The sequence below is a fragment of the Burkholderia sp. FERM BP-3421 genome (genome assembly GCF_028657905.1).
Taxonomy (GTDB): Bacteria; Pseudomonadota; Gammaproteobacteria; order Burkholderiales; family Burkholderiaceae; genus Burkholderia.
Map to the genome: position 1 here is coordinate 286,813 of NZ_CP117780.1, position 57,671 is coordinate 344,483.

The window sequence follows — 57,671 nt, forward strand, 5'->3', positions numbered from 1 at the left end:
GCACATCCTGCGGCTCGTCATGCACCTCGACTACGAGCCCGACCACGACGACGACGATGCGCCCCGTCCGTCCGCCTGATCCGCCGCGGCTCGGCCGCCGGCGCCGCCGGGGGTGGCTCGCGCTCGCCGTGCTCATGCTCACGCACGCGCTGACGGCCGCCGCGCAGGACGCGCCCGCGCCGCTCGTCTGGACCCGCGTCGAACCGGCCCGGGCCGACGGCGGGCCGGTGGGCGCGCAAGCCGCGCCCGCGCCGCCCACGCCGCCCGCCGCACTCGCCGGGTCGGCCGATCGCGCGCCCCAGCCCGCCGCGCGGCGCGCGCGCTACGACGCGATGATCGACGCGGTGGCGCGGCAGTTCGACCTCGACGCCGGGCTCCTGCACGCGATGATCGAAACCGAATCGGACTACGACGCCGACGCACGCTCCCCCAAGGGCGCCGTGGGCCTGATGCAGGTGATGCCCGAGACCGGCCGGCGCTTCGGCTTCACCGATCTCGCCGATCCCGACACCAACCTGCGGGCCGGCGCGACTTACCTGAAATGGCTGCTGAAGACCTTCGACAACAAGCTCGAACTCGCCGTCGCCGGCTACAACGCCGGCGAAGGCGCGGTGATGAAGTCGGGCTGGCAGATCCCGCCGTATCGCGAGACGCAGCTTTACGTGAGCGCCGTGCTCAAACGCTACCGGTCGCCCGGCGAGGCGGGCGCGACCATCGCGGCCGCAGCCGCCACCGCCGGCGACGCCGGCCGGCATCGTCCCGCGCCGGCCACGCGCGCCCGGCCGTCGTCCGTCGCGATGCTGGGCAAGCTCGCCGGCTTGCTGCTGTCCTCGCCTCGCGCGTCGGCCTCGCCGAATCCTTGAAGTCCGGTCGTCGCCGGGCATGCGGCGCGACGCGGCGCGGTTTTCCCGATCCGCTCGCGCCGGCATCCCGGCGGGAAAAAAACGAAACCGCGCGTCGAAATCCGGAAGGTACGTCGAATCCCCGGACATACGATGTGATCGTCATCGGTGATCCTGATCAATCGAACCCCACCGGCGAACGGCATGCTCGCGCGTCCCGATCCATGCCCTCCGCCGTCACGATCCCGACGCCGCGCCAGGTCGCATCGCCCGCGCCCGCTTCCCCGCGCAAGGCGCGACACCGGACGGCGGCGCCCCCAACGCTTGAACACATTGACGAGGTGGATGGACATGCTGGCTGATGAACGGATGGAAAACCGGATCGCTCCGCACCGGCGCGCTGCCGCGCCCCCGGACCACGCGGCCGCAGCCCGGTCCGACGCCCTCGACGCCCGAAGCCTCGCGATCCTGCAGGGCCAGGCGAGCCTCGCCGAGTTGCACGGATACGATCCCGCCGCGCTGGAGCGCCTCTATGCGCGCGGCTACGACGCCTGGAATGCGGGCGACCCGGTCTCGGCCACCTCGGATTTCGGCTTGCTGACCTTGTTGCAGCCGCTCGACCGGCGGTTTCATTTCGCGTTCGCATGCGGCCTGCAAAGCCAGGGGGAATTCCGCCACGCGCTGACCTTCTTCAACTATGCCCTGTCGATGCAGGCGGACGATCCGTTCGTGGCTTTTCATATCGGCGAATGCCTGCAGGGGCTCGACGCATTCGACGCGGCGCGCGACGCGTTCGAAGCCGCGCTCTCGCTGTGTTACGGCGTGGAGAACGGCGGCCCCGCCACGGAGCATCTCCGCGCGCGGGCCGAAGCGCATCTGACCAACCTCAACCGATAGAGGAAACGCAGACATGCCGTCCATCACCGATACGAGCAGATCAGCCCCGATTCGATCGACGGAGTCGGTCGCCGCGCCATCGACGACCCGTGACGCGCCAAGTCCATGCGAAGCCTCGGGCATCGCGCCGCCGCGGCACGGCAGCGACGTCGCGAGCCCGACCTTGGCGAACGCCGTGGAGCAGGCGCACGGCAGCCATGACAAGGCCAAGGCGCTCGGCGTGGATACCGCCCGGCGCCAGTTCGTGGTCCAGGCCCTCGCGCTGGCCGCGGCGACGGTGGGGCTCGGCGCGGCGATCGCCGTGACGGTGCTGAGCGGCGGCGCGGGTGCGCCCTTGCTCGCCCTGGCCGGGCTGGCGTTCGCGCTCGCGAGCGCCGATACCGCCTGCGCGCTGTACGAGTGGCGCTCCAAGGCGGCGGGCGGCGAAGGATTGCCGATGGCGGGCGACAGTCTCGCGAACGTCATCTACGCGGTGGGGAAACGCGCCCACGCGTCGAACGAGCAGGCCAGGCAAATCGCCGCCTACGGATCGATGGGCCTGCGCGCGAGCCTCACGGTCGGTACGCTGTTTACGGCCTTCTTCGCGCCTTCGCCGGCCGTCGGCACCGTCGTCAGCGCACTGAGCGCGCTCGTGCGTCCGACGCTGGCCGAAGCGAGCGGCACGAGCGGCAGGGGCGTCGCGTTCAATCACGAGGGACAGCAGCAGCGGCTCGAAGCGGAACGGAACGAGGAGGTCGAGCGTCAGGCCGCGCGCCACGATGCCGCCAGGCAGCGCTACGAGGCGATGATCCAGTCGCTCCAGGGCGAAGTGGACATGCTGAGGTCGAGGATCGACACCGCCAGGACGAGGCTCATGCGGGCGCTGCCGCCGCAGGATTCATTCTCGACAGCCTGAGGACAGCGGGCATTCGAGGGCGAGGCCCGAGGGTGAGGCCCGACATCCGATGCAGGCCGGCGGATTCGCTTTCGGCCGCGATATCCGCCGCGATCGGACGCGATGTCGTCGTGCGCGGTGCGGCGGCGGGATCCTGGCTCGTGACGGCGACGACAACGGGCCATGGCGCAAACGCTGCCCGCCGCCAGCAAGGTCGACGTCGCTCCGGCATGCGTCTCGCGGCATCTCGACGACCGGCACCGGTCGCGGCGGATGCGCGGTGCAGGAACGCGCTGCGCGGCATGGCGCTCCGTGGGTTGCAAGGGCCCCCCCGCCTCCTCAAGGAGACCGAACCGTCCCTTCCGCCCGCGAAGTTTCGCGATCATGGCCGCCGGCTTCGCCGCGGCCGGCCATGATCGCGCACCCGCTCAACGAGACAAGGGGACGCGCACGCGGACTTGCAACGGATTGAGGCCCAGCGCGTTGTAAAGATGATATCGCGCGATCCCGGCATATTCGTGCAGCGCGAGATCCGCCATCGCAAAGTTGTACGCACGCGGCAGCACGGACAGTTTGACGCGCAGGTAGTCGGCGCGCATCGGCGTCACGTCGACGCCGAAATGGCCGAAATACAGCATGCTGCGCCGCAGATGAAACCCGGACGACACCAGCAGCACCCGCTCCGGGTTGAGCACGGCGATGACGCCGCGGACATACTGCGCGTTCTGCCACGTGCTCCTGCTCTCGGGTTCGAGCAGGATATCCGCGGGCTCCACCCCGAGCCGGGTCAACGCGCCGCGATACGCCGCGGCCTCGGTGACGCCGTTCCGGGCGGGGTCTCCGCCGCTCACGACCAGCGTGCAGTGCACCTGCGCCAGGCGACATCGCCGGTAGAGCGCGGCGGCCTCGACGAGCCGCGCATAGGAAAACGGACCCGGCTCGACCGCGCCGTCGCCGGGAACGCGCTCGGTCCCCGCGCCCAGCACGACGATCGCGTTGCGCCGTCCCCACTCGATCGACGGGTTGGCTTCATAGTCCGCCTGCAGCCGGGATAACAACACGCTCGGCACGGGGCCGCAGCCCACCCCGACGATCACGACGAGCAGCATGACATGCAGCCATCCGGCGACGCGGCGGCGCTTCGCGACGACGCACGCCAGCGAGGCGGCGAGCAACAGAACAATCAACAGGAAAATCATTGGGTTCGGGAGGATCGGGTTGGAAGTCCGCGACGTCGAAGCCGTCAAACGGCGTCGACGCACGCGTGGGAGAAGGGGGGACGGCATGGCCGGCATGCTCCGGCGCGTCGCTCGCCGCCGGCCGCCTCGGGCGCCATTCCGAGGCGGGCGGGCCGTCGTGCAACGACGCTGCGCGCCTCGGGCACGCGATCGGGGATCGAGCATCGCCGCATGCGGCGCGGCCGGCTTTCGAAAGCCGGTGGATCCTTGTGTTTTTGCCGGGATCGCCGCGAGCCCGCCGGGTCGGACGATCCCGGCCGCGCATCGGGGCAGGCCCGTCGGCATGGCATCGGGCAGACGGGGCGAACGCGCCGTCGCCGTCAAGCGAAGACGCCCACCCCCAACTGCGGACGCACCAGATTGGCCACGATCATCTGCACGGATGCCGAGGCGCGCTCGAACGCCTGGTCGATGCGCGGCGCGTCCTCGGGCCCGGCGGCCTGCAAATCCGCCTTCAGCATCCGGCCGATCCCGGACAAGGTCTCCGTCACGTCCGCGCCCCGGGTATTGAAGCATTCCAGGAGCTTGTGAAGCGGGTAGTGTTTCCTGGCGACCGCCGAGTCCTTGCCCGCCAGATAGTTGCGCCCCACCGTTTCCGCAAGCGAACAGCCCTCGCGGTTGAACAGATAGTCGATGTCGTTGAAACGCTCGGCCTCGAATTCCGGACCGAACCGCGCGCGGCCGAAATCGATGGCCTTCAGGAACACCGCGCCGTCCTCCTCGCGCCGATGCACCAGCAGGTTCTGCATGTGCAGATCGCGATGGGATACCTGGTTGCCGTAGAACGTTCTCGCCATATCCACCAGTTGCGCCGCCAGGCTTCCGGCCTGTTCGGGAGACAACGCGGCCAGGCTCGCGTCCAGCTCGCGGCTGACGATGCGTTGCGGGTCGTACTGCGCGACGCGGGCGTAGGCGAATGTATCGCTGACGCGCGGCGGCGCGGCAATCGGCTGCTGCGTGGAGACATAGTGCTGCAGATCCGGGCGCGATGCCGCATAAGTCTCGAGCTGGCCTTCGCGCACGAAGTCCGCTCGACCGACGTCGTCCCGCGCCTGCAACACGCCGGTTCCCGCATGAAAGCGCTTGTGCACCCCGCCCGCGCTGAAGTCGCTGTCCACCAGCGATGCCATGCCCGGCGCGGCATCCAGACGGTGATCCTCCAGCGACGACGCCTGCGCCTTCACCTGCCGGGCATCCAGCGGCGCGCCCAGATGCGCGAGAATCATCTCCCGCGCCTCCGGCGATACCTGCTCGGCCTTCACCACCCGCCCATTGATGACGTAGCTGACCTTGCCGCCGTCCTGATTCGGCTCCACCGCGATGGTAAACAACGTGCGATTGTCGGGCGTGGCCATCCGCGCCAGCTGGTTGAAGGCATGAAACGAGCGCGCCGGCCCCTGGCAATCCAGCAGCGTGAACAGCGCGTTCAGCGCGTCCTGCTGCTTGTCGACGCGAAACAGATCCTTGAACTTTTCCCACAAGCTCATCTGCGTGGCGGTTTTCAGATCGCCGCTCAGCATGTGCGTCAAACGCTCGTTGCTCAGGGAGAGCGTCGGACGAGCTGCGTCGAAGCGAATGGATGAAGACATCATGGATGACCTAGTTGAAGTTGAGGGATGACGGAGTGGGTTCCGATTGAATCGCCTCGCACTTGCCGGAAAGCGCCGAAACCGACGCCGCCGTGCGCGATTCCACCGCACATTGATCAGTCATGCGAATTGTTATCGCGACAACGCGGGCGGCCTGTCCGTCCGCTTCCGGTCCTCATGCGTGAAGACGCAAGCCATCGAATGCGATCCGCTTCGATGACTTCGCTCCCTGACTCATCTGCCTGAGGAACAACGCAGCCCGCGTTGTTCCTTGGGTAAACCGGGATCAGGCACGCCGTCTTGCACGCGCTCGTCCGGGCAGCGGGCCGCTGCCCGGAGCATGACCCTCGCCTCGTGCGAGCGGCGCCTTGGAGACGACCGGCCCTGCGCGGGTCCCCGGCCGGGAGGGAATCCATCATAGCGGGACGATCGGCCCGCGCTTTTCACAAATGCGCGGGGGTTATCGGAATTCGCGTCCGGATGTCATGCGCTTCGCGCCATCGACCGCGGCCCGCGCCCGCTTCAAAGCCGGGCGGACTTGCGCCGGCCTCGCCCGCCATCCGCCGCTTGATACGCGCACCGCGGCTGCGCCAGCCGCACTGCATTCAGCCGATCGCCCGACGGCAGCGCCTTACCGATCGCCAAGAAAATGCTCCACCGCGAAATTGAACGCCTCGGGGTCCTGCAGCATCGCGAAATGGCTCGTGTCCGGCAGGATCTGCAGGCCCGCGCCCGGAATCGTCGCGGCGAGGTACTCGGTATGCGCGCGCTTGATCGCCTCGTCGCGATCGCCGTCCATCACGAGCACCGGCGTGCGGATCGCCTTGAGCTGCGCGTCGCTCCAGTTCGGCTGCGACGCCCACATGCGGCCGATCTGCTCGACGAAGGCGTCGTATTCCTTCGGCGTCGGCGACAGGCGGCGGTATTCGTCGCCGCCGCGCCGGATGAAGGCGGCGAAGGTCGGGTTCTTCTCGACGTCGGGGATCACGCCGTCGGTCCGCGTGTTCGCCGCGAACGCCACCACCTTGCCGACGCGCTCGGGGTGGCGGATCGCCATGTCGATGCCGATGATCGCGCCGTCGCTCCAGCCGACGATGTCGGCCCGGCGCAGGTTCAGCACATCCATCAGCGCGACCACGTCGTCCGTCATCAGGTCATAGCCGAACGGCTGCGCATCGCGCGAGCTGCGGCCGTGGCCTCGGCTGTCGACGACGATCACCTGGTGATGCTTCATCAGCGACCGGACCTGATGACCGAAGTAATCGGAATTCGACAGGCCGCCATGCAGGAGGATCACCGGCGAGCCGCGGCCGATCGTCGCGTAGTAGAGATGGATGCCGTTCACGTCGGCGCGGCCGTGCTGCGCGCCGGCGACGGGCGCCGGCGTGGGCGGCAGCGTCTGCCAGCGCGGCGCGGCGGCCTGGGCGTGGGAGAAAGCGAGGGCGGCGGCGACGCCGAGGATCAATCGCTGCATGCGCAGCCGGCTGCGAGACGAGTGGGTTGACATGGCGGGGACGTTCGCGCGCGACAAGGGAAGCGCCATTATAGGAGCGGATTCCGGGCGCCCGTCGGCGCGCGCCGGGCGCGACGCAGGCGGCTGCGCCGCGATATCCGTCCGATGCAGGCTCGCCGCGGGCCGCGCCGATCGAAGCCGCTCGTCCCGCGACCACGCGGGTCGGGACGGCGGACGCGCCGACATCAGCGCACGGACGGCGAAGCGGCCAGCAAGCTGCGCAGGAACACCATGATCATATGGCCGATGGGCACCTCGGAGAGCATCGAGCGCTGCAATGCGAGGCCCTGGGAGAGCCCCATGAAGGCGGCGGCCAAGACGGCCGGCGGCTCGGGCGGCACTTTCCCCAGCCGGGCGAAGATCTGCGCGATGCAATGGGCAAGACCGTCGCGATGGGCATCCAGCAAGGCCTGCGACGTCTCGGCGAACACCGGGCTGCGCGCCCCCTGCAACTTGAACTCAACGCCCAGCACGGACCACTCGGGCTCGGCGTCGAGCTTCTGCGCCCACGCCTCCAGCGCGTCCAGGATGTCGTCCGCCGACGCGGACGGATCGCTCAAGATCCGGGCGATGTCGGTCACCTGCGTCCTGGAGCGCTCGTGCATCAGCGCCACGAACAGCGCTTCCTTGCTCGCGAAATTCGAATAGAAAGCGCCCTGCGTATAGCCGGCCTCGGCCGCGATGTCCCTGAGGGAGGTTGCGCCGAAGCCGCGCTCCACAAACAGCCGCTTCGCCGCCGCGAGCAGCTGCGTCCGGGTCTGCAATCGACTTTCTTCGCGGCTCAGCCGCGGGGGGGTGGCCGCCGTGTTCATGACGCGAAGGATATCAGTTGATATTTAAAATTCAACTGGCTATTATTACGTTTTCATTCACATATCACTTGATATATGCACAAATGCGGAGGCCGGGCCGGCGGGTTTCGGCCCGGGACGCGTCGATGTTCCTGGGTTGTCCATCGCCCCGTGCTCCGTTGCCGAAGCGCGCAGGGGTTGACCACGGGTCCATCAGGTCGACGCCTCCTCGGGGTCTCCACAAAGCCATATCTTAGTTATGCGAATCATGGCGATTTGCATGCGGATACGGAGCAGAAAAGCAGAAGATGAGCGCGAACAAGACTTATGTGCAGCTCGTGGTCGAGCTGGCCGAACTTGATGAGGAAATCGAGCGCACGCGCGCACGCGAACGCATCGATGCGATCGCGACCGTTCACGCGCTGATGGACGCCTACGCGATCAAACATCGCGACCTCGTCGGTCGAAACGGCCGCCGCGGCGCGTACGCCGTGAAAGCGCTGCCGGCGCGCTACCGCGACCCGACGAGCGGACAGGAGTGGTGCGGCCGCGGCAACGTGCCCCGGTGGATTCGGGGCAAGGACCGTCGCCAGTTCGTGATCGCCGATGTTGCGGCGAGCCGGAAGAAGACCAAGACGAATTGACGCGGCGTCATCCGGGCGCGTCCCGCGCGGGACCGCGGCCGGCAAGCACGCGGCGGCATGCCTGAGCGCGCACCGGTCGGTATCGACGCGAGACGCTCATTGGCCGGCGCATGCATCGTGTATTGCATCTGGCCGCCGCGCGCGATCGCGGCGACCCGGGCGCACGACGACGCGTCGACGTCCCCGCGATGCATCACGCCGCGAAATCGAGAAAAAATCGTACGGCACGACGACGCAAGGCGGCCAGTTCGCCAACGGCACGGTATTCAGCTACCGCACGGGCCAGCCTTGAATCGGGCGGACGATCCGGTGCGAGTCGCGCCGCATGAAGCCGCGTCACGGCGCGGCCCTTCGCTGTCCGCCGCCCCCTCGCGCGCCCCGCCCAGGATGTGTCGCGACGAGCGCCGGCCGCGTGCCTCCCCCGCCGCCGCGCGCCGATCCCGGCCGCCCGGCAACGGCTCTCGATCACATCCCCGTGGCGCGCTCAACGGACGCGACAGATCCGCCACAGCCGCATCGCCGCGCCGATGCGATCGGCGACCTTCGTCACGATCGCCTCGGCCGGGATCGCGTTCGCGTCGTCGCGCATCATATCGGCCTCGGTACATGACGACGCCTGGCGGGTAGCCCGACCGCCTCGGCCAATCCGTTGCCCCCGCATCGCGACCTCGACCGTGCGCTTCGCGGCCCTCGGCATGCATACGGCCGCGCGCCCGGCAACAGCGCCCACGCCGCGCCCCTCGTCCCGCTACCCATTCTGGTAGCTTGCCCCGCCCTCGCCCGCCATGATTTGCTGCCCCCTTTCATCACGAAAGGCTTGCGCACGACATGAGAGGAGATCGCATGAAACCGCTGCGATGGATGCGGGCCGCGCTGAGCCTGACCATCGCGGCCGGGATGCCGGCCGTCGCCACGGCCCAGATCGTGGATCGCGGCACCTTGCCGGGCGGGACCAGCTGCTCGGCCGCCGGCGTGAACAGCCGCGGCACCTCGATCGGACTCTGCACGGGCAGCCACGCATCGGGCGGCCATGCCGTCGGCGTCTATCAACTGCTCGGCGACAGCGCACCGACGCCGCTGCCGGTGCTGGCGGCCGGCAAGGGATGCCGGCCGGTCGCCCTCAGCGACATGGGCGCCACCGATTTCGCGGCAGGCAGCTGCGAGGATGCGGCGGGCGATACGCGGGCGGTCCGCTGGACGGCGAACGGGCAAGGCCGCTTCGCCACCGGCCCGCAGATCCTGATGCCGCTGCAGGGCCTGATCGGGCTCGGCGCGGATCTCAGCGCATCGGTCGCCGCGATCAACCGATACGGCGTGGTGGCGGGCGACAGCATCGCCGTCACGGGCCGTCACCGCGCCGTCGTCTGGCTCGCGGGCTCGGTTGCGGCGGTCCCGTTGCCCGAGCCCCCCGTATCGATTGTCTCGTCGATCAGCGGCTGTTCCGCGACGGCGATCAACCATGCCGTGCTGCCCAAGGTCGTCGGCACGTGCCAGGTGACGAACGGCATCGACGTGGCGGACATCGCGCTGCGCTGGACCACGGGCGCGGTGGGCGCCCTGAGCGCCGCCGTGCTGGGCGACATCGGCGGCAACCACTGCGGCGCGGTCGACGTCAACCTCGGCGGCGACGCGGTGGGGTCGTGCGCGGACGCGGACGGCGACGCGACGGCGATCCTGTGGGCGGCGAACACCCTCGATCCGTTCATCATCGTGGCGGCCGATCAGAGCATGGCGGCCGGCATCAACGACAACGGCGCCGTCGCCGGCAGCTACATCACGGACGACGGCTATCTCCACGCCTATGTCGGGATGCCGCTGCGCACGCCCGCGCTCACCGACGTCGGAACCCTGCCGGGCGGCCACCATTGCGGCGCGGTCGGGCTCGACGCCGCCGGCAACGCCGCCGTCGCCTGCGACACGGGCACGCTTCAATCCACGGCGGCGCTCTACAGCCCGTCTCGCGGGCTGGCGCCGCTCGGCACGCTGGGCGGCCCGTCCAGCGGCCCCGCGGGCATCGCCCTCGGCGGGACGGTGGTGGGCAATTCGACGACCGCGGGCGGCTATGGCCACGCCTTCATCCTGGGGCCGGCCTCCGCCATCGCGGCCCGCGGGCCGGTCGGCGCGCGAACCGTGCCCGTGGGAGGGTCGGCCGCGCGCAAGAGCCGGCGCGCCGGCCCGTCGAGCGCCGCGTCCGCCCAGGACAATCCGATGTGCGCGGCCTGGGTGGCCAACGGCTTCGCCGCCAGTGCGTTCTACACCGAGAAGCAGAAGCGGGACTATTGCCCGATCGCGAGCGGCCTGGGACGCGCGCACGCCGCGCCGCCCGTGTCGGCGAAGGACGATTCGCGATGCGCGGCGTGGATCGCCAACGGGTTTCTCAATAACGCGTATTACTCGGATGCGCCCAAGCGGAAGTATTGCCCGGCTTCGGCAGGCTGACGCCGCACGGCGGCGCGCGGCATGGCGTCGCAGAGCGAGGACCTCGATGCACCGGGTTGAATCGAAGGCCTGCGTCCGGCCCGGCTTCGGCCGGATCCCCGCCGGCAGGATGACCGGAAATTCCAGTTACTTCGAAAGCCGGATCATTTTTGCATCCGCGCGACTGTCACGGCGGCGTCACGTCGCCGCCTGTGTGTCACGATCATGTGCGCCGCCTGCGCCCGGCTTCGGGGCGCGGCGGCTGGCGAACGACGCCGCCCGGCGCGATTTGCCTCGCGCCGACTCATCGGTTACCGGATCGAGTCCGGCACATTAATCTCCGATGTCAATTCAAACACTGGACATACGACACGCGGCGCACTGCATCGATGTCACACGATGTCGAGACTTAAATTCGATATATCGCGCATTTTCACTCCGATCCTGAATCCGCCCCGCCCCCCTGAACGCCCGCCGCAAAAGCCTCACCCATGCACGCCCGCACATTCAATCGCGCTGATTGGCATCATTTTCGTCAACCCAATAAACAAATATTAATATGCCGACGTCGTTCGGATTGATCTTCGCAATTACACAAATCAAAAATCCGTAGCGCTCCTGAAAGCGTTGCTATATATTTGCTCGGCATCGCAAAGCCAGCCGCTATTGATACTGAAGAATCCCGGATTTCAAGCAAAAAAACAAAACAAACCGCGCGCTCGACAGCGGATTTCCACGAGGGCAATACGGAATGCATCAGCAGCGAAGCCGCGACCGCTCGTTCGGTGGTCGCCACGTCATGCCTGCACGCTCGCTTCGGTTCTCCGGCGACGCGCGCCATTGCCCCCGTCTTTCGACGCCCTCTTCCAGCGGCGTCACCCCTCTTCCGGACGCGCGCGGTCAGCGCAGGGTCGGTACGGTCCGGACGCACGTTTAGCACTACCCGGGCGCCGCTGCGGCGGGCGCTGCGTCGATCTCGCGTCCGCCTCCGGGCCGGCGCTTGCGGTTCGGCCTTCCCGCGCGGGCGCCTGATCGGCATCGTTTCGCATTCGGCAAGTCTGTTCGAGTCAGCAGTCCTACCTACCATCCTGGAGTGACGCCATGACCAATCCTTTCGATGAGACCGACGGAACCTTCCTCGTCCTGCTGAACGACGAGCATCAGCATTCGCTGTGGCCGCAATTCGTCCAGGTGCCTGCCGGCTGGACGGCGCACTTCGGACCGGACACGCGCCAGGCGTGCCTGGATTACATCGAGCGCTCGTGGGTCGACATGCGGCCCAGGAGCCTGATCGAGGCCATGACGTCGAGCGCGGCCGAGCCGCTCGCCGTCCCGCAGCGACCATGACGCAGCCCGCCTGCTGATCCACTCGTGACGCCGCGCCCGGCGTGGCGCCATCCATGTCTATCCGGTGATGCGCTTCCTGCGCAGGGAAGCGTTCGCCCGTTTGCCGGCGGCTGCGGCGCAATCTCGCCGGCGAGAGCAGGAGCTTTCATGACGTTCGTCTCTTTCGCGCACTGGCATCTGTGGTTCCAGAACCTGCTGGACGATTCCGGCGCGGCACGCGCCGAGCTCGACCTGCCGGACCGCACGCCCGACAGCGATGAGTCGACCCGCCAGATCGCCCACTGGCGCGCCGCGCTCGACGGCTTGCCCGACCGCATCACCTTGCCGGCGGACCGCACGCCCGCGCCGCACGCGCAACCGTCGCCGCGCGGCGACCGCGTCCGCGTTCCGCTCGACCGCACGCTCCACGCGCGCCTCGCGGCGCTCGCGGACGCCGCCGGCGTGCGCCTGTTCACGGTGCTGCATGCGGGGCTCGCCGGTTTGCTGACGCGGCTCGGCGCGGGCGACGACCTGCCGCTCGGCACGCTGGTCGGCGGCGACCTCGGCGCGGATGCGCAAGCGGGCCGACCCGGCAACGTGTTGCTGCTGCGCACGAACACCGCCGGCAATCCGAGCTTCCTGCAATTGCTCGCGCGTGCGCGGCACATCGGCCTCGCGGCCGACGCGCATCGCGACATCCCGTTCGCGCAGTTGGTGGACGCGCTGTACCCCGGCCGCTCGCTCAGGCGGCAGCCGCTGTTCCAGGTGCTGCTGAGCGTGCGGCGCGATGCGCCGGACGACAGTGCGACGCCCGACGACGCGCCCGCCGCCTGCGATCTGCATGTCGACTTTGTCGACGAACGCGACGCCGACGGCGCGCCGCTCGGCCTGACCGGCGCCATCGATTTCGCGCTCGACCGGTTCGATCCCGACACCGTGCAGGCGCTCGCGCAACGCTTCGCGAGCCTGCTGGAACAGGTTGCGCGCGCACCCGACCTGCCGCTCGACGCGATCGAGATGCTGCAGCCCGGCGAACGCCGCATGCTGCTGGAGGATTGGAGCTCGGCCGCGCGGCCGCTGTCCGAGGCGACGCTGCCCGCGTGCTTCGACGCGCAGGTCGCGCGCGCGCCCGACGCCGTCGCGGCGGTCTTCGAGAACGATGCGCTGACCTACGCCGAACTCGATGCGCGGGCCAACCGGCTCGCGCATCATCTGCGCGGGCTCGGCGTCGGCCCGGACGTGCCGGTCGGCGTCTGCCTGCCGCGCTCGCTCGATCTGGTGGTCGGACTGCTCGCCGTGCTCAAGGCCGGCGGCGCCTACGTGCCGCTCGACCCCGCGTATCCGGCGGCGCGCCTCGCCTATATCGTCGACGACGCCAAGGCCCCCATCCTCCTGACCCGCGCCGCGCTGGCGGAAGGCCTGCCGCCGCATCAGGCGCGACTCGTCCGGATCGACGCCGACGACGACGCAGCGGCGATCGCCGCCCAACCCGCCCACCCGCCGCGTCCCGGCCTGCATGTCTCGCATCTCGCCTACCTCATCTACACCTCGGGCTCCACCGGCAGGCCGAAAGGCGTCGCGGTCTCGCACCGCGGCGTCGCCCACCTGCACGCGAGCCAGGTGGCGCACCTCGCCCTGACGCCGCAGTCCCGCGTGCTGCAGTTCGCCTCGGCCAGCTTCGATGCGGCGTTCTGGGAACTGTCGATGAGCCTCCTGTCGGGCGCGCGCCTCGTGCTCGCGCCCGCCGACCGCCTGCTCGGCGACGACCTGACCGCGCTCGTCGCGCACCACGGCATCACGCATGCGACGCTGCCGCCCACCGTCCTCGAGACCCTGCCCATCGGTGCGCTGCCTGCCGGCATGCACGTCGTGGTCGCGGGAGAAGCGTGCTCGCCGGCGCTCGCGGAGCGCTGGTCCGCGCGGGTGACGCTGCGCAACGCCTACGGCCCGACCGAGGCGACCGTCTGCGCGACGATCAGCGCGCCGTTGCGAGGCTCGGGCCGGCCGCCGATCGGCCGGCCGCTCTTCAACGCGCAGGTATTCGTCCTCGACGACGCCCTGCGTCCGGTTCCGCCCGGCGTGCCCGGCGAACTGTATCTCGCGGGCCCCGGCCTCGCACGCGGCTACCGGGGGCGGCCGGCGCTCACCGCCGAGCGTTTCGTCGCGAATCCGTTCGCGGCGGGCGAGCGCCTCTATCGCACGGGCGACCGGGTGTGCTGGCAACGCGACGGACAACTCGCCTATCTCGGCCGGATCGACCAGCAAGTGAAGCTGCGCGGCTTTCGCATCGAGCCGGGCGAGATCGAAGCGGTATTGCAGGATCAGCCCGATGTCGCGCAAGCCTGCGCGGTGGTCCGCGACGATACGCTCGGGCACCGCCAGCTGGTCGCCTACGTGGTGCGCGGCCGCGACACGAACGCCGCGCCGCGCGATGCCGGGCGCGAAGTGGACCGCGTCGAGGCATGGCGAGCGCTGTACGACCGGGTCTACGACGCGAACCGGCAAGCCGATGCTGCGGCAGCCGATGCTGCGGCAGCCGATGCTGCGGCGGTCGATGCTGTGGCGGTCGACGCTGTGGCGGTCGATACCGCCCCGGCCGATCCGACCGAGGACTTCCGCGGCTGGAACAGCAGCTACGACGACCGGCCGATCGCGCTCGACGCGATGCGCGAATGGCGCGCGGCGATCGTGCAGCGCATCCTGGCGACGCGCCCGGCCCGGCTCCTCGAGATCGGCGCGGGTTCCGGCCTGATTCTGTGGGAAGTCGCGCCGCACTGCGACGCGTACTGGGCGACGGATCTGTCGCGGCCGGCCGTCGACGCGCTGCGCGACCGGCTCGACCAGCACGCCGGGCTGCGCGATCGCGTCACGCTGCGCGCCCAGCCCGCGCACGACATCGACGGCCTGCCGGCCGGCTATTTCGACACGATCGTGTTGAACTCGGTGGTCCAGTATTTCCCGAACGCGCAGTATCTGGTCGACGTGATCCGCCGGATGCTCACGCTGCTGGCGCCCGGCGGCCGGCTGGTGCTCGGCGATCTGCGCCATCTGCCGCTGCTGCGCTGCTTCCACAGCGCGATCGCACTGCGCCGCGCGAGCCGCGACGCCGGCGTCGCCGGCCTGCAGCGCACGATCGCCCAGACGATGCAGGCCGAACGCGAACTGCTGCTCGATCCGCGCTTTTTCACGGTATTGCAGCGGCAGCTCGACGACATCGCGCACATCGACATCCAGCTCAAACGCGGTCGCGCGCACAACGAGCTGACGCGCTACCGCTATGACGTGGTGCTGACCCGGCAGCCCGCCCGCGATGCCGCGCTGGACCCGCCGCGCCTGGCCTGGGGCGGGGACCTCGTCGACCTGGCTTCGTTGCGCGCGCACCTGACCGGGCAGCGCCCGCCGGCGCTGCGCCTGACCGGCCTGCCCAACGCGCGTCTCGACAGCGAATGGGGCGCGTCGCAGGCGCTGCAGCAAGGCGCGGGCGACGACGCCCGGCAGCGGCTCGCCGGCGACGCAACGCCCGGCCTCGATCCGGAAGCGCTGCACGTCTTGGGCGAATCGCTCGGCTATCGCGTCGCCTGCGGGTGGTCCGGCGACGGCGACGCGCTGTTCGACGTCGTGCTGGTCGCCGGCGACGCCTCGCCCGTCATCGACCCGCCGACGGCCGCCGACGGCGCGACGCCGGCGACCTACGCGAACAACCCGGCCGCCGGCGACGACAATCGTGCGCTGATTCTCACCTTGCGCCGCCGGCTGGCGAGCCGGCTGCCGAACTACATGGTGCCCGCGGCAATCGTCGTGCTCGACGCGCTGCCGCTGACCGCGAACGGCAAGCTCGATCGCGGCGCGCTGCCCGCGCCGGACTTCGGCGCGCTCGACGTGCGCGAACCGGGCACGCCGCAGGAAACGCTGCTCGCGCAACTGTTCGCGGACGTACTGGGACTCGACCGCGTCGGCATCGACGACAATTTCTTCGAGCGCGGCGGCGACAGCATCATCGCGATCCAGCTGGTCAGCCATGCGCGGCAAGCCGGCTTGCGCCTAACGGTGCGACAGCTGTTCCAGCACCCGAGCGTCGCCGCGCTCGCGGGAGTCGCCGCGACCGATGCGTCCGCGGCCGCCCCGGCCGCCGTCGACGTCGGCACGGGGGAAGTGCGGCTCACGCCGGTCGTGCACCTGATCCGCGAGCGCGGCGGCCCGATCGCGCATTTCAACCAGACGCTGCTGCTGCAGGTTCCCGCCGGGCTGGACGAGGCGCGGCTGCATGCCGCGCTGGGCGCGCTGCTCGACCATCACGACGTGCTCAGGATGACGCTCGCGCGCGACCCCGCGCACGACGACTGGCGCCTGACGATCGGGCCCGCAGGCTGCGTGCCCGCCGCACGCTGCCTGCGCCGCGTCCCGCTGCCGCGCGGCGCGGCCGAGCGGCAGCGCGTCGTCGCCGACGAGACGCGCGCGGCCAAGCAGCGGCTGGACCCCGAATCCGGCGTGATGCTGCAGGCCGTCTGGTTCGACGACGGGGCCCGGGACGCGGGCCGGCTGCTGCTGTCGGTGCATCACCTGGCGGTCGACGGCGTATCGTGGCGCATCCTGCTCACGGACCTCGAACAGGCGGCGCGCGGTCACGCGCTGCCGCCGCGCGGCACGACGTTCCGGCGTTGGGCCGAGCTGCTCGACGCCCATGCGCGCGAGCCGGCGCGGATGAGCGAGCTGGCGTTCTGGAAGCGCATGCAGCAGGCGCCGGACCCGCTGTGGTCGCGCCGCGCGCTCGACGCCCGGCGCGACCTGAACGGCGGCGCGCGCACGCTCACCCTCACGCTGCCCGCCGACGTCACCCAGGCGCTGCTCACGCGCGTGCCCAAGCTGTTCCGCGCCCAGATCAACGACGTGCTGCTGTGCGGCTTCGCGCTCGCGCTCGCCGGCTGGCGCGCGCGCCGCGGCGACGCCGAACCGGGCGCGGTGCGCATCGATCTCGAAGGGCATGGCCGCGAGGAAATCGACGCGCACGCCGACATCAGCCGCACGATCGGCTGGTTCACGAGCGTGTTCCCGCTGAGCCTGGACCTGCGCGGGCTCGATCTCGACGCCGCGTTGCAAGGCAGCGCGACGACCGGGCGCGCGCTCAAGCGCATCAAGGAGCAGCTGCGCGCGGTTCCGGACCACGGCATCGGCTTCGGCCTGCTGCGCTACCTGAACCCCGTCACGGCGGCCGAGCTGGCCGCGGATCCCGTGCCGCAGATCGCGTTCAACTATCTGGGGCGGTTCGCCGCGCCGCGCGCCGGCGACTGGCAGATCGCCCCGGAAACCGGCCGCCTCGATACGGCGGAGCACCCCGAAACGCCGCTCGGCGAAGACGCCGATCCGGATCTTCCGCTCGGCCACGGCATCGAGCTGAATGCGCTGACCTACGACCGCGACGGCGGACCGGAACTGCACGCGGCCTGGACCTGGGCGCCGGCGCTGTACGACGAGCAGGACCTCACTGATCTCGCGGCAGGCTGGTTCGCCGCGCTCGGCGCGCTGGCCGCGCACGCGGCCCAGCCGGATGCGGGCGGACTCACGCCGTCCGACCTGCCGCTCGTCGCGCTGACCCAGGCGCAGATCGATGCGCTGGAGGCTGGCCAGCCGGCCGTCGACGACGTGTGGCCGCTCGCGCCGCTGCAGGAAGGCCTGCTGTTTCATGCGCTCTACGATGACAGCGCGGTCGATCCGTATTTCTTCCAGATCGTCGCCGGCCTCGACGGGCCGCTCGACGCCGCGCTGCTGAAGGCGTCGATCGAGGCGCTGCTGCAGCGCCATCCGAACCTGCGCGCCGCGTTCCTGCACCAGGGCCTCGACCGGCCGGTGCAGCTGCTCGGCCGCGACGTCGCGCTGCCGTGGCGCGAGACGGATCTGGCCGGTCTCGCACCGGCGCTGCGCGACGCGCGGCTCGCGCAGCTGCTCGCGGACGATCGCGCGCAACGCTTCGACCCCGCCCGTCCACCGCTGATCCGCGCGACGCTGATCCGCCTCGCCGACGAACGGCATCAGCTCGTGCTCAACGCGCACCACATCCTGCTCGACGGCTGGTCGGGACCGCTGCTGCTGCGCGACCTGTTCGCGCTCTATCGCGCGGGCGCCGCGCCGGACGCGCTGCCGCGCCCGACGCCGTATCGCGACTATCTGCGCTGGCTGCACGCCAAGCCCGTCGAGGCGGCGCGCGAGGCCTGGCAGCAGGCCTTCGCCGGCCTGCGTCAGGGCACGCTGCTCGCGCCCGAGCATTCGGCCCGGCTCACGGCCCAGCCGCGCGATCTTCACGTCGCGCTGCCGGCGGACGCCACGCGCGCACTGGTCGCGCAGGCGCGACGGCTCGGGATCACGGTGAACACGATGCTGCAGGCCGCCTGGGGCCTGCTGCTCGCGCGTCGCACCGGCGAGCGCGACGTCGTGTTCGGCATCACCGTGTCGGGACGATCGCCCGAGCTGGGCGGCGCCGAGGATATCGTCGGCCTGCTGACCAACACGATTCCGCTGCGCATGCGGATCGACCCCGGCGCGCCGCTCGATGCCCTGCTCGCCGCCTTGCAGGACCGGCAGGCCGCGCTGATCGAGCATCAGCATCCGGGGCTTGCGGAGATCCAGCGGCTGGCCGGCGTGGGCACGCTGTTCGACACCCTCGTCAACTTCGAGAACTATCCGCTCGCCGACGGCAGCCTCGATCGCAGCGGCGATCCGTTGCGCGTCGCGTCGTGCCGCATCGAGGGCGGCGACACCACCCACTATCCACTCAGCATTTCCGGCAGCCTCGGCGAGACGCTCAAGCTGCGCTTCGCGTATCGCGCCGAGGTGTTCCCGCGCGCGAGCGTCGACGATCTCGCCGCGCGGCTGTTGATCGGCCTGCGCGCGCTGGCCGACGATCCCGCGCAGCGCGCGGGCCAGGTCGAACTGCTGCTGCCGCACGAACGCCGGCAGTTGCTGCTGGAATGGAATGCGACCCGGCAGCCCACCCCCGACGCGAGCCTCGTTCAGCTGGTCGAGCAGCAGGCCGCGCGCACGCCGGACGCGATTGCCGTGGTCGCCGACACCGGCTCGCTCAGCCATGCGCAGCTGAACGCGCGGGCCAATGCGCTCGCGCATCGGCTCATCGGGATGGGCGTCGCGGCCGAGGCCCGGGTCGCGCTGTGGATGGAGCGCGGTCCGGACTGGATCGTCGCGATGCTGGCGGTGCTGAAAGCGGGCGGCGCCTATGTCCCGCTCGATCCGGCCTATCCCGAGGCGCGCTTGCGCTGGATGCTCGAACAGTCGGGCGCGCGCTGGTTGCTGTGCGATCGCGATGCGCCCGATGGGCTGACCGACGCCATGTCCGGCACGCTGCGGATCGATCAGGTCGAGACCGGACCTGACGCGCCTGCGGCCGGCAATCCCGGCCGGGCCGTCGATCCGCGAATGCTTGCGTATGTGATGTACACGTCCGGCTCCACCGGCACGCCGAAAGGAATCGGCGTCACGCAGGCGAACGTGCGCGACCTCGCTCTCGACCGCCGCTGGCGCGACGGCGCGCAGCGGCGCGTGCTGCTGCACTCGCCCCAGGTCTTCGACGCTTCGACCTACGAAATCTGGGCGCCGCTCCTCAATGGCGGGCAGATCGTCGTCGCACCGCCCGGCAAGACCGACATCGCCGTCCTCGCCGAGCTCGTCCGGCAGCGGGAAATCTCCGCGCTGTTCGTCACCACCGCGCTGTTCCGTCTGCTCGTCGAGGAACATCACGCGAGCCTCGCCCACCTCCGCACCCTCTGGAGCGGCGGCGAAGCCGCTTCGCCCCATCTCTTCCAGAGTCTGATCGATCGCTACCCCCGGCTCGACGTCGTGCATGTCTACGGGCCGACCGAGACCACCACCTTCGCCACCTGTCACCCGATGCGCGCGCCGCTGCAACTCGGCGACAGCGTGCCGATCGGCGCGCCGATGGACAATACCCGCGCCTACGTGCTCGATGCGGCGCTGCAGCCCGTGCCCGTCGGCGTGCCCGGCGAGCTTTATCTCGCCGGGTCCGGGCTCGCGCGCGGGTATCTCCATCGTCCGGGCCTCACCGCCGAACGCTTCGTCGCCAATCCCTTCACGCCCGGCGAACGCATGTATCGCACCGGCGATCGCGTGCGGTGGCTCGACGGCGGCGTGCTCGACTATCTCGGCCGCACCGATCATCAGGTCAAGCTGCGCGGCTTTCGCATCGAACTCGGCGAGATCGAAGCCGCGCTGCTCTCCCAGCCCGAGGTCGCGCAGGCCTGCGTCGTCGTGCGCGAGGATCATCCCGGCCAGCAGCAGCTCGTCGGCTATGCGGTGCCCGCCGTGGGCCGCGCACTGTCCGCGCCCGCGTTGCGCAGGACGCTCGGCGCGCACCTGCCCGAATACATGGTGCCCGCCGCGATCGTCGTGCTCGACATCCTGCCGCTCACGCCCAACGGCAAGCTCGACCGCAAGGCCCTACCCGCCCCCGACTTCACCTCCGTCAGCCAGCGCGAGCCGCGCACGCCGCAGGAACACCTGCTTGCCACGCTGTTCGCCGAGGTGCTCGGCCTCGAACGCATCGGCATCGACGACTCGTTCTTCGATCTCGGCGGCGATTCCTTGCTCGCCACCCGTCTCGTGAGCCGCATCCGCTCCGCCCTGACGGTCGAACTGACCATCCGGGCGCTGTTCGAGGCGCCGACCGTCGCCCGCCTGATCCATGAGCTGGCCAGCGCTCCCAAGGCGCGGCTGGCGCTTCGACCGATGCCCCGTCCTCTCTAGGATCGCCTCATGATTCCCCTGTCCTTTGCCCAGCAGCGCCTCTGGTTCCTGCATCAGTACGACAGCGCCAGTGCGATCTACAACATTCCGCTCGCGCTGCGCCTCGACGGGCCGCTCGACGCCCGCGCGCTGCACCTCGCCTTGCAGGATCTCGTGATCCGCCACGAAAGCCTGCGCACGCTCATCGATGAGGTCGACGGCACGGCGCGACAGCGCGTCGTCGCCGCGGACGAGGCGCGCGTCCCGTTCGAACAGATCGACGTCACGGAAGACGCGCTGAACAGTGCGCTCGAACAGCACACGCTTCATCGCTTCGATCTCGCCCGCGACATCCCGGTCCGCGTCGTCCTGTTCGCGATCGCGCCGCAGCGGCACGTGCTGTTGCTGCTGATTCATCACATCGCGAGCGACGGATGGTCGTGGGCGCCGTTCATGCGCGACCTGAGCCGCGCCTATGTCGCGCGCGCCGACGGCCGCGATCCCATGATCGAACCGCTGCCGGTCCAGTACGCCGACTACACGCTCTGGCAACGCGAATGGCTCGGTCAGGCCAGCGATCCCGACAGCGCCATCGCCGCCCAGATCGACTACTGGAAAGGGGCGCTCGCCGATCTGCCCGAGCAGATCGCCCTGCCGTTCGATCGGCCGCGTCCGCCTCAAGCGAGCTATCGCGGCGGACACGTCTACTTCGACATCGCACCCGGCGTACATCGGCGACTCGTCGATCTCGCGCGCGGCAGCCATGCCAGCCTCTTCATGCTGCTGCACGCCGCCGTCGCGGTGTTGCTGTCCAAGCTCGGCGCCGGCCACGACATCCCGCTCGGCACCCCCATCGCCGGCCGCACCGACGAAGCCCTCGACGATCTCGTCGGCTTCTTCGTCAACACCCTCGTCCTGCGCACCGACCTATCGGGCAACCCCACGTTCCGCGAACTGCTCGCGCGCGTCCGGCAAGCCGATCTCGCCGCCTACTCGCACCAGGATCTCCCCTTCGAGCATCTGGTCGAAATCGTCAACCCGAGCCGTTCCGCCTCGCATCACCCGCTGTTCCAGGTCATGATCGTGCTGCAGAACAACGCCGCCGCGACGCTCGACCTGCCGGGCATCCAGGCCGCGCCCCACCAGCTCAGGTTCGACATCGCCAAGTTCGACCTGACCTTCAATTTCGACGAGGGCAACGAAGCCGGCACGCTGTTCGGCCACGTCGAGTTCGCGACGGACCTGTTCGATCGCGTCACGATCGACACGCTCGTCCGCCGCCTGCAACAGCTGCTGGACGCCGTCGCCGCCGAACCCGATCGACCGCTCGACCAGATCGACCTGCTCGACGCGCGGGAACGCCGGCAATTGCTGATCGACTGGAACGACACCGCGCAGCCCGTTCCCGACGCGACCGTGTCGCAGCTGTTCGAGCAACAGGCCGCCCGGACGCCCGACGCCGTCGCGATCGTCTGCGGCGACGCCTCGATGACCTACGCGCAGCTCGACGCCGCCGCCAATCAGCTCGCGCATCATCTTCAGGGGCTCGGCGTCGGCCCGGACGTCCTGATCGGCATCTGCCTGGAGCGCTCGCCGGCGGTGCTGGTCGCGCTGCTCGGTACGCTGAAGGCGGGCGCGGCCTATCTGCCGCTCAATCCGGACTATCCGGCCGAGCGGCTCGCGCACATGCTGAACGAAGCGATGGCCCCTGTCCTGATCACGCAGGAAGCGCTCGTCGACCGGCTGCCCACGCATTGGGGCGCGCTCGTGCTGCTCGACGCCGATCGCGACGAGATCGCGCGGCATCCTCGGTCGACGCCGCCCGGCGCGGCGCGCGCGGCGCATCTCGCGTACGTGATGTATACCTCCGGCTCGACCGGCACGCCGAAGGGGATCGGCGTCACGCAGGCGAACGTGCGCGACCTCGCTCTCGATCGCCGCTGGCGCGGCGATGCGCGGCGGCATGTGCTGCTGCATTCGCCGCAGGTCTTCGACGCCTCCACCTACGAGATCTGGATGCCGCTCCTCAACGGCGGCCGGATCGTCGTCGCGCCGCCCGGCAAAACCGACATCGCCGTCCTCGCCGACGTCATCCGGCAACACGCGATCACCGATCTGTGGCTGACGGCGGCGTTGTTTCATACGCTGATCCAGGAGGACATCGACTGCCTTGGGCACATCGAGCGCGTGACGGCGGGCGGGGAGGCCTTGTCGGCGCCGTTGGTGCAGGCGCTGCTGGACCGCCATCCGGCGCTGTCCGTCGCCAATGGCTATGGTCCGACCGAGACGACGACGTTTGCCGCCCACCATCCGATGCGCGCGCCGCTACGGCTCGGCGACAGCGTGCCGATCGGCGCGCCGATGGACAACACCCGCGCCTACGTGCTCGATGCGGCGCTGCAGCCCGTGCCCGTCGGCGTGTCCGGCGAGCTTTATCTCGCCGGGTCCGGGCTCGCGCGCGGGTATCTCCATCGTCCGGGCCTCACCGCCGAACGCTTCGTCGCCAATCCCTTCACGCCCGGCGAGCGCATGTATCGCACCGGCGACCGCGTGCGGTGGCTCGACGGCGGCGTGCTCGACTATCTCGGCCGCACCGATCATCAGGTCAAGCTGCGCGGCTTTCGCATCGAACTCGGCGAGATCGAAGCCGCGCTGCTGTCGCAACGCGATGTCGCGCAGGCCTGCGTCATCGTGCGCGAGCATCATCCCGGTCAGCAGCAGCTCGTCGGCTATGCGGTGCCCGCCGTGGGCCGCGCACTGTCCGCGGCCGCGTCGCGCAGGACGCTCGGCGATCAATTGCCCGAGTACATGGTGCCCGCCGCGATCGTCGTGCTCGACACCCTGCCGCTCACGCCCAACGGCAAGCTCGACCGCAAGGCCCTACCCGCCCCCGACTTCACCTCCGTCAGCCAGCGCGAGCCGCGCACGCCGCAGGAACACCTGCTTGCCACGCTGTTCGCCGAGGTGCTCGGCCTCGAACGCGTCGGCATCGATGACTCGTTCTTCGATCTCGGCGGCCACTCGCTGCTCGCCACGCGCCTCGTGAGCCGCATCCGCGCCGCGCTCGACATCGAGCTTCCGATCCGCGCATTGTTCGAAACGCCCACCGTCGCCGCGCTTGCGCCTCAGCTCGGCATGGGCGTCGCCGGCCGCGCCACGCTGCAAGCGCAGATCCGGCCCGATGTCGTGCCCTTGTCCTACGCCCAGCAACGCCTGTGGTTCCTGCATCGGTATGACGAGGCGAGCGCGATCTACAACATCCCGTTCGCGTTGCGCCTCGACGGGCCGCTCGATATCGGCGTGCTGCGTCAAGCGCTCGACGATCTCGTTGACCGGCACGAGAGCCTGCGGACCTGTTTCGTCGAGATCAACGGCGTCGCCCGGCAACTTGTCGTTGCGCCGGATGACGCGCGACTTTCCTTCGAGCACGTCGATGTCACGGACGAGACCCTGAACGACACGCTTGAACAGCACACGCTTCATCGCTTCGATCTCGCCCGCGAGATCCCGATCCGCGTCGTCCTGTTCGCGATCGCGCCGCAGCGGCATGTGCTGTTGTTGCTGGTCCATCACATCGCGAGCGACGGATGGTCGTGGGCGCCGTTCATGCGCGACCTGAGCCGCGCCTATGTCGCGCGCGCCGACGGCCGCGATCCCATGATCGAGCCGCTGCCGGTCCAGTACGCCGACTACACGCTCTGGCAACGCGAATGGCTCGGTCAGGCCAGCGACCCCGACAGCGCCATCTCCACCCAGATCGGCTACTGGAAGCACGCGCTTGCCGATCTGCCCGAGCAGATCGCCCTGCCGTTCGATCGGCCGCGTCCGCCTCAAGCGAGCTATCGCGGCGGGCATTTCCACTTCGACATCGCGCCCGATCTGCATCGCCAACTCGTCGATCTCGCGCGCGGCAGTCAGGCCAGCCTCTTCATGCTGCTGCACGCCGCCGTCGCGGTATTGCTGTCCAAGCTCGGCGCCGGCCACGACATCCCGCTCGGCACCCCCATCGCCGGCCGCACCGACGAAGCCCTCGACCACCTCGTCGGCTTCTTCGTCAACACCCTCGTCCTGCGCACCGACCTATCGGGCAACCCCACGTTCCGCGAACTGCTCGCGCGCGTCCGGCAAGCCGATCTCGCCGCCTACTCGCACCAGGATCTCCCCTTCGAGCATCTGGTCGAAATCGTCAACCCGAGCCGTTCCGCCTCGCATCACCCGCTGTTCCAGGTCATGATCGCGTTGCAGAACAATGCCGCCGCGACGCTCGCCTTCCCCGGCGTCCAGGCCGCACCGCACAAGCTCAAGTTCGACATCGCCAAGTTCGACCTGACCTTCAATTTCGACGAGCAGTTCGTCGACGGCGACGCAGCCGGCACCCTGCTCGGCCACATCGAGTTCGCCGCCGACCTGTTCGACCGCGCCACGATCGACACCTTGGCCCGCCGCCTGCAGCAGTTGCTGCGCGCCATCGCCGCCCGGCCCGATCAACCGCTCGGCGAGATCGACCTGCTCGACGCGCAGGAACGCCGGCAATTGCTGATCGACTGGAACGACACCGCGCAGCCCGTTCCGGACGCCACGCTGCCGCATCTCTTCGAGCAACAGGTCGCCCGCACCCCCGACGCCGTCGCGATCGTCTGCGGCGACGCCTCGATGACCTACGCGCAGCTCAACGCGGCCGCCAACCGGCTCGCCCACCAGTTGATCGACGCCGGCCTCGGCCCCGAACAACGCGTCGCCGTCGCGCTGCCGCGTTCGCTCGACCTCGTCGTCGCGCTGCTTGCCGTGCTCAAATCCGGCGCGGCCTACCTGCCGCTCGATCCCGACTACCCGCCCGAGCGCCTCGCCCACATGCTCGACGACGCCGGCCCGTCCCAACTGATCGCGCATGCAAGCGTCCCGGAAATATTGCGCTCCCGGATGCCGCAACTTCTGATCGATGTTCCGGACATCCAGGCGCGGCTGTCGGACATGTCGTCTGACGATCCCGTCGATCGGCGCGGCGCGCTGCACCGTCTCCCCGCACATCTCGCCTATGTGATGTACACGTCCGGCTCCACCGGCACGCCGAAAGGAATCGGCGTCACGCAGGCGAACGTGCGCGATCTCGCTCTCGACCGCCGCTGGCGCGACGGCGCGCAGCGGCGCGTGCTGCTGCACTCGCCCCAGGTCTTCGACGCTTCGACCTACGAAATCTGGGCGCCACTCCTCAATGGCGGGCAGATCGTCGTCGCACCGCCCGGCAAGACCGACATCGCCGTCCTCGCCGAGCTCGTCCGGCAGCGGGAAATCTCCGCGCTGTTCGTCACCACCGCGCTGTTCCGTCTGCTCGTCGAGGAACATCACGCGAGCCTCGCCCACCTCCGCACCCTCTGGAGCGGCGGCGAAGCCGCTTCGCCCCATCTCTTCCAGAGCCTGATCGATCGCTACCCCCGGCTCGACGTCGTGCATGTCTACGGGCCGACCGAGACCACCACCTTCGCCACCTGTCACCCGATGCGCGCGCCGCTGCAACTCGGCGACAGCGTGCCGATCGGCGCGCCGATGGACAACACCCGCGCCTACGTGCTCGATGCGGCGCTGCAGCCCGTGCCCGTCGGCGTGCCCGGCGAGCTTTATCTCGCCGGGTCCGGGCTCGCGCGCGGGTATCTCCATCGTCCGGGCCTCACCGCCGAACGCTTCGTCGCCAATCCCTTCACGCCCGGCGAGCGCATGTATCGCACCGGCGACCGCGTGCGGTGGCTCGACGGCGGCGTGCTCGACTATCTCGGCCGCACCGATCATCAGGTCAAGCTGCGCGGCTTCCGCATCGAACTCGGCGAGATCGAAGCCGCGCTGCTCTCGCAGCCCGAGGTCGCGCAGGCCTGCGTCGTCGTGCGCGAGGATCATCCCGGCCAGCAGCAGCTCGTCGGCTATGCGGTGCCCGCCGTGGGCCGCGCACTGTCCGCGCCCGCGTTGCGCAGGACGCTCGGCGATCAATTGCCCGAGTACATGGTGCCCGCCGCGATCGTCGTGCTCGACACCCTGCCGCTCACGCCCAACGGCAAACTCGACCGCAAGGCCCTACCCGCCCCCGACTTCACCTCCGTCAGCCAGCGCGAGCCGCGCACGCCGCAGGAACACCTGCTTGCCACGCTGTTCGCCGAGGTGCTCGGCCTCGAACGCGTCGGCATCGACGACTCGTTCTTCGATCTCGGCGGCCACTCGCTGCTCGCCACGCGCCTCGTGAGCCGCATCCGCGCCGCGCTCGACATCGAGCTTCCGATCCGCGCATTGTTCGAAACGCCCACCATCGCGACGCTCGCCCCTCAGCTCGGCATGAACACCGCCAGCCGCGCGGCGCTGCAGCCGCAGCGTCGTCCTGACGTGGTCCCCGTGTCCTACGCCCAGCAACGCCTGTGGTTCCTGTATCAATACGACGGCGCGAGCGCGATCTACAACATCCCGCTCGCGCTGCGCCTCGACGGGCCGCTCGACGCCCGCGCGCTGCGCCTCGCCTTGCAGGATCTCGTGATCCGTCATGAAAGCCTGCGCACGCTCATCGATGAAGTGGATGGCGCGGCCCGTCAGATCGTGATCGCGCCGGATGACGCGCGGCTCGCTTTCGAGCAGGTCGACGTCACGGAACGCACGCTGAACGACACGCTCGAACAGCACACCCTCCATCGCTTCGATCTCGCCCGCGAGATCCCGATCCGCGTCGTCCTGTTCGCGATCGCGCCGCAGCGGCATGTGCTGTTGTTGCTGGTCCATCACATCGCGAGCGACGGATGGTCGTGGGCGCCGTTCATGCGCGACCTGAGCCGCGCCTATGTCGCGCGCGCCGACGGCCGCGATCCCATGATCGAGCCGCTGCCGGTCCAGTACGCCGACTACACGCTCTGGCAACGCGAATGGCTCGGTCAGGCCAGCGACCCCGACAGCGCCATCTCCACCCAGATCGGCTACTGGAAGCACGCGCTTGCCGATCTGCCCGAGCAGATCGCCCTGCCGTTCGATCGGCCGCGTCCGCCTCAAGCGAGCTATCGCGGCGGGCATTTCCACTTCGACATCGCGCCCGATCTGCATCGCCAACTCGTCGATCTCGCGCGCGGCAGTCAGGCCAGCCTCTTCATGCTGCTGCACGCCGCCGTCGCGGTATTGCTGTCCAAGCTCGGCGCCGGCCACGACATCCCGCTCGGCACCCCCATCGCCGGCCGCACCGACGAAGCCCTCGACCACCTCGTCGGCTTCTTCGTCAACACCCTCGTCCTGCGCACCGACCTATCGGGCAACCCCACGTTCCGCGAACTGCTCGCGCGCGTCCGGCAAGCCGATCTCGCCGCCTACTCGCACCAGGATCTCCCCTTCGAGCATCTGGTCGAAATCGTCAACCCGAGCCGTTCCGCCTCGCATCACCCGCTGTTCCAGGTCATGATCGCGTTGCAGAACAATGCCGCCGCGACGCTCGCCTTCCCCGGCGTCCAGGCCGCACCGCACAAGCTCAAGTTCGACATCGCCAAGTTCGACCTGACCTTCAATTTCGACGAGCAGTTCGTCGACGGCGACGCAGCCGGCACCCTGCTCGGCCACATCGAGTTCGCCGCCGACCTGTTCGACCGCGCCACGATCGACACCTTGGCCCGCCGCCTGCAGCAGTTGCTGCGCGCCATCGCCGCCCGGCCCGATCAACCGCTCGGCGAGATCGACCTGCTCGACGCGCAGGAACGCCGGCAATTGCTGATCGACTGGAACGACACCGCGCAGCCCGTTCCGGACGCCACGCTGCCGCATCTCTTCGAGCAACAGGTCGCCCGCACCCCCGACGCCGTCGCGATCGTCTGCGGCGACGCCTCGATGACCTACGCGCAGCTCAACGCGGCCGCCAACCGGCTCGCCCACCAGTTGATCGACGCCGGCCTCGGCCCCGAACAACGCGTCGCCGTCGCGCTGCCGCGCTCGCTCGACCTCGTCGTCGCGCTGCTTGCCGTGCTCAAATCCGGCGCGGCCTACCTGCCGCTCGATCCCGACTACCCGCCCGAGCGCCTCGCCTACATGCTCGACGACGCCGGCCCGGCGCTGCTGCTCACCCACAGCACTGCTGCGCCCCAGCGCCCGCTCTCGCTCGCGCAATGGCTGATGGATCAGCTGCCGGCCTCCGGCAACGACGCCTCCAACCCGCGCGACGACGAGCGCACGAGCCCGCTGCTCGCGGAGAACCCGGCCTACGTGATCTACACCTCCGGCTCCACCGGGCGCCCGAAAGGCATCGTCGTCCGCCACCACGGCCTCGGCAACTTCCTGCACGCCATGCAGCGGCAGCCGGGCCTGGCCGAGCCAGGCCTCTGGCTCGCCTGCACGCCGGTCTCGTTCGACATCTCGGCGCTGGAGCTGTACCTGCCCCTCGTGCAGGGCGCCCGCGTCCAACTCGTCCCGCGCGACACGAGCGTCGACGGCCCGGCCCTGCGCACGCTGGTCGAAACGGCCCGGCCGCAGGTCATGCAGGCCACCCCGGCCACCTGGCAAATGCTGCGCGAGGCCGGCTGGCAGCCGTCGCCCGGGCTGCGCATCCTGTGCGGCGGCGAGGCGCTGTCGCCCGATCTGGCCGCGTTCCTGCGACACGACGCGACGCCGCCCCTGAACCTCTACGGCCCGACGGAAACCACCATCTGGTCGCTGTGCGCCGATGTCGACGACGCCTCCGCGCCCATCGGCAAGCCGATCGGCAACACCCGCGCCTACGTGCTCGACGCGGCGCTGCAACCCGTGCCCGTCGGCGTCGCCGGCGAGCTGTACCTCGCCGGCGACGGGCTCGCCCGCGGCTACCTCGATCGCCCCGGCGTCACCGCCGAACGCTTCATCGCCAATCCGTTCACGCGCGGCGAGCGCATGTATCGCACGGGCGACCTCGCGCGCTGGCGGCGCGACGGACAACTCGACTATCTCGGCCGCACCGACCACCAGGTCAAGCTGCGCGGCTTCCGCGTCGAGCTGGGCGAGATCGAGGCCATGCTCGCGCGGCAGCCCGGCGTCGCCCGCGGCGCGGTCGTCGTGCGCGAGGATGCGCCGGGCCAGCGCCGGCTGATCGGCTACGCGTTCCCGCACGACGGCGCCGCGCTCGACGAGGCCGCCTTGCGCCGCGCGCTCGCGGTGCCGCTGCCCGACTACATGGTGCCCGCCGCGATCGTCGTGCTCGACGCCTGGCCGCTGACGCCGAACGGCAAGCTCGATCGCCGCGCGCTGCCCGCGCCGGATTTCACGGCGCGCGCGTTCCGCGCGCCGGACACGCCGCACGAACGGACGCTCGCCGCGCTCTACGCCGAGGTGCTCGACCTGCCGCGCGTCGGCCTCGACGATTCGTTCTTCGATCTCGGCGGCCACTCGCTGCTGGCCGTGCGGCTGATCGCCCGCATCCGGGCGACGCTCGACCTCGAACTGCCGATCCGCACGCTGTTCGAAAACCCGACCATCGCCGCGCTCGCGCCCCGCCTCGCGAAGCACGGCGCCACGCACCGGCCGGCGCTGCGCGCCCGCCGCGCCCGCCCGACCCCCGGACACGGAGTTCGTCATGAGCACGACTGAGTTCGACACGCTGCCGCTCTCGCACGCCCAGCAGCGTCTATGGTTCATCGACCGCTACGAAGGCCCGAGCCCGACCTACAACATGCCGCTCGTGCTGCGGCTGCGCGGCGCGCTCGACGCGGCGGCGCTCCACGCCGCGCTGCACGACGTGATCGCGCGCCACGAAAGCCTGCGCACGCTGATCGCGGCGGCCGACGACGGCGAGCCGATCCAGCACGTGCTCGACCCGGACGACGCGCGCGCGCGCTTCATCCATACCGATTCGACCGTCGCCGACGACGTCGAGCGGGAGGCGCGGCTGCACGAGGCGGCCGGGTACTGCTTCGCGCTGGCCGACGACCTGCCGTTCCGCACGGCGCTGTTGCGCCGCGCCCCCGACGACGCGACGCTGCTGCTGCTGATGCACCATATCGCGAGCGACGGCTATTCGCTGTCGATCCTCGCGCGCGACCTGGTCGCGGCCTACACCGCGCGCCGCGACGGCCGGGCGCCGGACTGGCAGCCGCTCGAGATCCAATATGGCGACTACGCGCTGTGGCAGCGCGAGCTGCTCGGCGACGAACGCGACCCGGAGAGCACGGGCGCGCGCCAGCTGGCCTACTGGCGCGACGCGCTGGCCGGCCTGCCGGACTACCTGGAACTGCCGTTCGACCGGCCCCGTCCGGCCATCGCCCGCTATCGGGGCGGCTACCACGCGTTCCAGATCGACGCCGCCACTCACGCGCGCCTGCTCGCGCTCGCGCGCGAACGCGGCGCGACGTTGTCGATGGCGCTGCAGGCCGCGCTCGCGGCGCTGCTGACGCGGCTCGGCGCCGGCGCCGACATCCCGCTCGGCTGCGCGAACGCCGGCCGCACCGACGACGCGCTGCACGACTTGATCGGCTTCTTCGTGAACGTCTGGGTACTGCGGGTCGACACGGCCGGCCGCCCGGATTTCCTGACGCTGCTGGAGCAGGTGCGGGAGCGTGCGCTCGCGGCCTATGCGAACCAGGACCTGCCGTTCGAGCGGCTGGTGGACGCGCTCAATCCGACGCGCTCGCGCGCCTACCATCCGCTGTTCCAGGTCAACCTGACCTTGCAGAACGCCGGCCGGCCGAGCTTCGCGCTGCCCGGACTGCACGTCGAGCAACGCGAGATCCTGACCGGCACCGCGAAGTTCGACCTGTTCTTCGCGCTGACCGAGACCACGCGCGAGGACGGTGCGCCGGACGGCCTGCACGGCGTGATCGAATACGCGGCCGACCTGTTCGACGCGACGACCCTCGCGCGCATCGCGGCCGGCTTCACGCGCCTGCTCGACGGCGTCGCGCGCGCGCCGGAACGGCCGGTCGCCGACATCGCGCTGCTCGACGCCGCGGAACGACGCCGCCTGCTGGTCGACTGGAACGCGACCGCGCGCCCCGGCGCGCCGCGCACCCTGATCGACCTGTTCGCGGATCAGGTCGCGCGCGCGCCGCACGCATGCGCCGCGCGCGTCGGCGACGCCGCCCTCACCTACGCCGAACTCGATGCGCGCGCGAACCGGCTCGCCCATCATCTGCAAGGCTACGGCGTCGGCCCCGACACGCTGGTGGGCCTGTGCGTGGAGCGCTCGTTCGACCTGCTCGTCGGCCTCCTGGGCATCCTCAAGGCGGGCGCCGCGTACCTGCCGCTCGATCCGGACAATCCGCCGGAGCGCCTCGCCTACATGCTCGACGAAACCGCCACCTCGGTGGTGGTCACGCAGCAGGCGCTCGCGAAACGCCTGCCCGCGCGCACGCGGGCCGCCGTCGCGCTCGACGCCGACATCGCGCTGCGCTGCCAGCCGGCTCACGCGCCCGAGGTCGCCGTCGACCCGGACCACCTGGCCTACGTGATGTACACGTCCGGCTCCACCGGCAAGCCCAAGGGCATCGCGATCAGCCACCGCAACGTCGCGGAGCTGGCGCTCGACCGCCGCTGGCGCACGGGCGACCAGCAGCGCGTGCTGCTGCATTCGCCGCAGGTGTTCGACGCCTCCACCTACGAGATCTGGGTGCCGCTGCTGCACGGCGGCGAGATCGTGATCGCGCCGCCGGGCCGGGCGGACATCCACGTGCTGTCCGACGTGATCGAACGCCGCGCGGTCACGGCGCTGTTCCTGACGACCGCGCTGTTCCGCCTCCTGGCCGACGAGCGGCCCGCCTGCTTCGCGCGCGTGCGCACCGTCTGGACGGGCGGCGAGGCCGCCTCGCCCGCCGCCTTCCAGCGCGTGCTCGACCAGTGCCCCGAGACGGAGGTGGTGCACGTCTACGGCCCGACCGAGACCACGACCTTCGCCGCCTGCTATCCGATGCGCGCGCCGTTCGACGTCGATGCGCGGGTGCCGATCGGCGCGCCGATGGACAACACGCGCGTCTACGTGCTGGACGCCGCGCTGCAGCCGGTGCCGGCCTGCGTGCCGGGCGAGCTGTACATCGGCGGGCCCGGGCTCGCGCGCGGCTACCTGGGGCGGCCCGCGCTGACGGCCGAGCGCTTCGTCGCGCATCCGCACGGCGCGCCGGGCGAGCGCCTCTATCGGACGGGCGACCTCGTGCGCTGGCGCAGCGACGGCCAGCTGGACTTCCTCGGCCGCACCGATCATCAGGTCAAGATTCGCGGCCTGCGCATCGAGCTGGGCGAGATCGAGGCGCGGCTCACGCGCCATCCCCAGGTCGGCCAGGCCGCCGTGATCGCGCGCGAGGACCAGCCGGGCCGCAAGCAGCTGGTCGCCTACGTGGTGCGCGACGACCTCGGCGACGCGCCCGACGCGCGCCGCGACGGCGCGCAGCTGAGCGGCTGGCAATCGCTGTACGACACGCTCTACGCGGCCCCGTCGGCGCGCGACGACGAGGAGGATTTCCGCGGCTGGAACAGCAGCTACGACAGTCAGCCGATTCCCGTCGAGCAGATGCGCGAGTGGCTTGCCGCGACGGTCCGGCGGATCGATGCGCTGCGCGCGTCGCGCGTGCTCGAGATCGGCGTCGGCTCGGGCCTGCTGATGTGGAAGCTCGCGCCGCGCTGCGAGGCGTACTGGGGCACCGACTTCTCCGCGCCGACCATCGCCCGGCTCGGCGACACGCTCGCGGGCCACGCGCTGCACTCGCGCGTCACGCTGCGGCACCAGCCGGCCCACGATTTCACGGGGCTGCCGGCGGGCTATTTCGACACGATCGTCCTCAATTCGATCGTCCAGTATTTCCCGAACGCGGCCTACCTGACCGACGTCATCGAACAGGCGATGCGCCTCCTCGCGCCGGGCGGCCGGATCTTCCTCGGCGATCTGCGCAATCTGCAGCTGCTGCCCTGCTTCGCGTCCGCCGTCGCGCTTTGCAGGTCGGGACGCGACGCCGATCCGGCCCGCGTGCGGCAACTCATCGCCCAGTTGCTGCTGAACGAGCGCGAGCTGCTGCTCGACCCGCGCTTCTTCCTGCAGCTGCGCGAGCGTTTCGAGGAGCCGGTCGGCATCGACATCCAGTTCAAGCGGGGCGCGCATCACAACGAGCTGTCGCGCTACCGGTACGAGGTCGTGCTGCACAAGCGGCCGGCGCAGCCGTTGTCGCTCGCGGACGCCCCGACGCTCGCCTGGGGCCCCGGACTGGCCGACGCCGACGCGCTCGACGGCCGCCTGCGCGCGGACCGTCCGCGCCTGCTGCGGGTGAGCGGCATCCCGAACCGCCGCGTGCTGGGCGAACTCGACGCGATGCGCGCGCTGCGCGACGGCGCGCTCGCCGATCCGCATCCCGGGACGGACGCCGACGCCGCAGCCCAGATCGGGCTCGATCCGGAAACCGCCTGCCGGCTCGGCGAGGCGCTCGGCTATGTCGCGATCCCCACCTGGTCGACCCAGACGGACGGCAGCGATTTCGACCTGCTGCTGATCGCGCCGACCGCGCTGGACGGCGCGATCCCCATCGGCCACTACCGGGCGACGGGCCCCGCCCACGCGCGCCTGTCGACGTTCAGCAACCACCCGGACGTCAACGGCGATGCGCGCGCGTTCATCCAGGAACTGAAGCGCCATCTGGCCGAGACGCTGCCGGACCACATGCTGCCCGCGTCGATCGTGCTGCTGGAGCGCCTGCCGCTCACGCCCAACGGCAAGCTGGACCGCAAGGCGCTGCCCGCGCCGAACTTCGGCGCGTCGACGGATCGCGCGCCGCGCACCGAGGCGGAAAGCGCGCTCGCCGACCTGTTCTGCGACGTGCTCGGCCTCGAGCAGGTCGGCGTGCACGACAGCTTTTTCGATCTGGGCGGCGATTCGATCCTCGCCATCCAGCTCAAGTCGCGCGCGCAGGCGCGCGGCTTCGTCTTCGACGTCTCGCACCTGTTCGACCACCAGAGCGTCGCGGCGCTCGCCCGGATCGCCGCCGGCGCGACGGGCGCGGCCGCGGACCGCGTCGAGCGCTTCGCGCTGATCTCGGACGAGGACCGGCGCAAGTTGCCGGACGACATCGAGGACGCCTATCCGCTGAGCCAGCTGCAGGCGGGCATGATCTTCCACAGCGACTACGAGGCGGGCTCGACGCTGTACCACGAGGTGTTTCCGGCGCGGATTCCGCTGCGCTTCTCGCGGCCGGCGCTCGAACACTCGCTGGGCGCGCTGTGCCGCCGCCACGAGATGCTGCGCACGCGCTTCGATCTCGACGCCTACAGCGCGCCGCTGCAACTCGTGCAGCAAAGCGCCGTCATTCCGCTCGCGGTGCAGGACCTGCGCGGCATGCCGCCCGACGCCCAGGCCGCCCGGCTCGACGACTGGCTGCGCGCAGCGGCCGGCCGCGCGATCGACAAGACCGCCGCGCCGCTCCTCGCGGCGCAGGTGCACTGGCTGTCCGACGCGCAGTTCTGTCTCACGCTCGACTTCCATCACGCGATCCTCGATGGCTGGAGCCACGCGAACCTCGTCACCGAACTGTTGCAGCGCTACCAGGCCGAACTGGACGGCGAGCGGCTCGACAGCGCGCCGCTCGCGGCCCACTACCGCGACTACATCGCGCTCGAACGCGCGGCGCTCGCGTCCGCGCCGAGCCGCGCGTTCTGGCTCGATCATCTGCGCGATTTCCAGGGCCGCGAGCCGCAGGGCCGCGCGGACGGCAGCCGACCCTCGGCCTCGGCCTCGCCCTCGGCCGCGCCCGCCGGCTCCGTGGAAACGCAGGTGCCCATCACGATCGCGCGCGGCACGGCCGACGGACTGAACCGGCTCGCCCGCCACGCGAAGACCACGCTCAAGTCGGTGCTGCTGACGGCCCACCTGGCCGCGCTGAGCGTGCTGACGGGCGGCGTCGACGTCGCGACGGCGCTGGTGACGAACGGCCGGCCGGAGGCCGCCGACGGCGACCGGCAGATCGGGCTGTTCCTGAACTCCGTGCCGCTGCGGCTGCGCGTCGACGCGCCGAGCTGGGCCGCGCTGCTCGAACGCGTCGTCGACGCCGAGCGCGCGCTGTTTCCGCACCGGCACTACCCGCTCCCGAGCATCCTGCGCGACGCGGACGACCCGGCGTGCCTGAAGGTGCTGTTCAACTACACGCACTTCCATGCGTACGAGGCGCTCGGGGAGCTGGCCGCCCACGCGCGCGACAACCTCGGCGCGGCGGGCGACACGAGCTTCAGCCTCGGCGTCGATTTCCAGCCCGACGGCGCCGATCTGCACGGCCAGATCACCGGCCATCAGGCGGCCTACTCGCGCGCGACGCTCGAACGCTACGCGCGCTGCTACGGCGAGGTCCTGCGCGTGCTCGCGCAGGACGCCGATGCGCCCGTGCGGCTCCCCGACCTGCTCACGGCCGACGAACAGCACACGGTGCTGCGCGACTGGAACGCCACCGCGCACGCGGTGCCGGACACGCTGCTGCACGCGTCGTTCGCGCGGCAGGCGGCGCGCACGCCCGAGGCGGTCGCGCTCGTGCATCGCGAGCGCCGGCTCGACTACGCCGAACTCGACGCGCGCGCCAACCGCCTCGCGCACGTGCTGCTCGCGCAGGGCGTGGAACCGGAGCAACGAGTCGCGCTCGCGCTGCCGCGCTCGGACGACATGATCGTGGCCGAACTGGCCGTCCTGAAGGCGGGCGCGGCGTTCCTGCCGCTCGACGTCGACTATCCGGCGCGCCGCCTCGCGGACCTCGTCGACGACGCGCGTCCCGTGCTGCTCGTCACGCTCGCCGAACTGGGCGGCCGCCTGCCGGCCGGCGTCCCGCAGCTCGCGCTCGACGCCCCCGCCACCGCGGCGCAATGGCGCGCGGCCCCGCCCGACGCGCCGCTGTCCGCCGTGCGCGTGCGCCCGGAACAGCTCGCCTACGTGATCTACACGTCGGGTTCGACCGGCAAGCCGAAGGGCGTGATGATCCCGCATGCGGCGATCGGCCACCTGTTCCACCACAATCGCGACGCGTTCTTCGAGGCGGAGCGGATCGCGGCGGGCGCGACGCGGCTGCGCTTCGCGCTGACCGCGCCGTTCGCGTTCGACACGTCGATCGAAAGCCTGCTGTGGCTCGCCGCGGGCCACGAGGTCCACGTCGTCGACGACGCGCTGCGCCGCGACGGCGAGGCGCTCGCCCGCTACGTGCAGGACGAGCGGATCCACTGCGTCGACCTGACGCCCAGCTACTTCGAGCAGTTGCTCGACAACGGCCTGCTGCATCCGGACAGCCCCTATCCGACCAACGTCATGCTCGGCGGCGAGGCGATCGGCGCCGCGCAGTGGCGCGCGCTGCAGCGCTTCGAACGCATTCGCGGCTACAACTTCTACGGCCCGACCGAGACCACGATCGACGCCTGCTTCGCCGCGATCGCGGGCGACGGCCCGCCGTCGATCGGCCGGCCGCTCTGGAACACGCACGCCTACGTGCTCGACGCGCGGCTGCGGCCGGTCCTGCCCGGCGTCGTCGGCGAACTGTATCTCGCCGGCCCCGGGCTCGCGCGCGGCTATCTCGCGCACGCGGGCCTGAGCGCCGCGCGCTTCGTCGCCAACCCGTTCGAGCCCGGCGCGCGCATGTACCGCACGGGCGACCTCGTCCGCTGGCGCGACGACGGCCGGCTCGACTACGTCGGCCGCACCGACGCCCAGGTCAAGATCCGCGGCTTCCGCATCGAGCTCGACGACGTCGAGACCGTGCTCGCCGCGCTGCCCGGCGTCGCGCAGGCGCGCGTGAACGTGCACGAGACGGAGGGCGGCCATCGCTCGCTCGTCGGCTACGTGGTCGGCGCGCGCGCCGAGGCCGCGCTCGACGCCGCCGCGCTGCGCCGCGCGGCGGCCGAGCGGCTGCCCGACTACATGGTGCCGGCCGCGTTCGTCGTGCTCGACGCCATCCCGCTCACGCCCAACGGCAAGCTGGACCGGCGCGCGCTGCCCGCGCCCGGGCGCGCGGCGGTGGGCCGCGCGCCGGGCACGCCGCGCGAGACCGTGCTCGCCGGCTTGTTCGCCGAAGTGCTGGGCCTGGACCACCTCGGCGTCGACGACAATTTCTTCGATCTCGGCGGCGATTCGCTGCGCGCCGTCCGGCTGGCCGGCCGGATCCGCGCGACGCTCAACACCGGCGTACCGATCCGCGCGCTGTACGAAGCGCCGACGGCGGCGGGCCTCGCCCGCCGGCTCGACCACGCCGCCGACGCGGGCCCGCTGCCGCCGCTCCTGCCGCTGCGCGTCACCGGCGCGCGCGCGCCGCTGTTCTGCCTGCCGCCCGCGAGCAGCCTGTCGTGGTGCTATGCGGGCCTCGTGCGCCACCTCGACGCGCACTGCCCGGTCTACGGGCTTCAGATGCCCGTCGAGCCCTCGCCGGACAGCGCGCCGCCGACGCTCGACGCGGTGGTCGAGCACCACCTCGCCGCGCTGCGCCGCGTGCAACCGGACGGCCCCTATCGGCTGCTCGGCTGGTCGATCGGCGGCCTGATCGCGCACGCGCTCGCCACGCGCCTGCAGGCGCTCGGCGCGACGGTCTCATTGCTCGCGCTGATCGACGCGTATCCGCACGCGGGGGCCGCGGCCGATCCGTCGTCCGCGCCGGCGCGCGAACAGGCGGCGCTCGCGCACGTGCTGGCCGGCTTCGGCATCGACGCGCCCGTCTGGCCCGCGGCCGCGAATCGCGAGCAGATGCTGGCGGCGCTGGTCGAGCGCGGCGCGTTGTCGGTCAACGACACGCGCACCGTCGCGGCGATGCTGGCCGCGTTCGCGCACAGCGACGCGCTCGCCGACGCTTTCGCCCCGACGCCGTTCGACGGCGACCTGGTGTTCTTCCGCGCCGGCCAGCTGGCCGAGGGGCTGCCGGTGTTGTCGGCGCGCGCATGGGCGCCCTACGTGACGGGCGCGTTCGAGGTGCACGACCTGCCGACACATCACTTCGATATGCTGGCCGAACCGTTCCGCGCGTCGATCGCGCGAGTCCTGAACCCGCGCCTGCGCGCCCATGCCGAGCCGGGCGCGCGCCTGCCCTGAAACCACGCGGCGGCCGCCCGGCGTGCGCGGCCGCCGCGCCACTTTATCCACGACCTCCGAGGATCCATGAACGCAACTGATCTGGCCGCGCCCGTTTTTCTCGACAGCGACACCAAAATCGAGCCGCTCGTGTTTCGCTGGTACGCCTGGGGCCACCTTGTCTCGCCGGTGCAGCAGGCGCTCAATCTCGCGTTCCGGCAGCTGCCGGCGCTCAAGTCCTTCATCGCGAACCCCGGCGTGCACGAGGCGGCCTCGCGCAATCCCAAGATGCTGGGCGGCGCGTTCCTCGAACTGACCCAGCGCGACGTCGCGAGCGTGCGCGCGCTGCTGCAGGACATCCTGGAACGCGGCGCGAACCTGCTCGGCTTCGCGCAGGACCTGCTCGATCTCGATCGCCGGCTGCAGAAGCACGAAAGCGGCTTCAGCCTCGACCACCTGTACGCCGACCTGCCCGCCTCGCTGGCCGGGCTCGTCGAAGCCGGCTACGACCTGAACAACCATCCGTCGCTGCGCATCGTCGAGGATCTCGTCTACCTCGACGGGCCGGCCCACGCCGACGCGCAGGAAATCGCCTTCAGCCGCACGCGCGACGAGGCGCGCAACTTCTTCATCAACACGCCGCGCCTCGACACCGAACAGCGCTTCGTGATCCCCGCGCCGTTCGCCGATACGCGCTTCGACCTGCTGTCGGAAAGCCGGATCGCGCCGGTGCCGTTCGAGACGATCGCCGAGGCGCTCGGCGTCGCGGACCCCGCGGCCCGCACGCGCCTGCGCAGCTACTTCAGCGCGACGCCGCCGCGCCGCGACGCCCCCGAATACACGGAGGACGCGGTGCGGGTGCGATACTTCGGCCACGCGTGCGTGCTGGTGCAGAGCGCGGACGTCAGCGTGCTGATCGATCCGTTCGTGACCTGGGACCACGACGACGCGAACGCGCGCCTGACCTTCCACGACCTGCCCGACCATATCGACTACGTGTTCCTCACGCACAACCACCAGGACCACTTCAGCGTGGAGGCGCTGCTGCAGCTGCGCAACCGGATCGGCGCCGTCCTCGTGCCGCGCAACAACGTCAACAATCTCGCCGACCCGTCGATGAAGCTCGCGCTGCGCGCGATCGGCCATCACCGGGTGCGGGTGATGGACCCGCTCGAACGGATCGAACTGCCGGGCGGCTGGCTCACGAGCCTGCCTTTCTACGGCGAGCACGCCGACCTCAGCATCGCGAGCAAGCACGGCATGTGCCTCGACCTGAAAGGACGCCGGATGCTGTTCCTCGCCGACTCCGACTGCAAGGACCGGATCCTGTATCGCCGGATCGCGCGCCATGTCGGTCAGATCGACCGGCTGTTCATCGGCATGGAATGCGACGGCGCGCCGCTGACCTGGCTGTACGGCCCGTACCTCAGCACGCCGATCAACCGCAAGGACGACGACTCGCGCCGCCTGTCCGGCTCCGACTGCGAACACGCGTGGTCGATCGTCGAGGAGTTCGGCTGCCGGCACGCGTATGTCTACGCGATGGGGCAGGAGCCGTGGCTGCGCTTCGTCGCGGGCCTGGAGTACACGCCCGAGAGCAAACAGATCGTCGAGTCCGACCGCTTCGTGGCACGATGCCGGGACGCGGGGCTCGAAGCCGAGCGCCTGCATGGCTGCCAGACTTTCGTTTTCTGACCGGGGAGTACCTGCATGGAATCCAACCCGCTCGAGGTCGCGCAGGACGCGACCGCCGCCGCACCCGACCACTCGATCAAGGCCCTGCTGAAACGCACCCGCTTTCGCAACGTCTGGCTCGCCAGCGCGATGTCGCAGTTCGGCGATACCTGCTTCATGGTCACCCTGCCCTGGCTCCTGCTGCAGATGAACCATTCGGGCGTGGTCCTCGGGTCGGTGCTGACGACGCTGGCGGTGCCGCGCGCCGCGCTCCTGCTGGTGGGCGGCGCGTTCAGCGACCGCTACTCCGCGCGCAGCGTGCTGCTGGTTGCGAGCCTCGTCCAGCTCGCGTGCGTGGCGACGCTCGCCGTGCTGACCGTGCGGCACGCGTTGCCGCTGCCGGCGCTCTACGCGCTCGTGTTCTGCTTCGGCATGGCCGATGCGTTCGGGTCGCCGGCCATCCGGGTCCTGTTGCCCGAACTGGTGGAGCGCGAGCAGATCCCGGCCGCCAACGCGCTCACGCAATCCACGGCACAGGTCAGCATGCTCGGCGGGGCGGCGTTCATCGGCGTCGCGCTCGATCGCTGGGGCGCCGCGCCGACGCTCGGCGTGGTGGCCGCGAGCTTCGCCTGCCTCGCCCCGGTGCTGTGGCGGCTGCCCGCCACGGGGGGCCGGCCCGTGCAGGAGCGCGGCCTCGCCCGCGCGATCGTCGACGGCCTGCGGTATGTGCAACGGGAAACCTCGTTGCGCTTGCTGATCATCGCCATCACCTGCGTGAATTTCAGCGCCGCCGGGGCAACCCAGATCGGGCTGGTCACGCTGGCGCACCAGCGTTTCGGCTCATCCACCGACTATGGCATGCTGCTCGTGGCGGCCGGCCTGGGATCGTTCGTCGGCATGATCGGCGCCGGCGTGAGCCGGCGCGTGGTGAACATGCGCGAAACCGTGTTCGCGGCCTGCCTTGCGCTCGGGACGGCGCTGGCGGTGCTGGCGATCCGCCTGCCGTTCTGGCCGGTGCTCGCGGTCACGTTCATGCTCGGCGTGACGGGCGGCTATATCAACGTGCGGGCCTTGTCGTGGCTGCAGGCGGTGGTGAGGAAGGACATGCTGGGCCGCGTGATGAGCGTGCTCGCATTCGCCTCCACCGGGGTCGCGCCGCTGTCGCTCGCGGTGGGCGGCTGGCTCGCGCAGACGCGTCTCGACGCGCTGTTCGCCGGCAGCGGCGCGCTGGTCCTGCTGGTGGCGGTATGCATCGGACTGTCGAAGCGGGCGAGCTGGGCGCCGCGCGCCGAACCGTCGGAGGACGCGAGCGAGGCATGACGGGCGCGCGCCCGGCCGCGTCGGCATCGCCGCGACGCCCGGCGACGCACGCCGTCAGCGTTCGACCCGTGCCGGCTGCGGCCGGCACGCCGGGGTTCCGTCCTCCGCGCCCCGGGTGGCGCCCGGGCACCGCAACCATCGACGGTGCAGCGCTTCCCGTCACGCCGCGCTGCCCGACACCTCGATCTGCGCCACCGACGCCATCAGCCGGTCCGCGGGCATCGGCCGGCCCAGCAGATAGCCTTGCAGGGCGTTGCAGCCGAGCTGCGTGAGGAACTGCTGCTGCTCCGACGTCTCCACGCCCTCGGCGACGATCTCGAGGTTGAGCGTGCGGCCCAGGGCCACGATCGCGGACACGATCGCCGCGTCCTCGGTGTCGTGTTCGAGATCGCGGATGAAGCCGCGGTCGATCTTCAGTTCGCTGGCCGGCAGGCGCTTGAGATACAGCAGGCTCGAATAGCCCGTGCCGAAGTCGTCGATCGAGATGCGCACGCCCATGTCGCTCAGCTGATGCAGGATCCGCACGCTCTCCTCGGCGTTGCGCATCGCGGTCGATTCCGTGACCTCCAGGATCAGGTAATGCGGCGCGAGGCCGTGGCGTTCGAGCGTCTCGCGCACGCTCTGCACGAGGTGGACGTGGGCGAATTGCGAGGCGGACAGATTGACCGCGATGCTCCAGTGGCTGTACCCGGCGTCGTGCCACGCGCGCATCTGCCGGCACGCTTCGTCCAGCACCCACGCGCCGAGCGGAATGATCAGGCCGGCTTTTTCCGCGAGCGGGATGAACTGGTCGGGCCCGATGATCCCGCGCGTCGGGTGCGCCCAGCGCACCAGCGCCTCCACGCCGATGACCGGCCCCTTGGGCGCATCGAACTTGGGCTGGTAATACAGCACCAGCTCGTGCCGCTTGAGGGCGGCGCGCAGGTCCTGCGTCAGTTGCAGCTGCTCGTGCACGTTGACGTTCATCGACGCCTCGAAGAAGCAGTACGCATTGCGCCCCAGCGACTTCGCGTGATACATGGCCGCGTCGGCATGCGCGAGCAGCTCGCGCTGGTGCGCGCCGTCGCCCGGATACATCGCGATGCCGATGCTGGTCGACACGCGCAGCTCGTGGCTCGCCGCCTGGAACGGCTGCTGGATCGCCTCGAGCAGGTTGCCGGCCAGGGTGGCGGCATCCGACGGATCGCTGACTTCGGCGACCAGCACGAACTCGTCGCCGCCCACCCGCGCGATCGTATCCTTGGCGCGCACGCGCGCGCGGATCCGCTGGGCGACCTCGGTCAGCAGCTGATCGCCGACGTAGTGGCCATAAGCATCGTTGACGGCCTTGAAGCCATCGAGGTCCAGGAACATCAGCGAACACATGCTGCCGCTGCGGTCCACCGCCTGGATCGCCTGATCGATGCGATCCTCGAGCAGCAGGCGGTTCGGCAGCTTGGTCAGGTTGTCGTGCAGGGCGAGGTAGGTCAGCTTCTCATTGGCGGCGGCGAGTGACGTCGCCAGCACCAGCGTGCGCGATTCCAGGCGCAGATCGAGCACCGAGATGATCAACGCGACGCCCAGCACGGCCAGCGTCAGGATGCCGACGACGAGCGCCAGCCAGCCGTTGTCGAGGCCGTCGGCCGCGGCGCCGCACACGCTGCCGTACGGGAACCGCGCGGCGGCCATGCCCGTGTAGTGCATGCCGACGATGGCGCCGCCCATCACGACCGCCGCCCCGAGGCGCAGCTGCCAGACGCGCGACGAGTGGTGGCGCAGCCTGAACGCGATCCACAGCACCGCGCCCGAGGCGATCACGGCGATCAGCACGGACAGCGCGACGAGCGACGGCGCGTACTGGATCGACGGCGCCATCTTCATGGCGGCCATGCCGGTGTAATGCAGGCCGGCGATGCCGAGGCCCATCAGCAGGGCGCCGACGCACAGGTGCGCGCCCGGCAAGGTGTCGTGCCGGATCAGCCAGAGCGCGAAGGCCGACAGCGCGATCCCGATCAACAGCGACAACAGCGTGATCCCCGGGTCGTAGCCCAGCGGAATCGGCAGGGAAAAGGCCAGCATTCCGATGAAGTGCATCGACCAGATGCCCGCCCCCATCGCGGATGCGCCGCCGGCCAACCACCATTTCGCGGCGCTTCCCTGGGCCGTCGAGATGCGGCCGGCCATATCCAGCGCCGTATAGGACGCGGCAATGGCAACCAATAGAGAAAACAGAACGATCTGCGGATTGTAGTGACCGACCAACATCGACGAATTTCCTGTGATTTCAATATCAAAGCGTTTCGGTGCGCCGCGATGCAGTCTCGCCGTGCGCCCGATCCGCCCTTGGGTATGATCGGCCGCGTTCGGGCCGACTTTAGCGAGTTCGGGACAGGGATATCGGTCTGTGGGATTTTCTAGGGGACGCAGAGTCGTTCGTCAAGCGTTTGAGGCGGTTGGACTGGTAAACGATAGCGCCGCGGATAGCGCCGCGCGGGCTGCGGACAGCGCGTCACGCGGCCGTCACGTGAATAAGGGGACAGGGGAGCGATGCGAGGAGACATGCCGGGTTGCCGGGTCCGGCGCGGATGCGCATGCGGCCGGCGGGCCGGATGCACGCGGGTTGCACGCCCGGGGCACACGCCGAACCTGTTCACGCTGCCCACGGGCAACGTGGGCCTCGGTCTCGGCGTGCAGTTCCTGCACCAGAGCCGGTACGTCGGCATGAGCGCGGACTGGGCGGGCGGCCAGCTGATCTCGCCGTCGATCCAGCCGGTCGACGGCGAGCGCAATGTCGCCGCCGTGTACGACCAGATCGACGTCCCGCTCCTGAAAAGCCTCACCTTCAGCCAGTCGGGCCGCTACGACCGCTACAGCGATTTCGGCGGCGCGTTCTCGCCGCGCTTCCAGCCGGTGCGCACGCCGACGATGTACGGCTCCTACACGCGCGGCCTCCGCGCGCCGCCCCTGATCGAGAACACCGCGTCGCGCACCTTCGGCCCGCAGGACGTGGTCGATGCGCAGGACCCGGCCAATCCGGGCGCGTACCACGTGGTCGAGGAGATCCGCGCCGGCAAGCGCAGCCTGCCGCCGGAACGCACGAAGCACTGCAACCTGGGCTTCCTGGCGTCGCCGACCCGCGACATCGACATCGACATCGGCTTCGACTTCGGCTTCGGCTTCGACTGGTACAAGATCCACATCGACAACGTGATCGGCACGGACGACGTGCAGGCCGTCGTCAACCGGAACGATCCGTCCACGGTGATCCGCAACGCGAACGGCTCGATCGCCTATGTGTTGCGGCCTGATCGGAACCTGTCGTACCTCGACACGGACGGCTTCGAGGCGACCTTCCGCCAGCCCGTCGCGACCCGCATCGGCACCTTCACGCTGTCCGGCGACTGGGCGCACGTCTGGCATTTCAAGATGCCGGTCGGCGGCGTGACGCGCGACTTCGCCGGCAACAACGGCGCGCTCAACCAGCCGTTCGGCGGCAGTTCGCCGCGCTGGAAGGGCAATACGAATCTGGACTGGAACGACCGGCGCTGAACTGCGCGCCTGAGCTGGCCGTATGTCGGCCCGTACGCGCAGGCGATCCTGGTGCCCAACGCCTACCGGGGCATGGCGGGCGACGTGGCGTCGTACGGCCCGTTCAACCTGACGCTCACCTACACGGGCTTCAAGCACTGGACGCTGTACGCGGGCATCGACAACCTGTTCAACCGCAAGCCGCCGTTCGATCCGGTGTGGATGGCGCTGCCGACGGGTGACGACACCTCGCTCTACAGCGATGTCGGGCGCTTCGCGCAGGTGGGGACGACCTACAAGTTCTGAGGCCGTCGACGCGAGCGCACGCGGGGCGGTGCGAATCCGCGAGCGCGCGGCGGCGGGGGGCGTCATTTCTTGCGCTTTGATTCGCCGCGCAGCATGAAAACGCGGATCCCGCCTCCACGACGCCGAGGGGAGGTTTCTTGCGCGGGGCGTATGCGGCGCGCCTCACGCTACCTCGGGCAGATACCTAGACGCGGGGGCGCGGAATGCGCTTGCCACACCTCGCCCCCCCGGTCGTGTTCCGCCCCGCCCGCCTTTGTCACGTTACATCCATGAACGCTTTTGCTGCGGTTTGCGCGCGCCGGGCTTCGGGCCGCGCGCGACCGGGCCGCGCCCTCCTTCGAACACGCACCGCCCGGCGGGCCTGAGCGCCCGATCGAGGCCGCGCTCGGCCCCGCGCCCGGCTCGCGGGTACGGTTTTTGCGGCGCTAGAGGCGGAGACCCGCCGGCATGATCGACGGGCCGATTCGAACCCTCAGGCGTCGCCGGCGCGATGCCTGGCCCAACCGACCAACGGAGCAACCATGGACGCGCTCCCGAACCAGTCCGACGCACGATTCCAGGCCTTCCTGGCAAAGCTGCTCGAGCAGCCTCAGGCCAGCTGGAATGAGAAGCAACAGATCGAACTCGATACGGCCCGCGCGCTGTCGTCGGAAATGCTGCGCATCGCGGAACAGATGCGAGCCGACACGGCGAGCTTCGACAACTGGCTTGCGCTGCTCAAGTACGCCAAGGTGCTCGATTTCATCCTGTCGTCGCTGGCCGCGCGGCGGGAGATCAATCCGAGAACCTTGCGGACGATACTCAAGCTGGCCAACTTCAGCATCGATCCGGCCTACCCGGACTGAGCCGCGCGCGACGCGCTCGCGCAGCGACCCGACGCGCGCGCCGTTCGCCGTTGCGCCTGCATGCATCGCGGACGCCATGCCGACGGCGCGGCCGTCGCGCCCTTGCAGGCCGCTGCGCCGCAAGCGGCGACCGCGCGGCGATGCCCATCCTTCGCCCCTGCCCCGATCGCCGCCCACGCAGCGGCCGTCCGGCCCGCCGCTGCCTCGCCGCGGCGCACGGCCTCGGCTTCCCGCTGAGCGACAGACGGGAAACCGGCCGCCCCGATCTGGTGTTCGGCGCGCTTCTGCTGCTCGCCGCGCTCGGCAAGCTGAACGACGGACTGATGTGCGCGTTCGAACCGCGCTTTCCGGGTTGGCGCGACGCCACCCGCGCCGCGCATGCGGGCGACGCCTCGGCGGCGCCTCATGCGCGCCGGGAACCGCTCCGGCGCCCGGCTCGATGCGCGCGTCGAACGCCCATGCTACGGCGCACGGACCGCGCTCGGGCCATCGGCCCGGTCCGTCGAACGCGGCGAAACATTGGCGGGGCGCCGCCGCGCGCGCAACCCCGTCACCCTGCATGGGCGTTACTTGGCGATGGTGAAAACCGTCGGCGTGACCGCGAAGAACACGTTGTCCGTGCAACTTACCCGGACACGCGCCTTGTTCGACGCGACCGTCGGCAACGTGACCTTGGCCGCGCCGTTGTTGGGTACGCTGGCCAGCAGCGGATCGGGCAGATAACGGTAGCCGCCATCGAGCGAAAGATCCAATCGGACATTCGCGCAAGCGATCGGCGCGGCGTCGGTCTTCGCCACGTTCCACGCGATGGTCTGACCGGAGCCGGCCGCCCATTTCACTTTCGCTCTCGGCGCGGTGACCGCGAAAGCGCCGCCGGTATCGACCACGTTCAGGTACATGTTGCCGGTGGCGGTATTCGGTCCCACACCGAGCGGTTGCGACATCGCGACGTTGTCCCGGACCGTGACGCGGAAACTGAGCTTGCGATTGGTCACCGGATAAACCTCGCCATTGCCGAGCGGCTCGTCGCCCAGCACGGCCGCGAGGTGCGGGAAAGTCTGCTCGGGTTCGGCGTGCGGCTTGAACGAACGGAAGATCGGTCCCTGGCCGTCGTCCTTCAGCTCGCCAAATTGCTCGGGGCCGAAATCGAACTGCTCCCAGGTATAGGTCAGGACGCTGGCGCCGCTGCCCTTGGCGGCCTTCGCCTTCAACGTGAATGGCGTCCGCGCCGGCACCGAATAATGCGCGCGCCCCGTCGTGAACGCGTCCGGCGGCACCAGCGATTCCGGATCGAGCCACGGCGCGCCGCTCTTGTTGAGCGTGCGTTTCGCACAGCTGCCGCCCGCGCTCGCGATCCAATCGTGGATCATGCCGACGCTGCTGCTGTTGAAATACGGATCGGTATGCGGTTGATAGGAAATGATGCCGCCATACACGCCTGCGTAACCCATGATCGTGGACCCTTCCCCGGGTTCGACCGCATCCTCTTCCGGCGTGCTGCGCCTGGCGTTGAACGAGTGATACGAGCCGAACGAATGGCCGAGTTCATGCGCGACGTAGTCGACCGCGAACGCGTCGCCGACAGGATCGAGACGGCCGGTGCTTCCCGCGGCCTTGCTGTCGTCCTGGCAGGTGCTGGCGATCGACGCCATGCCGCCGGTGCCGTCCCCCGCCACCACGTGACCGACGTCGAAGTTTTTGTTGCCGATCACCTTGGCGAGGTTCTTCACGTTCTTGTCGTTGATCGCGTCGGTGCCGGGAGACAATCCCGCGTATGGATCGGTGCGCGTTTCCGTGTAGATGATCTTGTCCTCGCTCGGGACCAGCGCCAGATGCACGCCCAGGTCGTTCTCGTAGATTTCGTTGATCCGGTTGACCATGGTCGCGACCGCGGCGAGACCATCGACGACCGTTCCGCCGAAACTCTTGGTGTAGGTGCTGGTCGCGGCCATCGCCAGGCGGTATTCGTACATCACGTTGCCGCCCGCGCGCGCGCCGGTCGCGCTGCCGGGCGCTGCTCGGCTCGTCCGCTTCTGTACACGGGCGCCGTTGAGCAGATTCTTGTCGAAGCCGTCCTCATTGAACGGCGAGACGCCCGGCAACGCTGCGCGCCGGAAGGACCAATACACGTCGCCGCTGTCGCTGGCCTTGTTCGCCCGCCCCGACAATTGCACGGCCGGCTGCACCAGCCATACGCCGTCCTTGTCGCCATAGACCGCCGCTTGCAGGCCCTGCGGCGTGATGTCGACACGGGCGCGGCGGCCCTTGTCGTCCACGCCCTTGTAGCTCTTCAGGCTTGGATAGCGCTTCGCCAGCGCGGGCGGCAGCACGTCCGACTCGGTCAGCGTGAAATAAGTCATCCCGCCTTCCGGCAGCGGCAGCGCGAGGACGCTGCCCTGCCCGAGCGTCGTCGTCGTCGCGGCGCGCGCCGACAGTTCGGTCTTGAGATGACCCAGGTCCAGCGTCACCGCGCGATAGGAGGACGGCACCGATGACGTCGCACCGCGCCCCGCCAGCGCCGCCGACGCCGACGCCGACGCCGGAACCTCGTGCCAGAATCCGGCCGTGTCGGCCGCCTGGGCGAGCGACGCACAGCCCCATGCCGCCAGGACTGCGCACGTCAAGATAATATTTTTCATGCTGAGGATTCCTATTTTATTTGAAGCGATATCGTTGATGAAGGCATGGCGATTTTCGGAGACGCTCGGCCTGGCTGATCAGGCGCGGTAGATCGTTCGCGCACGTATCGGCAGCCCGTGCGCGACGCTCAGACGCGCGCCGCCGCGCCGGAAACGGCGTCCCGAGCGATTCCCGGACGGGCTTTGCTCGACGTGACCGTTGCTGGACGGCAATCCATACCGGAGCCGATCATCGGCTCGATAGACGGCGAGATCCCTCCGCCGACCTATTCGATGCGCGACTGCCATGTGCGCTCGCGTTCATGCGAACGGCAACAGCATTCCCTCGCCGATCGAGTTCAGCGGAAAATCGTAATTTTTGACGGGGAGAAACGACGGCGTGCTATGTGAAGAAAGTCATGGTGGATGGCCCTGTTGTTTATGGATCGTCGATAAACAAGCTGTGTTCTTCGACACATGCTCGTCCACGGTCGCCGTCGCGACAGTCAGTCGTCCAGATCAATCCGCGCGGGAAGGCAATTCGCCTGATCCCATCGAGACCGTCCGATCGATCTGCCCTGTGTCAACGCCTGCAGCACACTGGATTGCGATCCGGTTCGGCACCGGCGCAATCTATCGCCGAATATACTTCGTAATCTTTTGCAACGGAATAAGAAGGTCCGTGGAAGACAAAAGATTACAAAACACGCCGGGCATGATGCGTGTTTCATTGATAGTCGCAGGCGCTGGACCCCTTGAACCCTTGACCGACGCTTGGATCAGGGTCAATCGGCCCCGGCGTTTCGCCACTGGGGCCGATGAATTCAGGCGTGGCAGCCGCGGCACCCGGTAGAGACGCCCGATAGCGCGGCGCCGCACGAGACATGCACGGATGTCCCGCGAGCGCGTCGGGCAAAACGCTTGCTTGCTAAACTCGGCCCGCGCTCATCAGCAGGGCCTTGGGTTCCAAGTACGCACTCATGCCCCAACGCCCCATTTCGCGCCCGAGCCCCGAATGCTTGAAACCGCCGAAGGGTGCGCGCGGCTCGTGGGTCAAGGTGTTGACGAGCACTCGGCCCGCATCGATCTGGCGTGCCACACACTCGCACCGTTCGGGGTTCGTGCCCAGCACCAGGGCGCTCAAACCATAACGCGTGTCGTTGGCCATGGCGATCGCATCGGCGTCGTCCGCGTAGGGGATGATGGTCAGCACGGGTCCGAAGATTTCCTCGCGCGCGATGCGCATCTGGTTCGTGGCTCGGGTAAAGAGCGTGGGCCTCACGAACCATCCGGCGTGCAGCCCCTCGGGCCGACCTTCGCCGCCGGCCAGCAGCGTCGCGCCTTCTTCCTGCCCGATGCGAATGTAGCGCTGCACCCGTTCCCATTGCTTCTTGCTCACCATCGGGCCGATGTCGGTGTCGGGCAGGCGTGGGTCGCCGGAGCGGACGTGCGAGACCGCCTCCTTTGCGACCTGCTCGAACTCGGCCAGGCGGCTGCGCGGCACGAGGATGCGCGTGCCCGCGATGCAAGCCTGGCCGCTGTTCATGAAACCCGCCATCAGCACCAGCGGCATGGCGGCGGCAAAATCCGCATCGTCCAGCACCACGGTCGGCGACTTGCCGCCCAACTCCAGCGTCACGCGCTTCATCGTGGCGGCGCCGGCGGCCACCAGATGCTGCCCCACCGCGGATGAACCCGTGAACGAGATCTTGGCCACGCCGGGGTGGCGCGCGATCTCCTCGCCGACGACATCGCCACGGCCATTAACGATGTTGAAAACGCCCGGGGGCAGGCCCGCTTCGTGCAAGGCCTCGGCCACGACCTGCGTCTGCAAGGCGCTCATCTCGCTGGGTTTGATGACGGCGGTGCAGCCCGCCGCCAGCGCGGTGGCCAGCTTGTTGCAGATGAAGCCCGCATTGCTGTTCCAGGGCGTGATCAGGCCCGCGACGCCCACGGGCGTATGGATCACCGTGGCTTCGCCGGCCTGCTCCTCGAACGCGAAGGACGCCAGTGCGTCGATGGCCTCGGAGATGACCGCGGCCGGATAGGTTGCCATCCAGCGCCCGCGCGTCGTCGGCGCGCCGTATTCCATCAGGATGACTTCCATCAGTTCCTCTTCGCGTGCCGCCACGGCCCGGTGCATGCGCCGCAAGGCTGCGATGCGCGCTTCGCGCGTGGTGCGCGACCAGGCGGGAAAGGCGGCCTGGGCCGCCGCGATGGCGCGCTGCGCGTCCTGCGCGTCGCCCAGCCGCACCTGGCCGATGACTTCCTCGGTGCTCGGGTTGTGCAGGTCGAACCATTCCTGGCCGTGCGGCTTGACGAATTCGCCGTTGATGTAGAGGTGCTCAACACGTTGCATGGCGGATCTCTTCGAGAGGGGGAATGCAACGCAGTCTAGGAAAGTGTTACTGTTCTGAAAAGACGCCTTATTGTTGATGATGTATCCGGAAAATCAGGACAATCCATGCACCGAACCGGCATGACCGAACTGGAAGCGGTGCTGGCCGTCGCGCGTCGCCGCAGCTTTCGAGGCGCGGCGCAAGCGCTGGGCATGTCCACCACCGCCGTCAGCAGCGCCGTGGCCGGGCTGGAGGCGCGCCTGAAGGTGCGCCTCTTCAACCGCTCGACGCGCAGCGTGGCCCTCACCGACGCGGGGCAGCGCTATGTGGAGCGTATTGCGCCGGCGCTCGCCGAAATCCAGAGCGCGGGGGAAGAAGCCGGCACCGGCCCGGATGTGCCCAGCGGCACGTTGCGCATCAACGCCCCGCAGGGTGCGGCCACCCTGCTGCTGGAGCCGCTTTTCCTGGCGTACGCGCAGCGCTATCCCGGGATACGCATCGACATCGTGAGCGAATCACGCATGATCGACATCGTGGCCGATGGCTTCGACGCCGGCATTCGTCTGGCCGAGTCAGTTCCGCAGGACATGATCGCCGTGCCGCTGTCGCGCGACCTCCGCATGCTGGTCGTCGCCACGCCCGACTACCTCGATCGCCACGGCATCCCGATGCACCCGCGCGACCTGCTCCAGCACCAGAGCATCGGCATGCACATGTCGCACGGCGGCATCTACCGCTGGGAACTGGAGAAGAGCGGCCAGAAACTGCAGATGGATTTACCCGTGCGCTTCGCGCTCAACGAGCTGTCGGCCATCAAGCAGTCCGTACTACTGGGACTGGGTGTCGGCTTCCTCTCCGAATGGTTGATCGAGGAAGAGTTGACGACCGGCGCGCTGGTGCCCTTGCTGGTTCCGTGGTGTCCGTCGTTCGGCGGACTGAGGCTGTACTACTCGGGACATCGCTTCGTGCCAGCGCGCCTGCGTGCGCTCATCGGCCTGATTCACGAATTGCGCCTGGCTGATCCGCTTTAGGAATCCTGGATCTGATCCAGGGTGAGTTTTGCGGCGTTTCAGCGCCAGCCGGCCCCACCGAAATCCCCGGTTGCCGGGCGAATTCCGCTGGCGCCGACGCTTCGAGAACAGCGTGAGGCCGGCTCTCGCTGTAATCCCGGCGCGCTATCGGCGCTACCCGGTCGGTTCGCATCGGGTGTTCCATCGTGAAACGGCGCACTCGCTGGACGTGATCCGGGTGTTGCACCAGCGCATGGATGTCGACCGGCATTTATCGTCGGCCTGCCCCGTGGGACGCGCTCACGCCACCCATCGCGCCCAAGCTCGGACGCGTACCCGATCATGTCTCCCACTGCGCCTGCGCGCGCAACACGCCGGCGCGCCCCCCGGGCAGCGGCGAGCGCATGGGCCTCACGCCCGGCGCAGCGGCGCCCGCCGCCGGCGCATAGCGCGACCGGATCGCCGCCGCGACCGTGCAGCGGCGGCAGTGCTCGTCGGGCCAGACGGGCGCACGCGCATCCCACGGCGCGAGACGGCGCGACGACGACGGCGACGGCGCGTCCGCCGCCCGCGACGCGGTCGCGGCGCGCACGCCCTCTCCGCCGTCGCACGCGCTCAGCGCCATGCTCAGCGCGAGCGTCGTCAGCGTCACTGCCCATCGTCCTGTCCGCGTCATCTGTATCCTTGGTCGTTCACAACGGCCGCATAAATTAACGTCAACAATCGCGATCCGCGAGCTTCTTTTTTTGCTAAATTCTGTCCAATTCTGTCGGCCACCACCGCCGACGGCGAACGGCCCGCCGAGACGGGTCGCTATGGGGGCGAAGGACATCGTATGACGCTGCGCGAGAGGTGTCATCCTGCTCGGCCCGCCTTGGGCAACGGGCCTGTCGTCGGCCAGCCGGCGCTCGCCCGGGCGCGGATTGCGGCGGCGCGTTCGCGCGCCGGGCGCCGTATCGTGCCCCGTCGCGGCCGCGCCGCGCCCCGCCGCTCGACCGGTGCGCCCGCGGCTTCGCCGCAGCGGCTTTTCCCCACGAGCCGGCCGGATCTTGCTACATTTCGCCCCCCTTCCACCACCTCTCCAGGAGTCGATCTTGACGAGCCGCATCCATGCGCCCGGCCTTGCCGTCGTGGAAGACGACGTGGGACTGTGCGACGACCTGGTGGATTTCCTGTGCAGCCGGGGTTTCGACGCGCGCGGCTACCATAGCGCCGAAGCATTACAACTCGGCGTGACGACCGCGCGCCTCGATCTCGTCGTGCTCGACGTGCTGCTGCCCGGCGCGGACGGCGTGGAGACGGCGCGCTGGCTGCATCGCACCCGACCCGACATCGGCATCGTGATGCTGACGAGCCTCGACTCGACGCACACCCAGGTCGACAGCCTCACGGCCGGCGCCGACGCCTATCTTGCCAAGAACGCCTCGCTCGACGTGATCGAGGCGACCTGCCGCGCCGTGCTGCGGCGGCGCGACGCGATGCACGCACCGGCGGCCGGCGATCCGGCGGCCGGCGCACCGGCGGCCGGCGCACCGGTAGCCGCCGCGCCCGCGGCCGACCACTGGACGCTGACGCCGCACGTCTGCCTGCTCACCACGCCGGCCGGCACGCGCATCGCGATCACGCCGGCGGAAGCGGCCTTCCTGCGGCCGCTGTTCGAGCGCGCGGGCACGCCGGTCGAGCGCAGCGATCTCCTCGCGAGCATGGGCAAGCAGGAAACCCTGTCCAGCCTGCGCAACCTCGACAACTGCGTGCGCCGCCTGCGCGGCAAGGTCCGCCACGCGGCCGGGCTCGAATTCCCGATCCGGCCGAGCTACGGGCTCGGCTACCTGTTCGCGGCGCCGGGCAGCGTGGTCCCGATGCCGGGACCGGCGTGATGCGCGGCGCGCGCTCACGCGCCGTCCGATCGCTCGCGCAGTGCGTCGGATGGCTCGCGCTGTGCCTGCTGCTCCCGGCCGCGGCGTGCCGCGCCGCGGCCGTCGCGCCGCCGCTCGTGCTCACGGCCGACACCAGACAGGCCACGCTCGCCGGCCACCTCGCGCGCCACATCGATCCGGACGGCCGCCTCGGCGTGGACGAGATCGCCCGCACGGCCGCCTTCGCGCCACTGCCCGGCTTCAGCACCGGCGGCTACAGCGCCGCCGCCCAGTGGTATCGCGTCACCGTCGCGCGCACGGCGCAGGCGCGCGCGGATTGGGTCCTGGAACTCGGGCAGGCCTACCTCGACGACGTCCGCGTCTATCTGCCGCAAGCGGCGGGCGGCTTCAGCGAAGTCCGGCTGGGACGCACGGTGCCCTATGCGCAACGGCCGCTGCCGACCCGCCTGCACACGCTGCGGCTGCATCTGCCGGACACGCAGCCGCGCACGCTCTACGTGCGCGTCGCCTCGATCAGCACGCTGTCGTTCTTCGGCGAGGTGTGGGATCCCGACGCATTCATCGGCAAGGAAACGCGCGGCAATTTCGCCTACGGCGGCTACTTCGGCATGCTGCTGCTGTCGATCGTCATGTATGCGTTGCTGGGCAGCTGGCTGCGCGACGCGTCGCTGCTCGCCTACGCCATGTACGTGGTCACGCTGTTCGTGTCGTACCTGACGCTGAACGGCTATGCGGCCGTCGTGTTCGCGCCCGACGATCCGCGCTGGCTGGTCGCGCTGACGGGGCTCGGCTCGATGACCGGCACCCTGACCGCGATCCTGATGTGGGACCGCTTCCTCGACCTGGGCCGCCACATGCCCCGCGTGCACCGCACGATGATGGTCTGGGCCGGCCTGCTGATTCCCGGCATGTTCAGCGTCGTGTCACCGGCCTATCGGGTCTTCGCCAATGTCTCGAACGGTTCCGCGGCGCTGCTCACGCTCGCGGTGCTGCCGGGCATCGTGCTGTGGCGCATCGCGCGCGAACCCCGGCAGCCGCTGCTGTACCTGTACTTCCTCGCGTTCATCTGCGCCATGCTGAGCGCGGGCCTGCAGGCGGGCATGGCGGTCGGGGCGGTGCCGCTCAACTGGATCACCCTCAACGGCTATCAGGTCGGCTCGCTCGTGCACGTGCTGCTGCTCAATCTCGCGCTTGCCTGGCGCGTCAAGCAGATCCAGCACGACAAGCTGCGCGCCGAACAGGCGGCGCTCGCCGCCGCGCAACGCGCGGGCGAACAACGGCAACTGGTTGCGATGCTGTCGCACGAATTCCGCACGCCGCTCGCCGCGATCTCGCGCGCGGCGCAGTGGCTCGGCCTCAAGCTCGCGCCGCTCGCGGACCCCGATCGCGAGCGCCTCGCCCAGATCCGCACGCGGGCCGACGGCCTGTTCGCGCTGGTGGACAAGTTCCTCGTCTCGGAGGCGCTCGATTATCGGATGGCGGCCCTGTCGCGCGAACCGGTCGGGCTGCAGGCGTTCCTGCACCACACGCTCGACGCGCTCGACGACGGCCGCGCGCTCGCGCGCATCCGCTGCCGGATCGAACCGCCCGACACCGCGTGCCGCGTGGACCCGACCCTGTTCGGCCTCGCGATCGGCAATCTCGTCGTCAACGGCCTGCGCTACTCGCCCGAGCATCATCCCGTGGCCGTCACCGCGACGCGCGACGCGCACGCGTGCGTGATCGACATCATCGACCAGGGCGTCGGCATGAACGAGGCCGAGCTGGCCCGGCTCGGCACGCCGTACTTCCGCGCGCATGCGACGGCGAGCGCCGGCACGGGGCTCGGCTTCCTGCTCGCCCGCAAGATCATCGAGGCGCACGGCGGCACGCTCAGCGTGCGCAGCGCGCCGGGCGCCGGCACGACGATGAGCGTGCGCGTGCCGGCGGCCTGAACGCGCCGCCGCGACCTGCCTCGGTGAGACCGCCTCGGTGAGCGATTCCGTGACTCGGGGGTTTAGTGGTAATCGTCTTCGCGCTGATGACGGATCGCGAGGATCGTGACCTGCCGGTCATCCTCGATCTCGAACAGCGCGACGTAGCCCGACGCGCCGAACGAGACGATCAACTCGCGCAGGAACGGATTGCGCGCATCGACCTTGCGGCAGGTGAAGGGAAAGGTCTGCAGGATCGTCAGGCTCTGGCGGATGGTCGCGAGCGCCCGTTCCCCGGTGTCGAGATCCTCGTCGAGCCAGAAGCGGTACAAGCGGACCAGGTCCTCGCGCGCCGCGCGGGTATAGCGGACGCGATAGCTCAACCGGCCGCCTTCGCGGCGCGGGCGGCCTGCAACATCGCGTCGAGTTCGTCGTGCACGTCGTCGGCGTCATGGTAGACGCCCGTGCGGCGCGCTTCCTCGCGCGCCGCCAGCCCGCGGGCCACGAATTCGCGCTGCAGGCGACGCCGCGCGATGCCATCGCGCAACGCCTCTTCCATGAACGCGGACAGCGTTTCATGCTCGGCCAGTTCGGCTTCGGCCGCCTGGCGCAGTTCCGGATCGACACGCAGCGCCGGCATGGTGGCAGTCTTCATCACGCACCTCGTGCATTACAAATGTGATGCATCTTAGCACGAAAGCGGCGGGCCCGAGCAACGCGCCGCCTGCCGGCATGGAAGGTCGCGCGAATCGAAGATTCGCGTTTCGGTTGCGTCATCGTGAAATCAGTATATAAAGTAGCGATGCCCGATCGACATGCCTGGCTCCATACGCCCCTCGACGCCTACCAGCGCTGGCAGGAAACCGCCGCCGTCGGCGCGCACCGACGGCCGTTCGCCGCGCGCTCGGTGATCCAGCACCGGGCGATGTTCGAGCACTTCCATCGGCATCTCGGCGCGCAGCGCGTCTCGCTCGCGACCTTCGGGGCCGTGCATCTCGACGCCTTCTTCGACAGCCTCGCGCCGCGCTGCGCGCCAGGCACCACCACCCGCCTGCGTTATCTGAAGCTGCTCGACCGCCTGTGCCGCCATCTGGTCGAGACGGACGTGCGCGACGCCAATCCGGTCGCGCCGTACCTGCTCGCCGCATGCTGGCCCGATTCGGAGCCCGATCCGCTGTTCCTGTCCAGCGACGACGACCGGCGTTTGCAGCAGCACGTCGGCGAACTCGATGCGCTGGCGCCGCGCGCGCTACGCAACCGCGCGATCACCGCGCTGCTGCTCGCGACCGGCATCACCGCCCACGAATTGCGCGTCGCGCGGCGCGCGCACCTCGTGCCGGCGGGTCCCGCGCCGTACATCGAGATCCCCGCGCATGGCGCACGGCCCGCGCGTCAGGTCGCGCTCGCGGCGTTCGCG

At 69.9% G+C, this 57,671-nt stretch carries 29 protein-coding genes and 3 pseudogenes (2 of these 32 only partly in view); 21 read left to right on the forward strand and 11 right to left on the reverse strand.

Features of this window, described 5'->3' with window-relative positions:
* From Bsp3421_RS02240 to Bsp3421_RS02255, 4 genes are all read left to right on the forward strand, one after another.
* Positions 1–79, forward strand: the 3' end of a protein-coding gene (locus tag Bsp3421_RS02240) for an EscU/YscU/HrcU family type III secretion system export apparatus switch protein (RefSeq protein WP_273995636.1). It extends 1,001 nt beyond the left edge of the window; only the last 79 of its 1,080 coding nucleotides appear in the window; its start codon lies off the left edge, out of view; its stop codon occupies positions 77–79.
* The gene (locus tag Bsp3421_RS02245) at positions 57–863 is read left to right on the forward strand and encodes a lytic transglycosylase domain-containing protein (protein WP_273995637.1); all 807 of its coding nucleotides are present in this window, start codon (positions 57–59) and stop codon (positions 861–863) included. Before Bsp3421_RS02240 ends, Bsp3421_RS02245 begins: the two co-directional genes overlap by 23 nt.
* A gap of 330 nt (positions 864–1,193) precedes the next feature.
* Positions 1,194–1,739, forward strand: a complete 546-nt coding sequence (locus Bsp3421_RS02250; protein WP_273995638.1) for a hypothetical protein — start codon at positions 1,194–1,196, stop codon at positions 1,737–1,739.
* 13 nt (positions 1,740–1,752) lie between these two features.
* On the forward strand, positions 1,753–2,634 hold the full coding sequence (locus Bsp3421_RS02255) for a hypothetical protein (protein ID WP_273995639.1): 882 nt from the start codon (positions 1,753–1,755) through the stop codon (positions 2,632–2,634).
* A 407-nt stretch (positions 2,635–3,041) separates the two neighbouring features.
* On the opposite strand, the gene Bsp3421_RS02260 is transcribed toward Bsp3421_RS02255, so the two are convergent.
* The 4 genes from Bsp3421_RS02260 to Bsp3421_RS02275 all read right to left on the reverse strand — a co-directional run bounded on the left by Bsp3421_RS02260 (position 3,042) and on the right by Bsp3421_RS02275 (position 7,765).
* Positions 3,042–3,812, reverse strand: a complete 771-nt coding sequence (locus Bsp3421_RS02260) for a YdcF family protein (protein ID WP_273995663.1) — start codon at positions 3,810–3,812, stop codon at positions 3,042–3,044.
* 359 nt (positions 3,813–4,171) lie between these two features.
* Complete coding sequence (locus tag Bsp3421_RS02265) at positions 4,172–5,440, reverse strand: hypothetical protein (RefSeq protein ID WP_273995641.1); 1,269 nt, start codon at positions 5,438–5,440, stop codon at positions 4,172–4,174.
* Between the two features lie 631 nt (positions 5,441–6,071).
* Positions 6,072–6,914, reverse strand: a complete 843-nt coding sequence (locus tag Bsp3421_RS02270) for an alpha/beta fold hydrolase (RefSeq protein ID WP_273995664.1) — start codon at positions 6,912–6,914, stop codon at positions 6,072–6,074.
* Between the two features lie 224 nt (positions 6,915–7,138).
* Complete coding sequence (locus Bsp3421_RS02275; protein ID WP_273995642.1) at positions 7,139–7,765, reverse strand: TetR/AcrR family transcriptional regulator; 627 nt, start codon at positions 7,763–7,765, stop codon at positions 7,139–7,141.
* Between the two features lie 287 nt (positions 7,766–8,052).
* Here Bsp3421_RS02275 and Bsp3421_RS02280 point away from each other — a divergent pair, with 287 nt between their 5' ends.
* Positions 8,053–8,388: an H-NS histone family protein gene (locus Bsp3421_RS02280; RefSeq protein ID WP_273995644.1), complete on the forward strand. Its 336-nt coding sequence runs from the start codon at positions 8,053–8,055 to the stop codon at positions 8,386–8,388.
* An 843-nt stretch (positions 8,389–9,231) separates the two neighbouring features.
* Positions 9,232–10,827 carry a hypothetical protein gene (locus Bsp3421_RS02285; protein WP_273995162.1) on the forward strand — a complete coding sequence of 532 codons (1,596 nt, stop codon included), beginning with the start codon at positions 9,232–9,234 and terminating at the stop codon, positions 10,825–10,827.
* A gap of 514 nt (positions 10,828–11,341) precedes the next feature.
* Here the strand turns inward: Bsp3421_RS02285 and Bsp3421_RS02290 are convergent.
* Positions 11,342–11,602 carry a hypothetical protein gene (locus Bsp3421_RS02290; RefSeq protein WP_273995163.1) on the reverse strand — a complete coding sequence of 87 codons (261 nt, stop codon included), beginning with the start codon at positions 11,600–11,602 and terminating at the stop codon, positions 11,342–11,344.
* A gap of 305 nt (positions 11,603–11,907) precedes the next feature.
* On the opposite strand from Bsp3421_RS02290, the gene Bsp3421_RS02295 reads away from it, so the two are divergent.
* The 6 genes from Bsp3421_RS02295 to Bsp3421_RS02320 all read left to right on the forward strand — a co-directional run bounded on the left by Bsp3421_RS02295 (position 11,908) and on the right by Bsp3421_RS02320 (position 41,839).
* Positions 11,908–12,153, forward strand: coding sequence for an MbtH family protein (locus Bsp3421_RS02295; RefSeq protein WP_273995164.1), 246 nt, complete (start codon positions 11,908–11,910; stop codon positions 12,151–12,153).
* A gap of 147 nt (positions 12,154–12,300) precedes the next feature.
* A complete protein-coding gene (locus Bsp3421_RS02300) occupies positions 12,301–20,901 on the forward strand; it encodes a non-ribosomal peptide synthetase (protein WP_273995166.1) in 8,601 nt (2,866 codons plus the stop codon).
* 9 nt (positions 20,902–20,910) lie between these two features.
* Positions 20,911–30,441 (forward strand): non-ribosomal peptide synthetase, encoded by a 9,531-nt coding sequence (locus tag Bsp3421_RS02305; protein ID WP_273995167.1) that lies wholly within the window; start codon positions 20,911–20,913, stop codon positions 30,439–30,441.
* Positions 30,428–38,866, forward strand: a complete 8,439-nt coding sequence (locus Bsp3421_RS02310) for a non-ribosomal peptide synthetase (protein WP_273995168.1) — start codon at positions 30,428–30,430, stop codon at positions 38,864–38,866. Before Bsp3421_RS02305 ends, Bsp3421_RS02310 begins: the two co-directional genes overlap by 14 nt.
* A gap of 66 nt (positions 38,867–38,932) precedes the next feature.
* The gene (locus tag Bsp3421_RS02315; protein ID WP_273995169.1) at positions 38,933–40,540 is read left to right on the forward strand and encodes an MBL fold metallo-hydrolase; all 1,608 of its coding nucleotides are present in this window, start codon (positions 38,933–38,935) and stop codon (positions 40,538–40,540) included.
* Positions 40,541–40,555: 15 nt separating this feature from the next.
* On the forward strand, positions 40,556–41,839 hold the full coding sequence (locus Bsp3421_RS02320) for an MFS transporter (protein WP_273995170.1): 1,284 nt from the start codon (positions 40,556–40,558) through the stop codon (positions 41,837–41,839).
* A 159-nt stretch (positions 41,840–41,998) separates the two neighbouring features.
* Here Bsp3421_RS02320 and Bsp3421_RS02325 read toward each other — a convergent pair whose 3' ends face one another.
* On the reverse strand, positions 41,999–44,083 hold the full coding sequence (locus Bsp3421_RS02325; protein WP_273995171.1) for a putative bifunctional diguanylate cyclase/phosphodiesterase: 2,085 nt from the start codon (positions 44,081–44,083) through the stop codon (positions 41,999–42,001).
* A gap of 282 nt (positions 44,084–44,365) precedes the next feature.
* On the opposite strand from Bsp3421_RS02325, the gene Bsp3421_RS02330 reads away from it, so the two are divergent.
* The 4 genes and pseudogenes from Bsp3421_RS02330 to Bsp3421_RS02340 all read left to right on the forward strand — a co-directional run.
* Positions 44,366–45,367, forward strand: coding sequence for a TonB-dependent receptor (locus Bsp3421_RS02330; protein WP_337995243.1), 1,002 nt, complete (start codon positions 44,366–44,368; stop codon positions 45,365–45,367).
* Between the two features lie 51 nt (positions 45,368–45,418).
* Positions 45,419–45,652, forward strand: a complete 234-nt coding sequence (locus Bsp3421_RS33930) for a hypothetical protein (RefSeq protein ID WP_337995244.1) — start codon at positions 45,419–45,421, stop codon at positions 45,650–45,652.
* Between the two features lie 521 nt (positions 45,653–46,173).
* Positions 46,174–46,497: a DNA-binding protein gene (locus Bsp3421_RS02335; protein ID WP_273995172.1), complete on the forward strand. Its 324-nt coding sequence runs from the start codon at positions 46,174–46,176 to the stop codon at positions 46,495–46,497.
* A gap of 191 nt (positions 46,498–46,688) precedes the next feature.
* A pseudogene (locus Bsp3421_RS02340) lies at positions 46,689–46,880 on the forward strand (ABC transporter permease); the annotation flags it as partial.
* Positions 46,881–47,063: 183 nt separating this feature from the next.
* Here Bsp3421_RS02340 and Bsp3421_RS02345 read toward each other — a convergent pair.
* Together Bsp3421_RS02345 and Bsp3421_RS02350 are read right to left on the reverse strand one after the other, a co-directional pair.
* On the reverse strand, positions 47,064–49,136 hold the full coding sequence (locus Bsp3421_RS02345; RefSeq protein WP_273995174.1) for a reprolysin-like metallopeptidase: 2,073 nt from the start codon (positions 49,134–49,136) through the stop codon (positions 47,064–47,066).
* A 907-nt stretch (positions 49,137–50,043) separates the two neighbouring features.
* Positions 50,044–51,474, reverse strand: coding sequence for an aldehyde dehydrogenase family protein (locus tag Bsp3421_RS02350; RefSeq protein ID WP_273995175.1), 1,431 nt, complete (start codon positions 51,472–51,474; stop codon positions 50,044–50,046).
* A gap of 120 nt (positions 51,475–51,594) precedes the next feature.
* Between Bsp3421_RS02350 and Bsp3421_RS02355 the strand changes: the two genes are divergently transcribed.
* Both Bsp3421_RS02355 and Bsp3421_RS02360 read left to right on the forward strand, forming a co-directional pair.
* Complete coding sequence (locus Bsp3421_RS02355) at positions 51,595–52,485, forward strand: LysR family transcriptional regulator (protein ID WP_273995176.1); 891 nt, start codon at positions 51,595–51,597, stop codon at positions 52,483–52,485.
* Between the two features lie 100 nt (positions 52,486–52,585).
* Positions 52,586–52,738: pseudogene (locus tag Bsp3421_RS02360) on the forward strand (type II toxin-antitoxin system RelE/ParE family toxin); the annotation flags it as partial.
* A gap of 66 nt (positions 52,739–52,804) precedes the next feature.
* On the opposite strand, the gene Bsp3421_RS02365 reads toward Bsp3421_RS02360, so the two are convergent.
* Positions 52,805–53,116: a hypothetical protein gene (locus Bsp3421_RS02365; protein ID WP_273995665.1), complete on the reverse strand. Its 312-nt coding sequence runs from the start codon at positions 53,114–53,116 to the stop codon at positions 52,805–52,807.
* A gap of 442 nt (positions 53,117–53,558) precedes the next feature.
* Between Bsp3421_RS02365 and Bsp3421_RS02370 the strand changes: the two genes are divergently transcribed.
* Both Bsp3421_RS02370 and Bsp3421_RS02375 read left to right on the forward strand, forming a co-directional pair.
* The gene (locus Bsp3421_RS02370) at positions 53,559–54,341 is read left to right on the forward strand and encodes a response regulator transcription factor (protein ID WP_273995178.1); all 783 of its coding nucleotides are present in this window, start codon (positions 53,559–53,561) and stop codon (positions 54,339–54,341) included.
* Positions 54,341–56,275, forward strand: a complete 1,935-nt coding sequence (locus Bsp3421_RS02375) for a sensor histidine kinase (protein ID WP_273995179.1) — start codon at positions 54,341–54,343, stop codon at positions 56,273–56,275. Before Bsp3421_RS02370 ends, Bsp3421_RS02375 begins: the two co-directional genes overlap by 1 nt.
* Before the next feature lie 62 nt (positions 56,276–56,337).
* Here the strand turns inward: Bsp3421_RS02375 and Bsp3421_RS02380 are convergent, their stop codons facing one another.
* Both Bsp3421_RS02380 and Bsp3421_RS02385 read right to left on the reverse strand, forming a co-directional pair.
* A complete protein-coding gene (locus Bsp3421_RS02380; RefSeq protein ID WP_273995181.1) occupies positions 56,338–56,637 on the reverse strand; it encodes a type II toxin-antitoxin system RelE/ParE family toxin in 300 nt (99 codons plus the stop codon).
* Complete coding sequence (locus tag Bsp3421_RS02385) at positions 56,634–56,909, reverse strand: YlcI/YnfO family protein (RefSeq protein WP_252987571.1); 276 nt, start codon at positions 56,907–56,909, stop codon at positions 56,634–56,636. The genes Bsp3421_RS02380 and Bsp3421_RS02385 overlap by 4 nt, the downstream gene beginning before the upstream one ends.
* Positions 56,910–57,179: 270 nt before the next feature.
* Between Bsp3421_RS02385 and Bsp3421_RS02390 the strand changes: the two are divergent.
* Positions 57,180–57,671: pseudogene (locus Bsp3421_RS02390) on the forward strand (tyrosine-type recombinase/integrase) (its annotated part continues 252 nt past the right edge of the window); the annotation flags it as partial.

Coding starts and splice junctions, on each gene's coding strand:
- Bsp3421_RS02245 (WP_273995637.1), top strand. CDS start 57: ATGCGCCCCGTCCGTCCGCCTGATCCGCCGCGGCTCGGCCGCCGGCGC.
- Bsp3421_RS02280 (WP_273995644.1), top strand. CDS start 8,053: ATGAGCGCGAACAAGACTTATGTGCAGCTCGTGGTCGAGCTGGCCGAA.
- Bsp3421_RS02325 (WP_273995171.1), bottom strand. CDS start 44,083: ATGTTGGTCGGTCACTACAATCCGCAGATCGTTCTGTTTTCTCTATTG.
- Bsp3421_RS02310 (WP_273995168.1), top strand. CDS start 30,428: ATGAGCACGACTGAGTTCGACACGCTGCCGCTCTCGCACGCCCAGCAG.
- Bsp3421_RS02255 (WP_273995639.1), top strand. CDS start 1,753: ATGCCGTCCATCACCGATACGAGCAGATCAGCCCCGATTCGATCGACG.
- Bsp3421_RS02320 (WP_273995170.1), top strand. CDS start 40,556: ATGGAATCCAACCCGCTCGAGGTCGCGCAGGACGCGACCGCCGCCGCA.
- Bsp3421_RS02350 (WP_273995175.1), bottom strand. CDS start 51,474: ATGCAACGTGTTGAGCACCTCTACATCAACGGCGAATTCGTCAAGCCG.
- Bsp3421_RS02315 (WP_273995169.1), top strand. CDS start 38,933: ATGAACGCAACTGATCTGGCCGCGCCCGTTTTTCTCGACAGCGACACC.
- Bsp3421_RS02265 (WP_273995641.1), bottom strand. CDS start 5,440: ATGTCTTCATCCATTCGCTTCGACGCAGCTCGTCCGACGCTCTCCCTG.
- Bsp3421_RS02275 (WP_273995642.1), bottom strand. CDS start 7,765: ATGAACACGGCGGCCACCCCCCCGCGGCTGAGCCGCGAAGAAAGTCGA.
- Bsp3421_RS02305 (WP_273995167.1), top strand. CDS start 20,911: ATGATTCCCCTGTCCTTTGCCCAGCAGCGCCTCTGGTTCCTGCATCAG.
- Bsp3421_RS02385 (WP_252987571.1), bottom strand. CDS start 56,909: ATGAAGACTGCCACCATGCCGGCGCTGCGTGTCGATCCGGAACTGCGC.
- Bsp3421_RS02375 (WP_273995179.1), top strand. CDS start 54,341: ATGCGCGGCGCGCGCTCACGCGCCGTCCGATCGCTCGCGCAGTGCGTC.
- Bsp3421_RS02250 (WP_273995638.1), top strand. CDS start 1,194: ATGCTGGCTGATGAACGGATGGAAAACCGGATCGCTCCGCACCGGCGC.
- Bsp3421_RS02335 (WP_273995172.1), top strand. CDS start 46,174: ATGGACGCGCTCCCGAACCAGTCCGACGCACGATTCCAGGCCTTCCTG.
- Bsp3421_RS02270 (WP_273995664.1), bottom strand. CDS start 6,914: ATGCAGCGATTGATCCTCGGCGTCGCCGCCGCCCTCGCTTTCTCCCAC.
- Bsp3421_RS02295 (WP_273995164.1), top strand. CDS start 11,908: ATGACCAATCCTTTCGATGAGACCGACGGAACCTTCCTCGTCCTGCTG.
- Bsp3421_RS02330 (WP_337995243.1), top strand. CDS start 44,366: ATGCGAGGAGACATGCCGGGTTGCCGGGTCCGGCGCGGATGCGCATGC.
- Bsp3421_RS02285 (WP_273995162.1), top strand. CDS start 9,232: ATGAAACCGCTGCGATGGATGCGGGCCGCGCTGAGCCTGACCATCGCG.
- Bsp3421_RS02300 (WP_273995166.1), top strand. CDS start 12,301: ATGACGTTCGTCTCTTTCGCGCACTGGCATCTGTGGTTCCAGAACCTG.
- Bsp3421_RS02345 (WP_273995174.1), bottom strand. CDS start 49,136: ATGAAAAATATTATCTTGACGTGCGCAGTCCTGGCGGCATGGGGCTGT.
- Bsp3421_RS02260 (WP_273995663.1), bottom strand. CDS start 3,812: ATGATTTTCCTGTTGATTGTTCTGTTGCTCGCCGCCTCGCTGGCGTGC.
- Bsp3421_RS02355 (WP_273995176.1), top strand. CDS start 51,595: ATGACCGAACTGGAAGCGGTGCTGGCCGTCGCGCGTCGCCGCAGCTTT.